The sequence below is a fragment of the Aurantimonas manganoxydans SI85-9A1 genome (assembly GCF_000153465.1).
In the GTDB taxonomy this organism is placed as follows: Bacteria; Pseudomonadota; Alphaproteobacteria; order Rhizobiales; family Rhizobiaceae; genus Aurantimonas; species Aurantimonas manganoxydans.
On sequence record NZ_CH672387.1, the window covers coordinates 2,023,903 to 2,079,206 of the forward strand.

Genomic DNA, 55,304 nt, shown 5'->3' on the forward strand with positions numbered 1-55,304 from the left:
GCGGCCATCGGCCTTGCGGTCACTTGCCGCCGAGAAGATCGGCGAAACGGTCCCGCAGGATGTTCTTCTGCACCTTGCCCATGGTGTTTCGCGGCAGTTCGTCGACGAAGACGATGCGCTTGGGCTGCTTGAAGCGGGCGAGCCGTTCGGCCAGCGCGCCCGTCAGCTCGGCCTCGTCGAGCGCCCGCCTGGCCACGACGACGCCGACGACGCCCTCGCCGAAATCGGGATGCGGCACGCCGACCACGGCGCTTTCGACGACACCCGGCAGTTCGTCGAGCGCCAGCTCGACTTCCTTGGGATAGATGTTGAAGCCGCCGGAGATGATCAGGTCCTTGCCGCGGCCGACGATCGTCACATAGCCCTGCGGATCGATCAGCCCGAGGTCGCCGGTGATGAAGAAGCCGTCGGCGCGGAATTCGGCGGCGGTCTTCTCCGGCATCTGCCAGTAGCCGCAGAAGACATTCGGACCCTTGACCTCGATGACGCCGATCTCGCCATCGGGCAGCGGCTTGGCGGTTTCCGCATCGACGATCCGCAGCTCGACGCCGGGGAGCGGGAAGCCGACGGTTCCGGCGCGGCGCTCGCCGTCATAGGGATTGGAGGTCGACATGTTGGTCTCGGTCATGCCGTAGCGCTCGAGAATGCGCTGGCCGGTCCGCTCCTCGAAGGCACGGTGGGTCTCGGCCAGAAGCGGCGCGGAGCCCGAGGTGAACAGCCGCATATGGGCAGTGCGCTCGCGGTTCAGGCGCTCGTCGGCGAGAAGACGGGTGTAGAAGGTCGGCACGCCCATCATCGCGGTCGCCCGGGGCAGGTACTTGAACACCTGCTCGACGTCGAATTTCGGCAGGAAGATCATCGTGCCGCCGGCGATCATCGCGGTGTTGGACGCGACGAACAGGCCGTGGGTGTGGAAGATCGGCAGGAGGTGCAGCAACACGTCCTCGGCGGTGAAGCGCCAGTAGTCGCGCAGCACTTCGGCGTTGGACAGGAGATTGTCCTGGGTGAGCATGGCGCCCTTGGAGCGGCCGGTCGTCCCCGAGGTGTAGAGGATCGCGGCGAGGTCGCTCGGCTGGCGCGCGACCGTGGCGAATTCGCCGGACGCCGCATCGGCCTGCGCGTTGAGGCTCCCGGCGTCCATGGCGCGGACGCCGAGCGTCTCGAGGCGCGCACCTGCGCCCTCGGCGGTCGCGGCCAGCCCGTCGCGCTTGGCGGGGTCGCAGACGAAGACGCGCGGCTTGGCGTCGTTGAGGAAGTAGTCGATCTCGGTCGGCGTATAGGCGGTGTTGAGCGGCAGGAAGACGCCGCCGGCGCGCACCGTGCCGAGATAGAGCATCAGCGCTTCGATCGACTTGTCGGCCTGCACGGCCACGCGGTCGCCCGGCTCGACGCCCAGCGCAACCAAAGCATTGGCAAAGCGCGCCGAGACCGCCTCGACATCGGCATAGGTGAATTCGCGGCCGTCGGGCAGGATCGCGAAACACTTGTCCGGCGTCGTGCGTCCCGTGGCGAGGAGGCCGTCGAAGAGCGGGTTTGTCATGCTACGTCCTTCATGGAATTAACTTCGCCGCGCTTGGGCAGCAGCGACGTCACGGCCCGGCTGGCGGCGATGTCGCCATCCGCCGCATAGGCCTCGTGACGCTGCTCGACGCGCGGCAGGTCGTAAAGATAATTGACCATCAGCCCGTGGGCCTGGGCGAGGCCGCCCGGCGAGATGTCGCCCAGATGCATGATGCGGTTGAGCATCGCGCCATTGCCGAGATGAAAGCGGGCGACCGGATCGACCGGTCCACCGCGCGGACGCCGGGCGCGCAGGAAATAGCGTGCGCCGAGCGACAGCAATCCGGCACGGGCGGCTTCTGCCTTCGCCGGATCGCCGGCCCAGCCGGGCTCGCCGACGATCTCGATCGCGCGTTTCTCAGGCGCTTCCAGCCGGTCGATCGTCGCGGGCGGCAGGGCCGCGAGCCAGCCGGCAAAGCCGGGGACCGGCGACAGCGTCACGAAGGTGCGCAGGTTCGGCACCGCGTCCTTCAGATCCTGCGCCACCTGCTTGATCAGGAAGGAGCCGAAGGACACGCCGGCGAGGCCCTTGTGGCAATTGGAGATCGAATAGAACACCGCGGTCTGCGCGTCCTGCGGCGACAGGGCCGTGCGCTGCGGGTCGAGCACCGAGGCGATGGATACCGGAATCTCCGCGGTCAGCGCCACCTCGACGAAAATCAGCGGATCGTCCGGGATCGAGGGGTGGAAGAAGGCGAAGCAGCGCCGGTCCGGCGGGGCGAGCCGCTGGCGCAGCTCGTCCCAGTTGCCGATGGCGTGGACCGCCTCGTAGCGGATGATCTTTTCCAGGATGCTGGCCGGGGTGTTCCAGTCGATCGGCCGCAGCAGCAGGAAGCCGCGATTGAACCAGGACTGGAACAGATGGCAGAGATCGGCATCGACCGGACCGTAGCGCTTGCGGTCGGCCTTCAGGAGCGGCAGCAGGCGCTCGCGCAGCGTGACCAGTTCGGCGGTGCCGCCCGGCGCGAGATTCAGGCGCCGGAACAGCTCCTGGCGCGGCGCCTCGGCATGATGCTGGAGCCGTGCCAGCGTCTCGGCGTCGGGCGTGTCGAGAAACGCGGCGGCGGCATCGCTCAGGGCCGCCTGGTCCGGGGTGAACTCATCCGCCAGCATCTGGAAGAAGCGCTTGGCGTCGGTGTCGCTGAGGCTCCGGAAGCCGCGCAGGATCTCGGCCGCAAGGCGTACCCCGGAGGCTTCGCCGCGCGAGGAGACCAGTTCGTGGCAAAGCGCCGCCAGTTGGCCGACGCCGATCGTCCGGTTGGCGTTATCACCGAGAAACCAGGACCGGGCGCCGATCGAATCGAGAAGGTCGGACAAGAGGGAGACGCGGCTCATAGCTCAGGCCCCATGACGAGTTCGGGCAGGAGGAGGGCGATCTGCGGAAACAGGCACAGCGTGATGATGCCGAGGATCATGCAGACGACGTAGGGCAGGGACCCGCGCAGGATCTGGCCGAGCGTGATGTCGGGCGCGATGCCGTTGATGACGTAGAGGTTGAGGCCGACCGGCGGCGTGATCAGGCCGATCTCCATGTTGATCGTCAGGATGACGGCGAACCAGTAGGGGTCGAAGCCGGCACCGGTGATGATCGGCAGCAGGATCGGCGCCGTCATCAGGATGACCGCGACCGGCGGCAGGAAGAAGCCGGCGACCAGCAGGAAGAGGTTGACCACGCCCATCAGCACCCAGCGGTTCACGTCCATGTCGGCGATGAAGGCAGCGATCGACTGGGTGATGAACAGCGAGGACAGGGCAAAGGCGAAGAGCTCGGACGCGCCGATGATCAGCATGATCATCACGCTCTCCTTGAGCGTGTCGCGAAAGATCACCGTCATCTGCGAGAAGCGCCAGGTGCGCGAGATCATGCCGTAGATCACCGCGACGAGGATCAGGCAGAACAGCGCCCCGACACCCGCCGCCTCGGACGGCGTGGCGACGCCGCCATACAGGACGAAGAGCACGGCGACGATGATCGCCAGGAAGGGCAGCACCCGCGGCAGCGCGGCGAAGCGCTCGCGCATGGAGAAGCGCTGCGACAGTTCGGTGAGGCCCAGCCCCTGCCGCTTGCAGGCATAGATGGTCCAGATCATGAAGAACACGGTCAGCATGATGCCGGGACCGACGCCGGCCAGGAACAGGCGACCGATCGAGGTTTCGGTGGCGATGCCGTAGACGATCATCGTCACCGAGGGCGGGATCAGGATGCCGAGCGTACCGCCGGCGGCAATGGAACCAGCCGCGATCTCCGGCGGATAGCCGCGCTGGCGCATCTCGGGAATGCCCATCTTGCCGATCGCCGCGCAGGTGGCGGGCGACGAGCCGGACAGGGCCGCGAAGATCGAGCAGGCGCCGAGATTGGACAGGACGAGGCCGCCGGGCACCCGGTTGAGCCAGCGGTCCAGCGCCTCGTAGAGGTCCTTGCCGGCGGGCGAGGAGGCAACGGCGGCGCCCATCAGGATGAACATCGGGATGGCGACGAGGCCGAAGGACGCCATGCCGCCGAAGAACTGCTCACCGAGCGTTTCGAGGAAGAACGGCCCGTAGACGACGAAGAGCGCGCCCATGGAGACGAGACCGAGGGCGAAGGCGATGGGCGTGCCGATGGCGAGCAGCACCAGCAGGACGCCCAGCATGGCGAAACCGGAGACGGTCGGGCTCATCGATCAGGCTTTCTTGACGGTATCGGAGAACAGGGCGTCCTGATTGGCGAGGTGCGGATCGGCACCGTCGAGCCACAGACGCATCAGTTCGGCGATGTATTGGACGGCGAGCCAGACGGTGCCGACCAGCATGGGCAGGACTGGGATCCAGAGCGGGATGGCCCAGACCGATTCGGTCATCCAGCCATTCGTCCAGCTCTCGTGGAAGTGGTACCAGGAGGCGTAGGCGATCAGCCCGACGAAGAGGAGCGAAGCGAGCGCGGACAGCGCCTGCAGGATGGCCCGGACCCGCGGCCCCGAGGCGATCTGCAGAATGTCAACGTTCACGTGGCCGCGCTCGATGAGCACCCAGGGCGCCCCGAGGAAGGTGGCCGCGACGATGGCGAAGATCGTGAATTCGGTCTGCCAGACGGTGGACTGCACAAGGACGTAGCGCACGAAGACCATGTGCGAGACGGCAAAGATCGCCGCGAGCAGCAACAGGGCACCGATGACGCCGAGGAGGCGCGAGACCGCCGAGACGGCGCGGATGAAGGACCGCATGTCAGATTCCGAGCTTGAGGCCTGAGATACGGGAGCCGGCATCGCCGGCCCCCGTTGTCGCTTTGTCGGCGTTACGGGCTATTCGACGGCCAGTGCGGCGTCGATCAGCGCCTGACCGTTCGGGACCTTCTCGGCGAACTCCTTGTAGGAGGTCTCCTTGGCGATCGCGAGCCAGGCGTCGTAGTTCTCCTTGGTCATCTCGGTGACCTCGACGCCGTTCTTCTTGTAGACCTCGATCAGTTCGGCATCGAGCTTGGACGCTTCCTCGGCGAAGTAGGCTTCGGCCTTCTCGCCGGCGGCCATCAGCGCGTCCTGCTGTTCCTTGCTGAGCTTCTCGAAGGAGCGCTTCGACATCAGGATCGGCTCGTACATGAACCACAGGGCGTTCTCGCCCGGCGCGGTCAGGCAGGTCGAGACCTCGTAGATGCGGTAGGACACCAGCGACCCGGACGAGGTGTTGGCGCCCTGCAGGACGTTCTGCTGCATGCCGGTGTAGATTTCCGAGGACGGCATCGACGAGATCGACGCGCCCGCTCCGACCAGCATCTGCTCGAAGGCCGGGCCGGCGGCGCGCAGGGTCTGGCCCTTGGCGCTTTCCGGGCTGGTGATGCAGGTCTTGGACGACACGAAGCCGCCGGCAAGCCACGCATCCGACAGGACGAGAGCGCCGGCCTCGTCGATCGACTTCTTGATCTCGTCCATGAAGGGCGAATCGTTCAGCCGCTGGGCCCGGTCGTGGTTGCCGACCAGGCCAGGCATGAGCGTCGCGGAATACTCAGGATGACGGCCGGACGCGTAGTCCAGCGGGAAGGCGGTGATGTCCACCTGGCCCTTGGTCACGGCGCCCCACTGGTCACGCGGCTTGAACAGCGAACCGTTCGGGAAGACCTGGACTTTCAGCCCGACATTGGCGGCCTCGACCTCCTTGCCGATCATCTGGACCATCTCGTCGCGCACGTCGCCCTTGCCGCCCGGCCACTGGTGCGAAGCGCGCAGCGTCACGTCCTGCGCCAAGGCAGAGGCTGTCAGGGCAAGGCCGCATACGGCCGTCAGCAACATCGTCTTCATGGAATTCTCCTCCCGTTGATTGTTCTGCCGCGCCTCCCGACGCGTTGAGGCAAGCCAATACTCTCTTGCATGCCTTGTCAATTGGATTGTATACGATCTGTATGAGCGTATCGGATGTGCCTGCAGCGACGATCATGCCTCCCGCAGGGGATGGCAAGTCCGCGGCCGTGTCGAAGGGCGCGGTTGCCTCGGCGCGGCCCAAGGCCAGCGAGATCCGCGACGCGCTGGAACAGGAAATCGTCACCAATGCCCGCAGCGCCGGCGAGCGTCTCGACGAGCAGGCGATCGCCCGCCGCTTCGCCGTTTCGCGCACCCCGGTCCGGGAGGCGATCAACCAGCTGGCTTCGGCCGGTCTCATCGAACAGCTCCCCAATCGCGGCGCCTTCGTGCGGCAGGTCGGTCTCGGCGAACTGGTGGAGATGTTCGAGGTGATGGCCGAGCTCGAGGGCATGGCCGGACGCCTGGCCGCGCGCCGTGCCGCGCCGCAGGCCCTGGCGGCCCTGCAGGCAGCCTTGGTCGCCTGCGGTGCAGCGGCAGCCCAGCAGGATACCGACGCCTATTATTACGAGAACGAACGGTTCCACCACGCGATCTACGACGCCTGCGGCAACGCCTTCCTGGCAGCAGAGGCGAAGCGATTGCACATGCGGTTGAAGGCCTATCGCCGCCTGCAGTTGCGGGTGTCGCAGCGCATGAAGCAGTCGCTGCAGGAGCATGAGCGCATCGTGGCCGCGATCGCTGCCGGCGATGGCGAGACGGCCGAGCGCGAGCTGCGGGCGCATATCGCCGTCCAGGGCGAGCGTTTCGCGGATCTGGTGGCGAGCGTCGGCGCAGCCGCGCGATAGACGTCGCAGCCGCTCAGCTTCCAGCCCGACCAATCAGGCTCCTTGCGGCAGGCACGAAAAAGCCCGGCGCGCTGTCGCGGCCGGGCCTGATCGTCGATGAACGTGAAGCGTCGCACGGACGGTCCTACGAGTTCATTTCCTTCAGCGTGTTGATGTAGTTCTCCGGGAACAGCATGTGGTTGGGCGCCTTCAGGCCCATATGTTCGGCGATGTCGCCGATGAAGGAACTGCAATTGTAGAGCACCGCGTGCCAGACCGGCGAGGAATCCTGCAGGCTGCGGATATAACCCACGACGTCGCGATACTCTTCTTCGGTCAGGTCGATCCGGTAATGCGCGGTCATGTAGGCGATCTCGGTGTCGCCGTCGCTGGGGCCGGTCTCGGACGGTACGGGCAGGAAGTGACCGATCGTATAGGGCACGTTGCTGGTCGATGCAGGATGCAGGCCGGCGACCTCGGTCACGCCGGGAATCAGCACGCCCTTCGAATCGGTTGGGATGCGGCCGTTCTGGTCCAGCTTGCCGAACACCACGAAGCTATGGCCGTAGCTCAACGCGTTGCGGGCGCGGAAATCGATGAAATAGGGCTTGGAGAGCTGCTGCGCGGCGCCGGACTGTCCGGGAGGGGGGGCGAAGGCGGCAGGCGCGACGAGCGCGGCGCTGGAGTTGACCGGTGCACCGGCCGACATGGTATTGGCCGAGTTCGAGGTACAGCCCGTAACAAGGGCACCGAGAGCCGCGGCGAACGCGATTCGCAGGAATTTCGAAGACATTGTCGGCCTTTCAAGTCGAAGACGGCCAGGAGCCATTCGACGGGGACAAGACATAGAAGCGCCCCCCGATGTCGAGCATCGCGGAACGCGTAGCGTGGACCAGTGATTGGTCGGCGCTTGGAGGGAGCGCTAGAGCGACTCCCTCCAAGAAACCAAGGTCAGCCCTTGGTGACGTAGGTCTGCTCGACGACCATCGGCTCAGCAACCGGAGCCTTGCCCTTGCCCTTGCCAATGCCCTTGCCCATGCAGCCAGCGAAGGATGCGAGGGCGACGACCGCGACCGATGCGATGACGATTTTCTTCATTTTGAACTACCTATCAATGTGACGGTTGGTGCCGCAGCTTGAATATTCCGACGCCTTTTTGCGGCCGGTGCGACAAGAACCTGTTGCGTTTGGGTGGTACGGGCAAGTGCGGAAATGCCACACATCGCAGGCAACGTGACGGAATAGAAGCGTTTGGCTCCGACGTGTGACTGCGGATTATGAAGAACCCTTCATAAGCGCCTGAAACTCCGTGTTCGTCCCTCTGCTCTCTCAATCCGAAAACGGTCCTGTTTGCAAGGGCCGCCAGGGCTCAAGATTCGTTAAATCCTGCAACAGAGTGCTGCATTTACAGCACTGCACTGCGTTGCTCTTCAAGCCGCATGCCGCGACTCCTCAGTTTGCCGCGACATTGGTCGGCGGACCCTGGATCACCGCCCGCGATTCGCGGATGGCGTCGACGTTCTGATCGATGACGGTCGGCCGTTCGGCTGCCGTGAAGGCGAAGCCGTCGACCCCCGTCACCGAGGCGATTTCCTCCTGCAGACGCTCCCGCGTGGTGCCGCAACTGGCATAGGCGATCTCGGCCAGGGACCGTTCGTCCTGCACCTGAATCGACGCCTTCACGGCCTCGTCGTAATTGCAGAAGGCGTCGGCCCGCAGCGCCTGGTCCAGCCGCTCGTCGAGCATGCCGTATTGCTGCTGGATCGCGATCTTCCGGGCGGTGTAATTGTTCAGATACGTCTTGCGCAGCGCCAGCCGGCACTGGGCATAGACCAGTTCGCCGGGAATGATCAGCAGGCTTCGACAGTGGGCGTCGTCCTGCGGGGCCGACAGGTCGAGCGCAGCCATGTCCATGTCGTCTCCCACGCAGCCGGCGAGGAGTACAGCAAGAGCCGCGACAGGTGCGAGGGCGGGAATGCGCATGACCATCTTCGTCTTTCTACGGTTCCGTAGAACCCGGCTGGCTGTCGGATCGGCACCGCGACGTTGGCGCGGCACCATATGATCGCAAGGAAATTAAGGATCTGTTGCCCACGTCTGACGATCGTCTCGCAAGACTGCACAGACCCGGTTCGCACGCTGGACCGGACGGACCGGCGCAACCTGATCAGGCACGAAACGGGTCACGCCGCGGGCGAGAACGACAGAGTGTTCAATTCCGGCGAAGGTGTGACGCAGGTGGGGCTTTCAGGACGCACTGCCCATGAAAGCTGCCCCTCGGGGACCGCGTATGGCGACATGGTGATGGCGGCAGGCGTGATCGCCTATTCCTGTTCCTGCGGGGTCCCGGCCTCCATCCCGCGACGCACCTCGTCGCGCAGTTCATCGGTCATTTCCTTCGCCGCGCAGGTCCGCGTGGGGCTGATGACCTCCTGCTGCGCGAGGTCCTCGCGTGAGATCGGGCAGACCTTGCCGGCGAGTTCTGGCGTCACCGAGATGGTCAGTGGCAGCTCGGACACCTTGATGCCGAGATCCGTCGCCAGCGCTGTCTTCAGGTCCCAGTCGCCGAGCGACACTTCGACGAATTCCGAACCGGGTTCGCCATCGAGCGCGGGCGCCTCGGTCTGCGCGGCGGCGGGATATTGCAGCGCGGCCGCCATCGCGCCTGCCAGAAGCAGGGCCAAGGGTGTCGACGCGATCCGGTGATACATTTCGTTGGCTCCAAGACTGCTGCAAGCGGTCGCGCCGCATGCCTGATTTCCCGCAATCATAGGGTCCAACCGTGACTTTGCCATGGCCGAGGCATCGCGCTCGGCACAAGAGTCCGCCGCACGCCCCGCGATAGACATCGGCAATCGCCCGATTTGCCCAGGCGGTCCGACAATATTTCATGGCTGCCATGCCGTTGTGCGTTGCAGCAAAGACGCCTAGCTGTCGGGGCAGGGAGGTCCAATTCTTCTTCAGAGGGACCAAAGACATGAAGACTGCAATCGCAACCGCCGCCATCGCCCTGTTCGCATTCGGCGCCGCACAGGCCGAAGAACTGAAGCCGCTGGCCGGCAAGACCATCGATCTCGGCGGCGTCCAGGGCGCAGCCTACTACACGGTCGAAGGCGAAGATTTCCGCGTCGTGACGACGCTTCAGGCCGGCGAGACGGGCAGCCCGCTGCGTTTCGTCTCGACGCTGTCGGATGGTGAGACGCTGACCGTTCAGGTTCCGTCCCGCAATGGCGGCACCACCGAGGACCTGATGATCACCCGCACGGGCGACGTCCTCGACGTCTCGCCGAAGGCCGATCTGCGCGCCGCTGCCAGCCTTCGCTGACACCGCCAGACCGTACGACCAGGTTTCAGACGCAGCTGCCATGCCGGGGAGACCCCGGCATGGCCGTTGACGTTTGGGCCCGCGTCAGGTGGCTCCGGGTGCCGTTGCACCGCGCACGGACTTTCCTCGCGGCGAGCGAACTGGCAGGTTCGGGTCATGGCGAATATCGATATCAAGCATGACGATGCGCTGATCATCGTCGACGTACAGAACGACTTCTGCCGGGGCGGCGCCCTGGCGGTGCTCGACGGCGACAGCGTCTTGGCGCCGATCAACGCGCTGGCTCCGCACTTTCCGGTCGTCGTGCAGACCCAGGACTGGCACACGCCGGATCACGTCTCCTTTGCGTCCAGCCATCGGCGCAACGCCTTCGAGGTGATCACCTTGCCCTATGGGCCGCAGGTGCTGTGGCCCGATCACTGCGTCGTGGGCACAGGCGGCGCGGATTTCCATCCGGCTCTGCATGTCCCCAACGTTCAGATGATCGTCCGCAAGGGTTTCCACCCGTCCGTCGACAGCTATTCCGCCTTCGTCGAAGCCGACCATGCTACTCGGACCGGGCTGGCCGGCTATCTGCGCGAGCGCGGCGTCGGCCGGGTCTTCGTCGCGGGCCTGGCGACGGATTTCTGCGTCGCGTGGACCGCACTCGACGGGCGCCGGGCCGGCTTCGAGGTGGTCGTCGTGGAGGATGCCTGCCGGTCGATCGATCTCGACGGCTCGCTGGCGCGGGCCTGGCAGGACCTCGATGCCGCGGGTGTCGGCCGCTGCCAGTCCGACGAGCTTCTCCCCGGTTTGCCGGTGCCCGACGGCGCCGATCGCGCTTCATCAGCCTGACTTGGCATTTGATCGTGCCGCGACTTGCGGTATCGATGGCCACCGTCATCAGCAGGAAGCGTGTTCCGTGAGCCAAACCTCAACCAACGAAGTCTTTCGCAAGATCGCCACCGCGACGATCACCACGATCCTCCTGAAGAAGGGTCTGCGCAATGTCTGGCTGCGCGGCCCGATGCCGATGGAAGACGGCATGGAGCGGATCGTCGGCCGCGCCTTCACGCTGCGCTTCGTGCCGGCGCGCGAGGACCTGGCGACGCCGGAATCCTGGTCGTCGCCCAATTCCACCCGCGGCGCCATCGAGGCGATGCCGGACGGCTGCATCGCCGTGGTCGATGCCATGAGCGTCGATGACGCCGGCATCTTCGGCGACATCCTGTGTGCCCGGATGGTGAAGAAGGGCGTCGCCGCCCTCGTCACCGACGGCGTCGTGCGCGATCTCGCCGGCGTGCGCGGCACCGGCCTGCCGGTGTGGTGCGCGGGCGTGGCCGCGCCGCCCTCGGTGGCCGGGCTGACCTTCGTCGGCTGGCAGGAGCCGATCGCCTGCGGCGGCGTCGCGGTGTTCCCGGACGATCTGATCGTGGCGGACGACGATGGCGCCGTGGTGATTCCCGCCGCGCTGGTCGACGAGGTGCGCGATGCCTGCGTCGAGCAGGAAGAGCTGGAAGCCTGGATCATGACCGAGGTCGATCGCGGCGTTGCGCTGCCGGGTCTCTATCCGCCGAATGCGGAAACCCGCGAGCGCTACGAGAAGAGCCGCGGCCGCTAAGGCTCAGCGCGACTCGTCAGAACACAAAAGGGGCGGCGCCGCAGCGCCGCCCTTCTTCATGTCCGATCTGTCTGGCCGGCCTAGGCGTCGTCAGCCTTGCTATCGCCATCGACCTCGACCGTCTCGGCTGGGCGCCGCTCGATTTCGCCGCCCAGCCGGTCGACGCTGCCTGGGCGATCGAAGGCGTTGTCCTGCGAGGGCCGCGCCTTCGGCGCGTTCTGGCGGTAGCTGACGTCCTGGTCGCGATCCTGGGCGTCGGGATTGTTCTGCTGGTTGTCGAACCTGTCCGGTACATTGCTCATGTGACACTCCCGTGCGTTGCGGCGGCAGCGCCCCTATATGGGAGCCAGCCGATCCGTTCGGGGGGCAATCCGCTGCGGCGGGCTTCGTTCCCGGCGGACCGGACCAGACACGGAAGGATATCGACATGGACGCCAAGACCTACCCCGTCACACGCACCGATGCCGAGTGGCGCGCGATGCTGTCGCCGGAACAGTATCAGGTGATGCGCGGCCACGGGACGGAGCGCCCAGGCAGCTGCGCCCTGCTGCACGAGAAGCGGCCGGGGACCTTCACCTGCGCCGGCTGCGGGCAGCCGCTGTTTATCGCCGGCCAGAAATTTGAAAGCGGCACCGGTTGGCCGTCCTTCGATACGCCAGTCGAGGGCGCCGTCGAGACCACCGAGGATCGCAGCCACGGCATGGTCCGCACCGAGTGCCATTGCAGCCAGTGCGGCAGCCATCTCGGACATGTCTTCCCGGACGGTCCGCCGCCGACGGGTCTGCGCTACTGCATCAACGGCGTCGCCATGGAATTCGAGCCCGACGCCGCCTGATCGGGACCGCCACGCACCGGTGATCCAGGTGCGTGGCGTCATCTGTCGCCCGGTGGCGTGTCGTCGTCGGCGAGAATGCGCCATGCCGCGCCGTCGAGATCCTCGTACTGGCGGGTGCGGACGGTCCACAGGAAGGCCGCGAGACCGACCAGCCCGAGCAGAAGCGCGATCGGCACGAGGATCAGCAGGATATTCATGCCGTTGCCTCGGCAGCCGGCTCGAACGCCGGTGACCGGCTTTCGGCGACCGGCTGCGCCGACGTTCCCGCCTTGCCGTCGAAACTGCCTCCCGACAGTCGCAGGCTGTTGGCCACCACCACAATCGACGACGCCGACATGGCGATTGCCGCCACGAGCGGCGTGACCAGGCCCGCCATGGCCAGCGGCACGGCGATGCAATTATAGGCGATCGCCAGTCCGAAATTCTGCCGCACCAGCCGCTTTGCGCGCAGCGCGATGCCATGGGCGAAGGGCACGCTGCGCAGGCTGTCGCGGGTGAAGACGAAATCGGCGGCGAGCCGCCCGGCATCACAGGCGGAGGCCGGGGCCATGGAGACATCGGCGGCGGCCAGGCTCGGCGCGTCGTTGAGGCCGTCACCCACCATCAGGACATGGGCACCGCCTGCCTGAAGCGCGCGGATCCGGTCGATCTTTGCCGCCGGCGACTGGCCGGCTGCTGCATGGCCGATCCCCAGTTCGCCCGCCACCCGGCGCACCCCCAACTCGCCGTCGCCCGACAGCAGTTCGGTGGCCAGTCCGGCCGATCGCAGGGCTTCAAGGGCCTCATGCGCGCCGGTCCGCAGCGATTCCCCGAGCACGAAATTCGCCGTTGTCTGCCCCTCGATGGCGAAGCCGACACCCTCCGTGGCGGTCGAGGCCTGTCCCGCGATTTCGCCGACCCAGTCCGGCCGTCCGAGCTGGACGCGGCGACCCTGCCAGATGGCGGCGATGCCGCATCCCGGCCATTCCCGGATATCATCGAGCTCCGCCATAGAACCGCTTCCCAAATAGTGCCGGAGCGCGAGCGAGGCGGGGTGGTTCGAGCGGCCGGCGAGGGCGCGCGCCACGTCGCGGAAGGTTGCGGGCATGTTCGACGCGGCGACGTGGGGCGTGCCCGTCGTCAGGGTCCCGGTCTTGTCAAACAGCACCGTGTCGATCTCGGCCAAGCGCTCGAGCCCCGTGCCGTCCTTCATCAGGATGCCCGCCTCGAAGAGACGCGCGGCGCCGATGACATGCACCACCGGGACGGCGAGCCCGAGAGCGCAGGGGCAGGTGACGATCAGAACCGCGATCGCCGCATAGAGCGCCTGATACCAGTCGCCGCCCGTCGCGATCAGCCAGAGGAGGAACGTCGCCGCGGCGAGGAGATGGACCGCCGGCGCGTAGATCCGCGCCATCCGGTCGGCCACGCGCACATAGCGTCCGCGACCGGTCTCGGCCGCTTCCATCATGCGGACGATCTCGGCGAGGAAGGAATCGTCCGCGCTCGTGAGCGCCTCGACCTCCAGGGCGCCCGACAGGTTGAGGGTGCCCGCCTCGACCCGGGCGCCCGGCGCGACGGCGAATGGCGCGCTTTCGCCGGTGACGAGCGAGCGGTCGAGTTCGCTGCGGCCCGTGAGGACCATCGCATCGACCGGCATCCGTTCGCCGGCGGCGACGCGCAGGACCATGCCGGGCTGCACCTCGTCGAGGGGCACGTAGCGGGTTTCGCCATCGGCGAGCAGCGTCGCGCCGCGTGCGGCCAGTCGCGAGATAGCGACGACGGCGCTGCGGGCGCGCTCGCGCATGCGCTGGTCGAGATACCGGCCCACCAGCAGAAAGAAGATCAGCGTCACGGCCGCGTCGAAATAGGCTTCGGCGCCGCCGTTCAGGCTCTCGTAGAGACTCATGGCGAGGGCCAGGAGGACAGCCAGCGAGATCGGGACATCCATGTTCAGCCGCCCGACACGCAGCGCCGAGACGGCCGAGCGGAAGAAAGGCTGGCCGGCGAACGCCACGGTCGGTACCGCGATCAGGGCCGAGACGAGGTGGAAGAGATCCCGCGTCGCGGCATCAGCCCCGGACCAGACGGAGACCGACAGGAGCATGATGTTGGCCGCACCGAATCCGGCGATCGCCAGCGCGGTCAGCAGGCGTGTCGATTCGCGCCGGGTGCCCAAGGTTTCGAGGTCACCGAGATCGACCGGCGTGCCGGGATAGCCCAGCGCATCCAATGCGTTGGCGATGACGCCCGGTGAGATGTCGGCGGAACGTGTGACCACGGTCACGCGGCGGAGCGTCAGATTGACCCGAACCGAGACGATGCCGGGCAGGGGCTTCAGGGCGGTTTCGATGGCCGACAGGCAGGCGCCGCAGCGAATGCCGGGCACTGACAGGACATAGGTCACCGTGCCGTCCGGTGCCTGCCGCCCGGCATGGCGCAGTTCCTCGGTCCGCGCATCGACGGGGCCGGCGACGTCGCTCAGGTCGGCGGGGAGCGTGAAAGCGGTGCCGCAGCAGCTCATGATCGTGCGCTCACTTGACCACGAAGCGGATGGCGCTTTGCCAGGGCTTTTCGCCGGTCGCCTCGACCCGGACCTGTGCCTCCCAGATCCCCGGCGCCAGATCGGTGGTCACGCCGTAGCCACCGGAGCGCAACGGCGCGAGGCGCACGGTCCGGTCGTCGCGCTCGGTGGCGGGGCGTCCAATGGTGGCTGCGACCAGCGCGCCGGGCAGGGGCCGGGACGCGGCATCGCGCAGATCGACCTGGAAGACACCGTCGGAATACGCCGTCGTCGCCGTCCAGCCGCGCCCCGCCTGGGCGGTGCGTTCGGCTGTCAGCTCGTTGAAATGCTGGCTCGCAATGTAGCTGTTCTCGACGACAAGGCCGCTCCAGCTCGTGTTGGCGAAGACGGCCAGGGTCAGATTGACCGAGATGATAGTGCCGAAGAACAGCGCCATGACGCCGATCATGTGCAGGCCGGTGAATTTTTCAGGACGAAACACGCGACGTAGCATGGGTCAGTTCCCCGTCTCGAAGATTGCGGAATAGCTGTCGGTCTCGCCCGCGACCGGATCGGTGACCACGAAGCGGAAGCTGGTCTCGCCCGCCTGCAGCGCGCTCGCCGGCTGGGCGACGAAGACCCGCAGGGCGCGAAGCTGGTCCGGCGCGACGGGGATGTCGAAGCTCCGGGCAGCCGGCGCATCGATGTCGGCAATGGTCATCGTCGCCTCCGGCAGGCCTTCGAGCGCGAGCCCGATGGTGCGCGGCTGCGGCAGCATGTTGAGCAGCTTCACGGTGTAGCCGTTGCGGATCGACCCGTCGGCGAGGGTGACGGCGACCGGGTTGCGATCGTGCTGGACGTTGATCTCCAGACGGTCGCGGGACAGGAGGGCGATGGTCAGCCCGACGCCGATTGCCGACCACATGGCCAGGTAGATCAGCGTCCGGGTGCGCAGAATGATCCGCCAGTCGAAGTGCCGCAGCCCGGCGATGAAGCGGCCCGCACTGTCGCGCACACGGGACGGGTCGATGGCACCGGTCGCCGGATCCGTGGCGGCAGCCATGTTGGCGTTGTAGTCGCTGAGCGTCGCGTAGGAGATCAGGCCGCGCTCGCGTCCCAGCCGGTCCATGACGCCATCGCAGGCGTCGATGCACAGGGCGCAGGTGATGCAGGCCATCTGCTGGCCGTCGCGGATGTCGATGCCCATCGGGCAGACCGCGACGCAGGCATTGCAGTCAACGCAGTCACCGGCCGGCAAGCCCGCCGCCGCGGCCTTCTTGGCGCCGCGGGTCCGCGGCTCGCCGCGCCAGTCATTGTAGGTGACGGTGAGCGAATCCTCGTCGAGCATCGCCGCCTGGATGCGCGGCCAGGGACACATGTAGATGCAGACCTGCTCGCGCATCAGTCCGCCGAAGACGTAGGTGGTGGCGGTCAGAAGGGCGACGGTGGCATAGGCGATGAACGGCGCCTCGCCGGTGAGGAAGCTCATCAACAGGCTCGGGGCGTCGGCGAAGTAGAAGATCCAGGCGCCGCCGGTCGCCACGGCGACGACGATCCAGGTGGCATGCTTCAGGACCCGCTTGCGCAGCTTGTCGACGCTCCAGGGCGCGTTGTCGAGCTTGATGCGGGCATTGCGGTCGCCCTCGAAGAAGCGCTCGATGACGAGGAACAGGTCGGTCCAGACCGTCTGCGGGCAGGTGTAGCCGCACCAGGCCCGGCCGACGGCGGAGGTGACCAGGAACAGACCGACGCCGGCCATCACCAGCAACCCGGCGACGAAGAAGAACTCCTGCGGCCAGATCTCGATGAAGAAGAAATAGAAGCGGCGGTTGGCCATGTCGATCAGGACGGCCTGATCGGGCGCGTAGGGACCACGATCCCAGCGCAGCCACGGCGTGACGTAATAGATGCTGAGGGTGATCGCCATGATCAGCCATTTCAGCCGGCGAAACTGCCCCTCGGTGCGCTTGGGAAAGATCTTCTCGCGCTTGGCGTAAAGCGGCTGGTCCTGCCTGCCGGCGGCGTTGACGGCTTCGACGTCGAGGCGTTCGATGTCGGGCTGATGCAGCATGGTCTCTCTCGACGTTCGGCGGGCACCGCGGCGCGGCATCCGTGTCGATAGACCCGCCCCGGCGGACCGGCCTTGATCTGCATCAACGCCCGGCGGTGCGCGGGTGCGTCGCAGGAGCGCAGCATCGTCGACGGCCTTGCCGGCAAGACGAAGCCCCCGGCTGGCGGGCCGGGGGCTTTGGTCGCGACCTCCCTCGCGACCGGGCGGCGGGATCCTATTCGCCGCCGCCGAGGCTGTGGACGTAGACCGCGAGTTCCTTGATCGCGGTGTCGCCGAGGCGCTCGCCCCAGGCCGGCATGACGCCATGGCGCGGCCGGCTGACCTGCGTCGCGATGGCGGTCGCGTCCCGTCCGTAGAGCCAAATCGCGTCGTTGAGCGCGGGCGCGCCGACCTCCTTCATGCCTTCGCCCGTCTCGCCATGGCAGAAGACGCAGTTCTGCGCGTAGATGTCGGCACCGCGCGTGGCGGCTTCGGGCTCGTCGTCGCGTCCGGTCAGCGACAGGACATATTGCGCGACGTCGCCGATCTGGTCGCGATCGAGAATGCCGTCGCGCCCGAAGGCCGGCATGTCGGCGACACGGGTGTCGGGGTCCGGCGCATAGCGGATGCCGTGCTGCAGCGTGACGGCGATCTCCTCGAGCGAGCCGCCCCAGATCCAGGCGTCGTCATTAAGGTTCGGATAGCCCGGACCACCGGCTGCCCCGGAGCCATGGCACTGAACGCAATTGACCTTGTAGGCCGCTTCGCCGGCGGCGATCGCAAAGGGGCGCAGCTCCGGATCGGCGGCGATGGCCGCCACGTCCGACGTGCGGATCGCCGCGATCCGGTCGGCATTGGCCATCTCCAGCGCGGACATCTCGGTGCGCAGATCCGCACGGCTCGACCAGCCGAGCAGGCCCGTCGTCGCCGAATTGACCAGCGGCCAGGCCGGATAGAGCACCGTATAGACGGCCGCGTAGGCGATGCAGGCGTAGAAGGTCCACAGCCACCAGCGCGGCAGCGGGTTGTTGAGCTCCTTGATGCCGTCCCAGGAATGGCCGGTCGTCTCGATGCCGCTGACGTCGTCGATGTCCTTGTGATCGCTCATCGGTCAGTCCTCGCTGAAGGGGATGCTGGCGGCATCGTCCGCGGCGCGCTTGGCGCCCGGCCGCAGGACCCAGGCAAGAACGCCGAGGAAGAACAGCGTCAGGGCAAGGAGCGCCCAACTGTCGGCGAAGGCACGCATGCTGTGGTAGTCGAAATCCATCCGGAGGCTCCTAGCGATCGTTGCGTTCCGGCTCGTAGACGGAGAAGTCCACGAGGGTGCCGAGCACCTGCAGGTAGGCGACGAGCGCGTCCATCTCTGTGAGACGCTGGTTGTTGCCGTCGAAGGTGCCGACGACCGCCTTGGGGTAGCGGGCGAGAAGGCCGGTCGTGTCGCCGTCGGCATTCGCCTGGACCGTCAGGTCGGCCCTGGCGTTGTCGATCATCTCGTCGTCGTAGGGCACGCCGACTGCGCGATTGGCGCGCAGGTGACCGGCCGGGTCCCGCATGTCGAGATCGGTCGTCGCCAGGAAGCCGTAGGACGGCATCACCGATTCCGGCACGACCGATCGTGGCTTGATCATGTGCTGGACGTGCCATTCGTCGCTGTAGCGGCCGCCGACACGGGCGAGATCGGGGCCCGTGCGCTTCGACCCCCACTGGAACGGATGGTCGAACATGGATTCGGCCGCGAGGCTGTAATGCCCGTAGCGCTCGACCTCGTCCCGGAACGGCCGGATCATCTGGCTGTGGCAGGCGTAGCAGCCCTCGCGGATGTAGATGTTGCGCCCGGCGAGCTCGAGCGGCGAGTAGGGCCGCATGCCCTCCACCTTCTCGATGGTGTTCTCCAGGTAGAACAGCGGCGCGATCTCGACGATGCCGCCGACGCTGACCACCAGGAGGGACAGGACGAGAAGCAGCGTGGCGTTGCGTTCGACCCGGCCATGCTTGGCGAGAATGCCCCGGGCGACCGGGTCGGCCTTCACTTCCGGCAGGGCGCCGTCGAGGGTCGGATGTTCGGTTTTCTTGGTCATGTCTGGCCCCTTACCCTGCCATCTGGATGGCGGGCGTCTGGCCGCCCATCGGTACTTCCGACCGGATCTCGCCGCGGATGGTCTTGTAGATGTTGAAGGCCATGATTAGCGCGCCGGAGAGGTACATCAGGCCGCCGAGCATGCGCAGCACGTAGTAGGGATGCATGGCCGCGACGGTTTCGGTGAAGGAGTAGACGAGGTAGCCGTCGGCTCCGTATTCGCGCCACATCAGGCCCTGCATGATGCCCGAGACCCACATCACCGCCGCGTAGACGACGATGCCAAGCGTCGCGAGCCAGAAGTGCCAGTTGACCAGGCGCAGGCTGTAGAGCCGCTCGCGATGCCAGAGCTTTGGCGCCAGATGGTAGACCGCGCCGAAGGAGATCATGCCGACCCAGCCGAGCGCGCCGGAATGGACGTGACCGATGGTCCAGTCGGTGTAGTGGCTCAGCGAGTTCACCGCCTTGATCGACATCACCGGACCCTCGAACGTCGACATGCCGTAGAAGGCGACGGAGATGACCATCATGCGCAGGATCGGATCGGTGCGCAGCTTGTCCCAGGCGCCCTGCAGCGTCATCAGGCCGTTGATCATGCCGCCCCAGGAGGGCATCCACAGCATGATCGAGAAGACCATGCCGAGCGTCTGCGCCCAGTCGGGCAGGGCGGTATAGTGGAGGTGGTGAGGCCCGGCCCAGATGTAGAGGAAGATCAGCGACCAGAAGTGGATGATCGACAGGCGGTAGGAATAGACCGGCCGGTTCGCCTGCTTCGGGATGAAATAGTACATCATGCCGAGGAAGCCGGCGGTGAGGAAGAAGCCGACGGCGTTGTGGCCGTACCACCACTGGGTCAGCGCGTCCTGCACGCCGGAGAAGGCCGAATAGCTCTTGGCGCCCATGAAGGAGACGGGCATCGAGAGATTGTTGACCACATGCAGCATCGCGATGGTCACGATGAAGGCCAGGTAGAACCAGTTGGCGACGTAGATGTGGGGTTCCTTGCGGCGGATCAGCGTGCCGAGGAACACGGCCAGGTAGGCGAGCCAGACCACCGTCAGCCACAGATCGACATACCATTCCGGCTCGGCATATTCGCGGCTCTGGGTGATGCCGAGAAGGTAGCCGGTCGCCGCCAGGACGATGAAGAGCTGGTAGCCCCAGAACACGAACCAGGCGAGATTGCCGCTCCACAGGGTCGCCCGGCAGGTGCGCTGGACGACGTAGAAGGAGGTGGCGATCAGCGCGTTGCCGCCGAAGGCGAAGACCACGGCGGAGGTGTGCAGCGGACGCACGCGGCCGAAATTGAACCAGGGCTCGATGTTCAGGTCGGGCCAGGCGAGCTGCGCGGCGGCAAGCACGCCGACGAGAAAGCCGACGATGCCCCAGGCCACCGTCGCAATGACGCCGTAGCGCACCACCTCGTCGGCATATTCGGTGCCGTTGGTCTTCAGCGGAATCTGCGCGGCACCGGCGAACTCGATGCGCCGCAGCAGCACCACCGTCGCGCCCGCCAGAATGAAGAACAGGACATAGGCATGCGCGGCGAACTGCGCATCCCTGGCAAAGCCGGCCCCGAGCAGCGCGACCAGCGCCGCGCCGCCGATGAACATCGCCTCGGTTTGGTATTTCACGTCAGGAACCCCCTCGGTCACAGGCCCGCCGGACGCCGGTTCGATCAGGCGATCGCAATTGCGGGATGGAGGTGGTGTGGCAGCGGAGAGTGTCCGGCGCTTTGATGTCGATCAAGCGGGACGGTGGGAGGTGGCGTTGTGCGCTGGCGGCGGTGTTGCGGGCGCAGACGTGTGAGTTGGGTCGGTGGGCGACACGGCGGTTGCGGGCACCGTTATCGCGGGCGGGCGCAGCGTTCGCCGCGACGTGGCGGAGAGCTTGCCCGCGAGGCGGTAGGCGGCTGCCAGGATTTGGCATGGGTCCTCGGGTCGAGCCCGAGGATGACGACCTTGTTCGGGAGCTTGGCGCGTAAGCGCACTGGGCGGCGCGTGCTGGCCGATGCCGCGCGGCGGCGATGACGACCTCGACGGTGGCGGTGACGGTGACGCTAGCGGAGCCGGAAGTCGACGCTGAACAGAACGCAGTTAAAGAGCAGGAACAGAAGCAGAAGCGACCGCAGAGGCGAACGACGGCTGGCCGCGGGACTGTCAGGAATTCCGTGTGTGGGCGGGCGGTTGAACAATTTCAGGCCATGGCCTGTGTGAAGCGCTCACCGTAGAGGATGGCGAACTGCGCTTTGGCCATTGCCCACTCACGAGGCGGCATTTTCCACTCCTTCTCCGATTGATTCAAGACCAGGAAGAGAAGCTTCATCGCAGCGTCGTCGGTCGGGAAGTGGCCTCGAGCCCGGACAGCCCTGCGCAGTTTTGAGTTCAAAGCCTCAATAGCGTTGGTCGTATAGACCATTCTGCGGACCTCCTCGGGGAAGCCATAGAACGGAACGACCTCGGCCCAGGCCCGGCGCCAGCTCTGCCCAATGGCTGCGTATCGGTGGCCCCATTCGCCTTCCTCAAAGGCCGTCAGGGCCTTCTCGGCTGCCACCGCGTCGGCCGCTCGGTAAATGTCCTTTAGCGCGGCCGCGACGGCCTTGCGGTCCTTGTAGGACGTGAAGTCGAGGCTGTGGCGCAGGAGATGGACAATACAGGTCTGGACGGTGGCTTCAGGGAAGACGGCGACGATGGCCTCAGGAAAGCCCTTCAGCCCGTCGACGATGGCAAGCAGGACGTCCTCAACGCCGCGGTGCTTCATCTCGTTCATGACCCGCAGCCAGAACTTGGCGCCCTCGTTCTGCTCGAGCCAGAGGCCGAGGATTTCCTTGGTGCCGTCGGCGCGCACGCCAAGGGCGATGTGGACCGCCTTGTTTCTGACGAAGCCTTCGTCGCGGATCTTCACACGCAGAGCATCGAAGAACACGATCGGATAGACCGCCTCCAGTGGCCTGGCCTGCCAGGCGGCGACCTCTTCCAGAACGGCGTCCGTGACCACCGAAATCAGGTCCGCAGAAACATCGACGCCGTAGAGATCGTGAAGGTGCCCAACAATCTCCCGATTGCTCATTCCCCGGGCATACATCGAGATGATCTTCTCGTCGAAGCCCGGGAACCGCCGCTGATATTTGGCAATGAGCTGCGGGTCGAAGCTGCCCTGCCGATCCCGCGGCACGGCAAGATTGAACTTGCCGCTGTCCGTCGTCACGGTCTTGCGGCCGTAGCCATTACGGCCGTTTCCGGCGCCGTTCTCGCCGGCCAGATGGTGATCCATCTCGGCGTTCAGGGCACGCTCGGCGAATGCCTTCTTCAGGCCGTCGAGCAAACCGCCCGGGTCGAAGGCAGTCTTCGGATCGGCGCCAGACAGAAGCTGGTCGAGAAGCGCGTCAGGAATGCTGGGTTCTTTGCGGCGGGCCATGGGTCTCTCCTTCGGTCCCATTATGCCCGCTCACACACGGAATTCCTGACAGTCCCGCTGGCCGCCACATCCGCCGCGCGTCAACCTCGGGCTTGACCCGAGGACCCATGCCTCGACGGTGGCGGTATCAGAGACGCTGCAGAACGGACCTCATCGACGTGCCGCCACCCGCCGCCGCCCGTCACGCCCCACGGCAGCGCCACGCCTCACTCGAACGCCTTGCCGTTCCACTTCACCGAGACCGACTGGCCGCCATGCCCGTGCATGGAGATGGACAGGCGGCGGCCCGGGCCGATGGTGACGCCGCCGCCGAGCGCCTCGCTGACCTTCTTCAGGAGACCGCCGCGGCGGACATAGAAGATCACCGAGCAGACCTGCGCGCCGCAGAACCCACTGCGACCGAACCGGCTATCGCTGCAGAAGATCGCGTCATGGGACAGGATGAGGTCCGACTTGCCGTCGCCGTCGAGGTCGCGCTCGATCACGCCGACCGGATCGATCGTGCCCCGCCCGCCATCGCAGGCCTCGGCGATCTGTTCCTTCACCACCCAGGCCGCCGCCTTGGTCCGTGCCTCGGCCGGCGACCACACCAGGGCGATGGTCAGGATCGTCAACAAAGCCCTCTTCATCTCGACACCTCCCGTTGCGTCATATGACGAACCTGCCGGGGGACGCGGCGCAAGGCAAGCAGAGGCGGGCTTCCGGGGGATCCTTCTCATTTTCCTCGACCTGACGGAGCCAGTCGTCCGCGACAGTTCCTTCAGAGGAGAGTTCGAGACGTCCGTTTTCGATCAAGAGCACCCCAGATAGAGAGGGGACCAAATAGCCTGCTTCTCTGAAAAGCCGGAGATCAACCGGCGGAAGAGCTCACCCCAAGGTATCACCACTCCCGCTCAGCGTCTCGACGCCAGGATTGGCGCTCTTCAGTGCCGCAATGTAATTGCGCGGGAAGAGCAAGTGGTTGACCGTTTCCAGACCCATGAAGTCAGCGATCTTGTTCGTGAAAGATGAGCAGTTATAGGCGACCGCGTGCCAGAGGGGGCTGCTGCCCTGAAGCTGCCGAATCCGGCCGAGGATACGCTGATACTCTTCCGGTGTGAGTGCGATGGTCATCTCGTTCTGAAGATACCGGATCTCGGTGTCCCCGTCCGAGAAGCCGGTCTCGGATGGGACCGGGGCTATATGGCCCATGGAATAGACAGCGTTGCCGCCTGCGGGGTGAAGGCCGGCGATCTCGGTCATGTTCGAGATGAGGACTCCGCCATTGTCGTAGGGAACGTTGCCGCGCGAATCGAGCTCGCCGAACGCGACGAACGAATGGCCGTAGCTCTCAGCATTGCGGGCACGGAAAGAGATGAAGTAGGGCTTCGCCAACTGGCCAACGGCGCTTTGCCCCGACCAAGGTGTGAATCGAACCTGCTGATCGATCCCGGCGAAGCTCGTGGCAGGAGCTCCGACCGTCATGTTCGAATTCGACGAATTCGATGAGCAACCGGCAAAGGCCGCGACCAAGATTGCGATCGCAGTGAATCTTGCAAGAAACTTTGCCATGTCGGTCGATCCCAAACGCGTCGTTGTTCAATCTCTCCGGCATGAGCATTCACGACTGGCTGTGAAGATATGGGGAGAGCTGCAATCCCCTAGGGGCTGACTAAGGCCTAAGTTGGGTAGGGTCTCGGGAGCGCAGCAAGAGAAGAACGACCTTCCAGGTCACCGCCATTCATTGAGCTCCCGCCCGCCGGCACCGCAGGTGGTGGAATGGCCGGCTCGGGATACGGTATCCAAGTCTTAAGCGAGCATCAGGCCTGACTTCGACCCTCGGAGCCGCCGCATCGATGAATTACCCACATGCAGAACCCATTTCCGAACTCTTCAGCACTAATGATTTATCCGCCGTGAAACCGGATCATCTCCTGGTTGGGATACGCTGGGCAAGCAAGCTTACGGCTTGTCGACGAGGGTCCGTCGCAGTGCCGCAGAGAGCCTGTCGATCCGCAGGGCGGCGGAAACAGCTTGTGCGAGACGCTGGACGAATCCGACAAACGGGTCGACGCTCGGAACAGTTACGGCAGCGCCGGCCAGGATTCCGACCCCGGCCCCTGTGAGAATGTCGATCGGAAAGTGAATGCCGATCGCCACACGTGACCAGGCGACGAGCAAGGTCGCCGCGGTCGTGAGCGCTGCGAGCTGGCCCCTTGCGCATAGCGCGAGCGTTGCGGCCACCGCGGCCATGATGGCCACATGATCGCTCGGAAACGAACTGTCGCTCGCATGATCGAGCACGTTGCCGGCCAGACCTATCATGAAGGGTCGCGGTTCGAACACGAAGAACGAGACGATCCCCGACACAGCCAAAGCGACAGCCGCAGAGATGCACGCCCGGATCCCTGCCTTGCGGTCAGAGACGTCATTCCGGATCCAGAGGCCGATCAATACGATCGGCACGGCGAAGATCACCCATTGCGCAGCCCAAGCCTCCAGCGGCGCGAGAGAGGCGGCTGCGAGATCATGAACAGCGCTGTAGATCGAAACGTCGAATGTCGTTGGCATGGATCCCTCATTGTTTCATGAGGACAATGGCGCGTCAGGATCGCCCGAACGTGGCCGGGACTATACCCTTCGGTATAGCGGACGCATTTGCAGTAAGGACGCCTCGTCCCCGCAGACGGTCCGGTGTGGTGAGATTGGCGCCGTGCGCGACCGCTGCGCTCGCCGCCCCAAACGTCAGAGCAACTCCAGGACGCGCAACCAGACGCCGACGGCAAGTCCGCCATTTGCAAGCAGCAGGACGAACACGGCGGCCGAGCCGAGATCCTTGGTCTCCCTGGCGAAGGTGCTCCATTCCGGCGACAGGTGATCGACGATGTGCTCGATTGCAGTGTTGATCGCTTCGGCGGCGAACAGGATCGTGAAGCAGATCGCCTGGGCAAGGATCGCCAGCGCAGACACGCCCGTCAGGGCATGCAGCAGGAATACGACGAAGGCGACGAGCAATTCGTGACGAAAGGCCTCCTGTCGCCATAGGACGCGCAGGCCGCCTATCGAGTAGCCTGTCGCCGCGACGACATGGTCGAGGCCGCGCTTCTTCGGCGCCGGGCCGGGAACGGATCTGGTGCGGCTCATGCGCGGGGCTCTTCCGTGTCGTCGCCGGTGTTGCCGGCGTCCGGATCGCGGCAGGGCGTGGTCAGATCGAGCGCCGGGTCGTAGACCGCCGTCTCGACGTCCATCATGCCGAGCACGGTGTGGAACAGGTTGTCGTGGCTGAGCGCGTCGCCACTTTCCTCAGCGAGGCAGGCCCGATCGAGCGCCTCGTCGCGCGAGAACCCGTCGGAGAACCAGGCGATCATGGGGACGTGGGTCTGTTCGACCGGCGCCATGAAATAGGGAGCGGCGTGAAGATAGAGCCCGCTCTCGCCAAGCGATTCGCCATGGTCGGAGACGTAGATCATGGCTGTGTCGATCCGGTCTTCGTGCGAGGCCAGCACATCGATGATCTGCGCCAGATTGCGGTCGGTCTGGACGATCGTGTTGTCGTAGGCGTTGGTGAGTTCCTCGGCGGTGCAGTCGGCCAGTTGGGGCGTCCGGCAATCGGGCACGAACCGTCGCGCTGTCTTATCGTAGCGCTTGTAATAGGCCGGGCCGTGGCTGCCGATCTGGTGGAGGACGATGACGCTGTCGGTCTTCAGGTCTTCGATGGCAGTCTTCAACCGGTCGACGAGCACGTCGTCCCGGCATTCTCCGCCCTCGCAGTAGCGCGGGTCGCCTACCTCGGGGAGATACTCGTAGGCGCGGCGGTCAGCGACGCCCTTCGAGCCGGTGTTGTTGTCGAACCAGGATGTCGCGACGCCGGCGTGGTCAAGGACGTCGAGAAGGTTCTCGGTGGAGTTACTCTTGCTGTCGGAATAGTCGCTCCGCCCATAGACGGAGAACATGCACGGCAGCGACACGGCGGTCATGGTCCCGCAGCTCTGCACGTTCGAAAAGGCGACGACGTCGCGTTGGGCCAGTTGCGGATTGGTATCGCGATCGTACCCCAGGAGACTGAAGTTCTGGGCCCGGGCGGTTTCGCCAGCGACGACGACGAGAAGCCTCGGACGCCCACCTGCATTTGCGGGGGCGCGCCGGGCGTCCTCACCCAAAGCCGCCACGACCAGATTGCGGTCCTTGAATTGCCGATCGACGAGCTTGCCGAAGCCGACGATGGCGCCTGCCGGATTCAGGCTCGCCATCAGGTCCCGATGATTGCGAAAGGTCGCGGCGAAGGTCGAGAAATTGGCGAAGACGATGGCGAGGACGACCAGAAGAGCTGGCGCGATGAAGGCGGTGTTCCAGCCAGCCTTCGCCAACACGGTGCGATGGCGCACGCGCACGAGACAGATGGCGAAGGCGGGCAGCACGCCGAAGAGGACGACGTGCAGGAGGAAGTCGGGGGTGATCAGGGCGCCGGCTTCCGCCGGCGTCGTGACGACGGCGTTCTGGATCATGTCGCGGTCGACGACGATGCCGAAGCTGTCGACGAAATAGGAAGAGACCGCGGCCACGAGGACGAAGAGGATGAAGACGGGCTTGATGACGTATTTCATCGAAAACATCGTCAGAAGGGATGCGCCGAGAAGGACGATGGCCGCGCCAAAGGCCGCGAAGGCGAAGGAGTGGCCGTCGAAATAGGTCCATCCCTTGATCCAGAACGCCCGGTTGGCGGTGGCAAGAACGAAGATGGTGACGAGCAAGCTGAGCTGGATGCTGGTCAGGCTGGGGCGTTTCATCGGCAGAGAGCTTCCGGGGCTGTTTGGCCGGCGGACGGGCCGCGCAGCGTTCGATGTGTGGTGAGAGGGCCGTGAGCCGAGGGCATGCGCAGGGTGTCATCGGCCCCGGTCGTTTCGCGGCAACGCGACGGGTCAGGCCATGTGACGCATGCGGGGCAGCATCCGCTTGAGCGCCCCGGTCCTGAACCAGAAATGCTGGGCCAGCGCCCCGACGACATGCAGTCCGATCAGGGCGAGCAGCGGGTTCCAGAGGAAGGTGTGGTAGCCCGCCAGGTCATCGCTGCCGGTGAACCAGGCGGCGAGGCCGAGGATCGGCATGGCGAGGAGGACTGCGTAAAGCAGGCCGTGAGTGAGCCGGGCGAGCAACGTGGCCCAGGTCGGCTCGTTTTCGGGATGCGGTGGGCGTCCGTTGACGAACCGGTCGAGCAGGCGAAGCGCGGCGGCGACCAGCACGAACGTGCCGAAGACGATGTGGGTATAGCCGAGCAGGTTCGTGATCTGGTCGAGGACCTTGCCCTCGAGTGTGCCGTCCCAGAAATCGACCATGAACTCACCCTCGATCCACTGGGCGACGATCAGAGCGACGATGGACCAATGGAGGAAGACGTTGAGGGCGGTCCAGTCGGACCGGTCGCGTGTCGCGGCCATGATGGTGAGCTCCGGGGAGGCGAACGGGTTTCAATCCGTTCTGCAATCGGCAGATGCTCCCGGCATTGCCGAAACTATACGGTTTCGTAATCCCGGCAGTTGCAGGGGGCGGGCGAGTCTTGCCCGGCTCACCGCCGTTGGGCGGGGCCAGATGGCAGGGGGACGAGATCGGTCGGATGGGCCCGTACCAGGGCAGCAAGAGGCCGGGTTGCGGTGTCTGGAGGAACCGCTTCTGGCTTTACTGCGACAAAGGCCAGGCCGAGGACGAACGGATCGACGACTTCCTTGGAGTAGCCGGCGAGAAGGATGGGCCGCTCGCTGCCATCGGGGCCGAGCCGATAGGCCGAGGGCCACAGAGTCAGAACGTCGCGGCCGTCCTGGCTGGGATGGGTGAACGTGGCGACGGGCATGCGGCCTTCGTGCAGCAACGGCAGGGCGGCGCGTTCGGGCAGGGGGCCGGCGGACGGAAGCAGCGCCTGCGCCAAACCTCCTGTGGTCATGGGTGACCAGCCGGCCGAAGCCAGCAGCGGCGCCAGCTCGGCAACGTCTAGGTCGGTCTGGAAGAGGATCGGTCCGGCCGCGTCCCCGCCCATGGTCAGGCGATGGCTGGCGAGCGACTTCCAGCCGTCCTTGAGCCATTCGTCCTTCGACATGTCTGTCGTCAGGCGCATCGGCGCGTAGTTGCGGATCCAGATGCCGTAGTCGCGCCACAGATGAGATCCGTAGGAGCCGGCGAAGACGGCGAGGAGGACGACGACCAGCGGCACGAGGCGGATTGTCCGGTCTCTCAGGTGGGTGGTCAGGGCGAAGACCGCCGCCATCAGGATCCCGAAGCTCATGCCGGCACTGACGTCCGTCAGCCAGTGGGCGCCGAGATAGAGGCGCGAGAAGGCGACCGTCAGGGCCGCCAGCGCAGCGATGCCGAGGACGATCGGCCGAGAACCGGGCTTCATATGCGAGGCCACAATCACCGCCAGGATTCCGAAGAAAGTCATGGACAGGGTGGCATGACCGCTTGGGAACGAAAACGATGAGACGCCGGCATAAAGGTCGGTCGGTCGAGGCCGCTCGATGGTTCCCTTGACGAGATGGACGAAGAGTTCCGATCCGGCCATTGCCAAGGCTGCGGCGATGGCGACCCGGATATGCCGGCGGATCGCCAGCCAGAGCACGATGGCAACGGTGAGGCTGGTCAGGACGAAGCCGTCAGCCGCCATGGTGATCGCGGTGACGATCTTCGTGCCTGCGTCACTACGGTAGGATTGCAGGAAGTTGTAGACCGCCTTGTCCGCCAGCTTCAGCTCGGGATCGAAGAGCAGGTTGCCCAAGAGCAGCAGGAAGCCAGCGGCGGCCAGCGCGGCAACAACCATGATGGCAGTGCGCCCGACGATGTTGTCGTCGTTGGAAAGGTAGCGCAGTTCCAGCCGAGCGAGCCGGCTTGTCGAATTGGCTCGACGCTCGATCCGGACGCGCCGCCAGTCCGCTGCCACCGGCCAGACGAAGGCGATAGCGATCTTGCCAACATACCAGGCCAGAAGGAGCACGGCGATCGCGCCAACGAGCAGGATCGCAAGGCGTGGATCGAGCGAATGGACCCGGGACAGTCCGATGCCGATTCCGGCCGCGGGGATCAGGTGTGCCGTTGCCCAGACAAAGGCCGAGGCCACGTTAACGCTCGTGAAGCGGACGACCCCCATTCCGACCATCCCGGCAATGCCCGGCACGATCGCCTTCACGCCGGGCACGAAGCGGCCGAGGAAGACACTCTTGCCGCCGTGGCGATGGAAGAAGGCTTCGCCTCGCTCAATCAGCGTCCCGTAGCGCCGGAATGGCCAGACCGTACGCAGGCGATCCCGGTAATGATGACCGATGGCGTAGGACAGCGCATCACCGGCGGTGGCACCCGCGGCCGCGACGACCAGGACTGGCATAAACGGCAGTTTGCCGCCGCCGATCATGGCGCCGACCGCGATCAGCACCACGGTGCTGGGGACGAAGAGCCCGATAATGAAGAGTGCCTCGCCGAGACAGACGGCGAACAGAAAGGTGTAGGCCAGCAGAAGGTGCTGGTCGACGAGGGAGAGGAGGGTTTGCGTCATGAGCTTCTTCGGTGCGTGCTGCGGGCAGGCCAGCACTACCGGGCGAAGCTTCGCGCCAAATGTCTCGAACTATACGGTTCGGTATAGCCGCGAGGCTCGCGAGGGCTACTCACCTGCGATCTCATTGTTTCGCGAATCCGCGATCGCGCATGGAGGCGCCCCCGCATCTGGAAAGGACAGGACTGGATTTTGGGATCAGGCGCCCGGGTTCGCGGTCGCGCCCCTCTCGATCTTGTCCTTCTTCGTAATGCTGAGATAGCCAACCAGGCCAGCGATGGTGACGAGGAACAGGACGCTGGTGCCGGTCGTGCCGAGGCCGAGACCGCCAGTGTGTGCTGGCTGGGACAACAGGTCCCCCATCGAGGCGCCGAAGGGGCGGGTCAGGATATAGGCCGCCCAGAAGGTAGGGACCGCGTCGACGCCGAACCTGTAGGCGGCATAGACCGCGGCGATCAGCGCGCCGAAGATGACGGCGGAGAACGCGTAGCCGAGGCCGAAATGCTCGGCGATGAGGTCCCCGGCGGATGTGCCGAGCGCGAAGGTGAACAGAATCGCCGCCCAGTAGAAGAGTTCGCGCCGGCGGGTGAAGATCGAATGGATGGAGAGCGTACGCTCGCTCGCATACCAGGCGAGGAACGTCGCCGTCAGGGCGAGGGCGAACCCGATCGTGGTGGTCACCAGGCTGATGCCGAGATCGTCGACCATGTAGTCGGAAACCAGTGTGCCGACGATGCTGACGAGGACGACGACGAGCCAGTAGCTCGTCGGTACGTATTCGCGCAGCTTCAACTGAAAGGCGAGGATGCCGGTCAGCAGTGCGCTCATGATGAGCGAGGTCACGACGAGGCCAAGCCCGACGTTGAAGATGAGGAAGTCGGCGGCTGTCTCGCCAACGGTGGTCGCCATGATCTTGATCCCCCAGAAGGCGAGGGTGATCTGTGGGACCTTGTTCCGCAGCGTTTCTGTCAGCGGCGATGGTGCAGGGTTCATGTGAGGGCTCCGGTCGGACGTGACGCCGCGGCGCGGCATGTCGTTCGTCCTAGGGCCGGTCGATGGCGAGCGCCTCTCCGCGCCTATACCGTTTGGTAATCGCCGGGCGCTGCACCTGTCTTTGCTGCGGGAAGATCGAGCCGGACCCTCAGGCCGGGACCCTCGTCGAGGGCCTCGACGGTGCCGTGGTGCAGTTCCGCGATCGCGGCAACCAGCGACAGGCCCAGACCGCTGCCGGGCGTCGTGCGGCTGCGGTCGAGGCGATAGAGGCGCTGGAAGATGCGCTCGCGCTCTTCCGCCGGCACGCCGGGGCCGTCGTCGACGACGTCGAGCAGCACCCGGTCACCGACGCGGGTGATTCCCACGCCGATATGCCCCGGGGCCGGAACGTGGTTGATGGCATTCTCGAGAAGATTGGCCAGGGCCTGGACCAGGAGTTCCTCGTCGCCCTCGATCATCGCCGAGGGCAGCGCGAGTGCGACGAGGTCATGGCCTTCGTCCGTTGCCACATCGCCATAGACATCGCAGATCCTGCGGACGACGTCGGCCAGGTCCAGCCGGCGGAACCTCGCGCGGCGGGTACCAGCCTCGATCTGGGCGATCCGCAGCAGCGCGTTGAAGGTCTCGATCGCGGCCTCGCTCTCGCTGATCGCGTCATCGATCGCCGCCTCATATTCCGCCGGGGTCCGCTGAGCGCCGCGCACGCTTTCCAGCCGTTGCCGCAGCCTTGCAAGCGGCGTCCTGAGGTCGTGGGCGATATCGGCAGAGACCTGTTTGAGGCTCGACAACAGTGTCTCGATGCGGCCGAGCATGACGTTGATGTCGAGGGCGAGCCGGTCGAGTTCGTCGCGTCGTCCGGACACCGGGAGCCGCAGATCGAACCGGCCATCGACGATCTGGCGCGTCGTAGCGGCAATCTCGTCGACCCGCCGGGTCGGCCCGATCGAGACGAGAAACCCTCCGAGCAGCGCGAGGAGGGTGGTGACCAAAGCCCCCCAGAGCATCGCGGACAGGATGATCTCCTGGGTCTCGTCGAGCACGTGGGAATTACGGCCGATCAGGACCTCGTAGGCGCCGATCCGTTCTCCGAGGCTGAGCAGGAGCACCTCGTTGTCGGTATTGTGGGACGCGGCCCGTTGCAGATCGGCCGAGCCGTCGACGTGCGCACCCGATAGCTTTTCGTCGGCCCAACCTTCGCGCCAGACCGACGCTGGAATGTTGCCGATGACGGTCTCTTTGCCGGAAACCTGTCGCATCAGGAAGAAGCGGTCCTCGGAGCCCGATTCCGCAAGTTCGGCCATCCGGAGCTGCAATTCGCCTTCGCCACCCCGCCGATAGGCATCGCGCAAACCTTCCATATCGTCCGATACCGACGAGCGCAGGATGCCGGCCATCTCCGAGGATGCCGCCAGATAGGTCGTTCCGAGGATCGCCAGAACGGAGGCGACGAAGAACAGCGTGAAGATCAGTGCGACACGGAAGGAGGTCGTGCGGACCTGTTCAGGCAGGAACATTCAGCACGTATCCCGAGCCGCGGATCGTCTTGATCATCTCCGTTGAAAAGGGACGGTCGACCTTGCCGCGCAGCCGGCTGACGTGGGTCTCCACGACATTCGTCCTGGGGTCGAAATGGAAATCCCAGACGCGCTCGAGCAGCATCGTGCGCGTCAGCACCCGGCCACGGTTGCGCATCATGTATTCCAGCAAGCGGAACTCACGGGGCTGGAGATCAACCGACTGCCCCTCGCGGCGGACCGTTCGAGCGATCAGGTTCATCTCAAGGTCGCCGACCTTCAGGACAGCCTCCTCCCTGCGCATGGGGGAGCGCCGGGCCAGCGCATTGAGGCGGGCCATCAGCTCGGAGAAGGCGAAGGGCTTGACGAGATAGTCGTCGGCCCCGGCTTCCAGCCCCTCGACGCGGTCGTCGAGCCCTGAGACGGAGGTCAGGAAGATCACCGGGGTGTCGCGGCCGGACGAGCGAAGAGCCCGTACGATCGACAGGCCGTCCAGGCCGGGCAGCATCCGGTCGATCACCATCGCATCGTAGTCGCGCGTGCAGGCGAGCTCGAGGCCGATCGGACCCGAGGCGGCATGGTCGGGGTCATGACCCTCTTCCTTCAGGCCACCGGTCACATAGTCGGCGGTCGAACGATCGTCCTCGATGACCAGGACCTTCATCACATGCTCTCCTGTGTTGACGGTTTGGCCGCCGCCGCGGCCTTGCTGAACGTCAGGAATGGATAACCCGTAGCGTTTTCAACGGCATGGACGTTCCCGGAAAGCTGTAGATAGCCAGCATATGACAAGGGGGCTGCCGCTGCGACCGCGATCATTACAAACAGCCCGCGAACCGGAGGAAAGGGCGACTGCATCGGCGAGATCCTCTTGGGATTTCTCGCCAATGGCTAACGAGGGATCTCGCCCGCCGCATGTCAGCAGCTATACGCTTTCGTATAGAATCCCGATGGCCACAGGAAGCCACGCAATGCACAGATCGTCGCAGGTAGAACGGTGGCGGCAGATCTGTGAAGCTGATCATCTGCGGGGATTCCGATGTCGCATGCCGCCCATAAACTCCCGCCCGTCATCAAGCTTGCGATCGCTGTGGTGCCGCCGCAGACCCGACAGATGGTTCTTGCATAACCGCGGCCATGCGCCGGTGTCCCTGACATTGCGCACGAGCGGCACCTATACCGCCTTCGATCGCAAGGTCTGACGTGGCCTTTCGATGAGCACCGACCAATGATCCCGTGCCATCGGTCGGCAAGCCATCCTGAAGGTCAAACCGCAACGCTCGGGGAGCCACGATGCTGACCGTTCTGCGCCACCGTATTTATCGCCATCTCTTCGCAGCGCAGGTTCTGTCGCTGATCGGGACCGGCCTGACGACGGTGGCGCTGGGGCTGCTCGCCTACGACCTTGCCGGCGCCGACGCCGGCGCGGTGCTCGGGACGGCGCTTGCGATCAAGATGATCGCCTATGTGGGTGTCTCGCAGTTCGCCGGGGTCCTGACGGGCTACCTGCCACGGCGGACGCTGCTCGTCGGCCTCGACCTCGCCCGGGCGGCCTTCGTGCTCGTCCTGCCCTTCGTCACCGAGATCTGGCAGGTCTACGCCCTGGTCTTCGCGTTCCAGTCGATGTCGGCGTTGTTCACGCCGACCTTCCAGGGCACGATCCCGGACATCCTGCCGGACGAGCGGGCGTACACGAACGCCCTGTCGCTCTCGCGGCTTGCCTACGACCTCGAGTCGCTCTTCAGTCCGCTCCTAGCAGGGCTTCTGCTCACCGTGATCTCCTTCCACTGGCTGTTTCTCGGCACGGTCTTCGGCTTCCTCGCATCCGCGGCACTGGTCGTCTCGGTCGCGCTTCCGGTCGCGAAGGCGGCCACCGGCGGTCGGTTCGTCGACAAGTTGACCCGGGGGATCCGCGTCTATCTCGCGACACCGCGCCTGCGCGGTCTCCTGGCCCTGTCCTTCGCGGCGTCGTCGGGCGGGGCGATGGTGATCGTCAACACCGTCGTCGTCGTGCGCGCCGATCTCGGCGGCACCAACGACGACGTGGCCTTGCTCTTCGCCGCCTACGGCCTGGGCTCGATGGCGGTCGCCATCCTGCTCTCGCGGCTTCTCGACCGGGTTCCGGCCCGCACCGTCATGCTGACTGGCGCGAGCGCCATGGCGGGCCTCCTCGTCATAGCCGGCACGGGCCTTGGATGGCTGGGCAGCGTCATCCTGTGGGCCCTGCTCGGTGCCGCCGCGTCGGCGATAGGGACGCCCGGGGGGCTGCTCCTGCGCCGTTCCTCCGATGCCGACAGCCGGCCCGCCGTCTTCGCCGCGCAATTCGCTCTCTCGCACGCCTGTTGGCTCGTCACCTATCCAGCCGCCGGGTGGCTTGGCGCGACGATCGGCCTTGGCCCGACGTTCCTGGTCATGGCTGCTGGAGCGGCCGCAAGCGTAGCGGTCGCGCTGGTCTTCTGGCCGGCGAGCGATCCGGTCGAGATCGAGCATGTCCACCAGGCGCTTGTGCACGGCTCGCTGCATGTCCACGACGATCACCACCGGCACGAACACGAGGGCTGGGAGGGGCCGGAGCCACACCGCCATCCGCATCGCCACCAGCCGATCCGCCATCGGCACGCTCTGGTGATCGACGACCACCACGCGATCTGGCCGACCGGTACCGCCGGCGGGTGACTCGCGAGCTTCCCGCTATGACGGGGGCGGAGTACGGAAGTCTTAGCGTCGAGCCAGGCGCGTCCCATGAGGGCAGGGGTCTGAGAATGGACGCCTCGTCGAGTTCATGATATCCACCGCGCGATGATGTTTCACCGATCCCATGCTCGCACGCCTGCTCGGCTGCTGACTGCTCTCGCGGTCATGCTGAGCATGCTGTTCGCATCCGTCGGGTCGGTCGGGGCGGAACCGTCCATCATGTCGTCGCAGCCCCTCGCCATGGCGAAGGTCGCCCAGGCGGATATGGCCGGCGAACCCGGACATGCGCACGATGGCCACCATGCGCCCGTGAAAGCCCATGATCACAAGGCCGCCGGCGGAAGTGACTGTGCGACGCACTGCCTGACGGCCGTGCCGCAGGCCGTCGGGCCGACCGACGCCATGCCGGTCAGCCGCAATCTGTCCTATCCGATCCTTACGACGGATCTGACCGGACAGTCCGGCCCCACCACCGAGCGTCCTCCTCGAACCTGATCGTCCAGGGCTTTTGTCAGCCTTGTTGCGTCTTCCGGCCATCCCTTGGTCGCAAGCGTGGACGTCAGGAATTCGCCCACGGCGAAGCCTGATCCTCTTCCCCCATGACCGGTTCCGCGAGGCGCATCTCGCGGCTAACGGTATGGCGTTCAGGTTCAACAATGAGATTCTCCATCATTGCCGGCATCCTGCCCGGCCTGCTTCTTGCGGGCTGTGCGGACGCTGCTCGGGGTCTGCCCGAAACGACCGTGTTCCCGTCACCTGAGGACCCGAGCACTCCCGGTGGAACACCCGGCCGTGCTTCCGTCGTCGGGGCCTATACCCATCGCACGGTCCGCGAGCCGGATGGTTGGCGCGGTACGGGCGTGAACATATCCCCCGTCGCCGGCCGGGAGCCGGCACGATGAGGCCGCTGTTCAAGATGGGCAGCGTCATTCTCCTGCCGCTGATCATGTCGGGCTGCGTTGCGGCTTCGGAGACATTCGAGCCGGATCACGGCTTCGATGTCGTGTCGGCAGACGCCGGACGCCGTCTGGGGAAGCAGACGGTCTGGGTCCAGGATCAGGCGCAGGCTGCGGCGGCCAACGAGCGGGTCCGGAACCTGCTCGCGGCGAAATATATCGGCGCCGACGCGGCCGTTCAGGTCGCGCTTCTCAGCAACAAGACGTTGCAGGCGGACTATGCAGAGGTCGGATTGTCGGTTGCCGAACTCTGGCAGGAAGGGCTCGCCGTCAATCCGAGGCTTTCGCTCTCCTACAGTGGGATCGGTGTCGGGCGGACGATCGAGGGACTGATCGCCGCCAACATCATCCGGATGATGACCCGTGAACGGCGCCTCGACGTCGCCGAGGTCCGGGTCCTCCAGGCGCAATTGCGGGTCGTCGACGCAACGCTGGCGCTTGCGGCCAGAACGCGTGAGGCATGGATCGAGGCTGTCGCGGGCTGGGAGACGGTCGCCTATCTGAACCGTGCGAAGGTCGCCGCGGACGCCGCGGCGGAACTGGCGAGCGAACTGGGCCGGACCGGAGCGATGCCGAAGGTCGAGCAGGCCCGCGAACAAGCCTTCTATGCCGAGCTGACCGGGCGGACGGCCGAAGCGCGACTGGCCGCGCAACTGGCGAAGGAGAAGCTCTACCGGGTGATGGGCGTATGGGGGAAGAATCTCGATTTCGAGGTTCCGAACGCACTGCCCGGACTGCCCGGCACGCTGAAGGGCTTCAAGGCCATCGAGGCGGAGGCCCTTCGCAACCGGGTCGACCTGCAGGTCGCGCGTCTCGAACTCGAGGCGCTGGCGCGGTCCTACGGCCTGACCAGGGCCACGCGATATGTGTCCGACCTCGAACTGGCCGCCGGCGTGGAGGTAGAACGCGAGGTCGAGGAACGCGAGGATGGATCCGAAGCGGCAAGGAACGTCGTGTCCGCATCGGTGGAGGTAGGGCTCGAAATCCCGATCTTCGACAGCGGGCAGGCCCGGCTTCGAAAGGCGGAATTCCAGTACCTGAAGGCAGCCAACCAGCTGGCGGCCAAAGCCGTCGACATCCGGTCGCAGGCACGCGCTGCCTACAAGGCCTATCGCGGCCGCAGCGAGATCGCCCGGCACTACCGCTCTCGCGTCGTGCCATTGCGGACGACGATCGAGAAGGAAGCTCTTCTCACCTACAACGGGATGATCACGAGCACCTTTGATCTCCTCGCCGATACGCGGGCGAAGCTCGACGCGATCCTGCTCTCCCTCAACGCAAAGCGCGAATTCCACCTCGCCGACGCCGCTCGCACCGCTGCCGTCTACGGCGGCGGCGAAGATGCGCCCGAAGCCGCTGGCGGCGCCGAGATGGCGTCGGCCTCCGGCGACGATTGATCGAAAGGATCCGAACGATGGTTTCGAGACGACAATTCATCGGGGCCGGAGCGGCTCTTGCAGGTGTCGCGGCCTGGTCAAAAACGTCGGCCATGGGGCTTCCGGAAGCGCCGATCATGGAAACGGCGGCCACCCAGCCGCCTCTGATGCCGACGGCCGGGCCGGACTACAACCCGGTGGTGACGCTGAACGGCTGGTCACTGCCCTTCCGCATGAACAACGGCGTCAAGGAGTTCCACCTCGTTGCCGAACCGGTGGAGCGGGAGATGGGCGAGGGCATGACCGCCTATCTGTGGGGCTACAACGGCCAGGCGCCGGGACCGACCATCGAATGCGTCGAAGGCGACCGGGTGCGGATCTTCGTATCGAACAAGTTGAGGGAGCACACGACCGTTCACTGGCACGGCGTCATCCTGCCCTGCGGCATGGACGGCGTGACCGGCCTGACCCAGCCGGGAATTCCGCCCGGCAAGACGTTTGTCTACGAGTTCGACGCCGTGAAGAGCGGGACCTTCATGTACCATCCGCATGGCGACGAGATGGTCCAGATGGCCATGGGGATGATGGGCATGTTCATCATCCATCCGAAGGACCCGGCCTTCATGCCGGTCGATCGGGACTTCGTCTTCATGCTGTCGGCCTACGACATCGATCCCGGTGCGTATTTGCCGAAGGTCATGGAGATGACCGATTTCAATCTGTGGGCGATCAACGCCCGGGTTTTCCCGGATGTTGCGCCTCTCGTCGCCGCGACCGGCGACCGGGTTCGGGTGCGGGTCGGAAACCTGACGATGACCAATCATCCGATCCACATGCACGGTTACGACTTCGAGGTGACCTGCACCGACGGAGGGTGGGTGAAGCCCGAGGCACGCTGGCCGGAGGTCTCGATCGACATTCCCGTGGGTGCGATGCGCGCCTACGAGTTCGACGCGGTCTATCCGGGCGACTGGGCCCTGCATTGCCACAAGTCGCACCACACGATGAACGCGATGGGGCACGACATCCCGACGCCGATGAATGCCAACAAGGCAAGGGTTGCGGCGAAGATCCGTCAGATCCAGCCGGACTACATGCCGATGGGCGAAACCGGGATGGCCGAAATGGCCGAGATGGCGATGCCACTGCCGGACAACACGATCCCGATGATGGCCGGCTGGGGACAGTTCGGCTCCCTCGAGATGGGCGGCATGTTCACCGTGATGAAGGTTCGGGACGGCCTTGCGGCCGACGATTATGCCGATCCGGGCGACTACGAATTTCCCGCCGGAACGGTGGCCTACGAGTGGACCGGCTCCCTCCCGGAAGCACCCGCCGCACCGGCTGGCAGCGCTGACGGTGCCGCACTGCCCCACACGCCATCCGCCAGACGGGTCATGCCGGCCGGCGGCGATCATTCCGGCCATTGAGGCCGGGACGCAAGGGACATCAACCACAACCAAAGAGGACCATTCATGCGCAAACTTACGACGCTGCTGCTCGCCGCCATGTTGCCGCTTGCCCCCGTCACCGCCTTGGCGGCCGGGAGCCATTCGGGGGGGCACCACGAGGAGATGATGCTCGGCAAGCCGGCGGAGCCCGCGCAAGCGGGGCGAACCATTGCCGTGCGGATGCTGGAGACCGACGACGGCGAGATGCTGTTCGAGCCGTCGTCGATCGCGGTCAAGCGGGGCGAGACCGTGCTTCTCGACATCCGCAACGATGGCGAGATCGAGCACGAGTTCGTCATGGACGGGCACGAGATGATCCAGGAGCACAAGGCGCTCATGGAGAAGTTCCCGGAGATGGAGCACGACGATCCGAACTCCGTGCGTCTGGCGCCCGGCGAGAGCGGCCAGATCGTCTGGACCTTCACCAATGACGGCAGCTTCGAGTTCGCCTGTCTGATCCCCGGCCACTACGAATCCGGCATGCACGGTCCGCTGACCGTTGCCGCCGAATAACCGCCGACCGAACAATCCTCAGGAGACAACCATGTCCAAATTCGTGAAAACCCTCGCGCTGGCGCTCGTTGCGCTTCCCCTGGCTCTGCCGGCTCTTGCCGCCGATTACACCAAAGGCACCGTCCAGAAGGTCGATACCAAGGCCAGCAAGCTGACGATCAAACATGAGGAACTGGCAAATCTCGACATGCCGGCGATGACGATGGTGTTCGTCGTCGCCGATCCGGCGATGCTGGAAACGGCAAAGGAAGGTCAGGCGATCGAGTTCGTTGCGGAGCGGATCCGCGGCAAGTTGACCGTCGTCGAGATGAAATAGGCGACTTCCCGTCGGGCGGCACCAACCGCTCGGCGGGAGCAGGTCCCAAACACCACCACCATCACCGGAGACCCGGCCCATGAAATACTCGACCTTCGGCGCGATGATCGCGACTTCCACCATCGTGATGTTCGGACTGATGTATCTGAACACCTACAGCCTCGATCATATCCTCTTCAGCGAAACCCGGGCGTGGATGGCGATCGTCATGGGGGCGACAATGGCCGTCATCATGCTGGCGTTCATGCTCGGCATGTACCGAAACCGGACGGCCAATATCGCGATCTTCGCCGCGGCGACCATCGCCTTCGCCGGCTCGCTTTATCTCGTACGCAGCCAGGACACGATCGCGGACGTCGCCTGGATGAAGGCGATGATCCCGCATCATTCGATCGCCATCCTGACCAGCGAGCGCGCCAACATCTCCGATCCGCGCGTCCGCAAGCTCGCCGACGAGATCATCGAGGCGCAGCGCCGGGAGATCGGCGAGATGAAAGCGCTGATCGCCGATCTTCAGGACGACGACTGAGGAGAAACCGATGAGGTTGTCGAAAACCACGATCGCGGTCATCGCCGGCGCACTGGCGGTGGGCGCGTTCCTTCTCTGGCGCGTGATGTTCGCCGGGCCGGCATCCACGGAGCATATCGTGGCCGTGAATATACCCCCGCTCTCCTTCCGGGCGGAGCGGGGGCAGGATTTGTTCGCCGCGAACTGTGCCGCCTGCCACGGGGATAATGCTGGTGGCACCGATCAGGGGCCGCCGCTGATCCACCGGATCTACGAGCCGAACCATCACAGCGACCAGGCATTCCTGATCGCTGCGACGCAGGGCACCCGGGCCCACCACTGGGGCTTCGGGAACATGCCGCCGGTCGAAGGAGTGAGTCAGCGACAGATCGCCGACATCGTCGCCTATGTCCGCGAGGTCCAGCAGGCAAACGGCATCTTCTGAGCTGTTGCGATCAGCGGCGCAGGTACTTCACCAGGGCCGCAATCACCAGGACGAAGACCACGAGGACCAGAATGCCCCACAGCCCCATGCCGAAGGGCATCCAGCCCATTTCACCAGAATGTTCACCCATCATCGTCGTTCTCCTTCGTGATTACATTGCTTCCTTGATACCCTTGCGGATCAGCCACCAGTTGACCGGATAGGAGGTCAGGAATCCGCAGATCATCGCGATCTGCATCGCGGCCCAGAACTCGATCATGTTCACTTCGAGCTTGACGCCGAGGATCGAGCCGAAGATCCAGAAATGCGCCAGCGCCATGAAGCCGTACATACCAATCTGCCACGAGGTCAGCGACAGGGTGTCGGCCTTGATCGCCTCGATCACTCCGCGGCCCGGAGACAGGCCGCGCATCGGCACGATGGTCGCATACTGGAAGCCGACGCCGATGACGAAAGCGAAAATGTAGTCAACGATCCAGACGGCGTAGATCTTCTCCGCGAACAGGCTCTCGTAGCCGAACCAGACGGCGATCGCCGGCACAAGGAAAACCAACCATTCGGCGGTGATGTCGCCAAGCGTGCATCCGGCTCCGCAATGGGTTGCGCCCTTGCCGACCTTGGTCGGGAAGGGCGTCAGTTGCTTGTGCGGCATCGGCTCGTCCCGCTGCATGGCAGCGTGGGCCAGTTTGTGACGTGCCAGGCGGCCGTAAGTCCAGTAGGCCCAGACGGCGAGGGGGCCGGCGTAAAGACCGGTGATCGGCCAGACGGCGTTCATGATCGACATGTGCTGCGGGTTGTGCAGGATGTCGAGGAGGATGATGACGGCGCAGGCAAAGCCGATGAGAAGCATTGCCAATGCCAGGGTGTGAAGCCATTCGGGAATCATCGTTGCTCAGCCTCCCCAGACCAATATCCGCACGGGCATCCACAGGCCCATGCCGATCATGACAAGGTTCTCGGTCAGCGACACGAAGCCCAGGGGCACGTTCGAGCCGCCGCCGACGCAGGCGCATTTGAGTTCGCGCTTCTGCACATAGACCGCATAGAAGACCGACACGGCGCCGATGGTTCCGATGATCAGCGCGATCGGCGCCGACAGCCAGGTGAGGGTGCCGGCGATCATCAGCACGCCGGCCAGCGTCTCGCCGAACGGGTAGATCTTGCCGTAGCGCACCCATCGCTTGGCCAGAAGGTCGTAATTCAGGAACATGGTCGAGAAACTCTCGACGTCCTGCAGCTTCTGGATGCCGAGCAGGCACATGGAGATGGCGAAGAACCACTCGATCGCCCGCAGGGTGAAGATCGTCTGATAGGCGGCGAAGGAGACCGCCAGCGCCATCAGGAAGGCGACCGAGAAGATGGCGATCACCGGCTGGTAGGTGGTCTCGTCCTCCGACTGGACCGACTTGCCGAAATGTTCGCGCAGGTCGGTGTAACCGCCGACGCGATCGCCGCCGATGAAGGCCTGCGGCGTCGTGTCGACCCCATGCTTCGTCTTGAAGGCGTCGGTCTCCTCGCGGGTGGTCAGCCAGTTGTCGTCGACCGTGAACCCTTCGCGCTCGAGAAGGTCCTTCGACTTCAGCCCATAGGGGCAGACATGGTCCTCCATGACCATCCGGTAGAGGACGGCCGTCTTCCGTGATGGTGACGGCAATATCGTACTCATGCCAATTCTCCTGCAACGATGGCCAGCGAACACTCGTTCGTTCGCCGATCGTCGGTATCAGATGGAGATTCCAGCCACTGGAAGGTCAAGGCAGGATCGAAAATCCGCACACGAAGCGTGTCGTAATTCAGGAGCGCTCGCATCCGGAGACGCGGCGAGACACAGCGATCAGGCACTGGATCTGAATAGCCCCTATATTTGTAGACGACTTCTCCGAGGCCACTATCCACGTCCCAATGGGAAGCCTTCTCTTGCGACGGATCAGTTATTGAACCCATTCTCAAACAGGCTCTTAGTCTTCGGTTCTTGCGGGCGTGATCGAGCGGCCGCTATTTGCAAGGTGGCCTCAAAGCCTGCCATTCTGCTAACGGCTCTGGGCCGCATGTCCGTGGCTTTCCCTCCGCGTTCGAGACTGTTAGTATTCGTTTCCGCTTGGAGAATTGCGATGCCCTACGTCGACTGGGCAATGAAAGGACCGAAGATCGCAGCGTGCAGTTGCGACTACGGTTGTCCTTGCGAATTCAACGGAAAGCCGACGGAAGGGCTCTGCGAAGGGCTCGAATGCATGCGGATCGATGAAGGCTGGTTCGGTGATCTGCGGCTGGACGGCCTCAAGGTTGCGGCAGCCTATCGCTGGCCTGGCCCCGTGCACGAAGGCGGCGGCGTCGTTCAAGGCTTCATCGACTGCGACGCCACACCCACCCAGGTCGAGGCGCTGAGCATCATCCTCGGGGGTGGCGAACAGGAGCCGACCACCGTCTTCAACATCTATGGCTCGACGATCGCCGAGGAATTGCCACCGGTCTTCGCTTCGATCGACTTCGGCAGCGACGTCGAGGCGCGAACCGGCTGGTTCCGTATCGAGGATCAACTCGCTCTCGAGCTGGAGCCCATTCGCAATCCTGTGACAGGCTTGGCGCATCGCGCCCGCATCGTGTTGCCTGACGGCTTCGAATTCCGCGAAGCGGAGGTGGCAAGCGGCACCTTCACCAGCAATGGCGAGATCGGCATGCACAGGCAGAGCCGCTACGGCGCGCTCTGGAATGCCGCGTACGGGCCGTACGGCATCATCGACGCATAACGGCCTGGCTGAACCCGAAGGGACGATGTCATGACGCCTTGGGAAATCGAAGGAGTGGAACTGGTCAACTGCAACTGCGCCTATGGCTGCCCCTGCCAGTTCAACGCTCTGCCGACGCACGGACACTGCCAGGCGAACGGTGCGATCGACATCCGGCGAGGGTACCATGGGAGGGTCAGTCTCGACGGGATGCGTATCGCGTTCATCTTCCAATGGCCTGGCGCCATCCACGAAGGTGGCGGCAAGTGCCAGCCGATCGTCGACGAGCGCGCCGACGAGAACCAGCGTCAGGCGCTTCTGACGATCATGTCCGGGGAGGACTCCGAGCCCGGCAGAACGATGTTTAACGTCTTCGCGTCGACCGTGAGCGAGTTCTTCGAGCCCGCCTTCCGCAAGATCGACATGGACGTCGACGTCGATGCGCGGCGCGGGCACATCCACGTCGATGGCTTCATCGACATTACCGGCGAGCCCATCCGCAATGTCGTGACGGGACGGGAGCATCGGGCGCGGATCGATCTGCCCGACGGGTTCGAGTACACCTTGGCGGAAGTCGGCAGCGCCTCCTCGAAGACGCAGGGCCCAATCGCTTTCGATCTCGCAAACTCCTACGGCCAGTTCGCCCGGCTGCATTTGAGCGGGCAGGGGCCGATCAGGGTCTGACATGGCCGACGCTGTCCCCCGGACATCGGCAGTGGAGATATTGATCCGGCGGGACCGCCTGGTCATGCTGACCGGCCTTGTCGCGCTCCTCATTCTGGCGTGGGCGTGGCTGCTGGTCGGGGCCGGCACCGGCATGAACATCTGGGTGATGAGCCGCCCCGCGATCTTTCCCGGCGGGGAGGCGGGATTGACGATGCCGGCGACTGCGTGGTCGGTCGCGACCTGGATCATCGTTGCCGGCATGTGGTGGATCATGATGATCGCCATGATGATCCCAAGCGTCACGCCGATGGTTCTGCTGCACGCCCGGGTCAGTCGCCACGCCCAAAGCAGGGGACACATGGCCGCTGGTGCGATCCCATCCGGCGTCTTTCTCGGCGGTTATCTCCTTGTCTGGCTCGCGTTTTCCCTGTTCGCAACCACTCTTCAGTTCGCCTGCGAACAACTCGATCTTCTGTCCCGGCCGATGATGTGGTCGGTGAATGTCTGGATGGCGGCGGCCTTTCTCGTCGCCGCCGGCCTCTACCAGATGTCTCCATTCAAGCGGGTGTGCCTTGAACATTGCCGCGCGCCTGCCGAGTTCCTGTCTCGGCACTGGCGCAACGGCCGCGCCGGCGCCTTTCGCATGGGCGTCGGACACGGCGCATACTGCCTCGGCTGCTGCTGGACCTTGATGGCGTTGCTGTTCGTAGGCGGCATCATGAATGTCTACTGGATTGCCGGGCTGTCTATCATTGTCCTCCTGGAGAAGATTATGCCCCGAGGCGACAGGTTGGCGCGAGTACTAGGCTCGATGTTCGTGCTCGCCGGGGCCTGGATCGCGATCGGGGCAATCTGATCAGCTGCTGACTCGACCAAACGCGAAGCCATCGATTGTCTGCGCCTTTCTTGTTACTCGAACTCACTCTGAACCTGCCTGAAGCTCGCGTCGCCTTCGGCCCTCCCGGTCATCGTGTGGCGCTGAACGCGGTATGAACGACACATTCAGCGACGGTTCCGGCGGCCGGGTTCAAGTTCGGGTCATTCCATCCCGAGCCGATGTGCTCTTGTCGGAGATGCCCAGATGATCCGCTTGCCCCTTGCTTCCGCCCTCGTTGTTCTCGCCGGCCTGACGGCCGTGACCCAAGCATCCGCCAACGACGTGCGTTTCGACCAGTACGGCTGGTCGAACTCCGCCGGCGGATCTCAGCAAGGCTACCGCAACCGTATCCGCGTCCATCAGGACGGCCGATACAATCGCTCGGTCGGCGAGCAGCGCGGCTCGCACAATCTGTCGGTCATCGGTCAGGAGGGGCGCAGGCATTACGGCGCGACCTACCAGAACGGCAGCCGCAACTCCGCCGGCATCGGCCAGTTCGGCTCCGACCACACGACAATCCTCTCCCAGGACGGCCACGGCAACATTGCAGCCGGTGTTCAGGTCGGACGCGGCTGCTCGGCCGACGTCGCGCAGGGTGGCAGCGGGAACGTTGCGGCCCTCGTCCAGGCCTGCGACTGATCCCGCGCTGAGCGGCGCGTCCCACCCGTTACGTTCCCATTCCATTGATGAGGCCCGCCATGCCATTGCTCCGCCCTCGCCACCGGCTCGCCGCGGCTCTGGTTCTCCTCGGCGCCACCACCGCCGCCTTTGCCGGCCCAGCGGTCACGCGATCGGCCGAGGCGCCAATCCGGTGCGAACTCGACGTCTCGCGCCGGGGCGGTTCGGTCGAACTGACCGCGCTCGCCCATGCCGCGAAGTCAGCGCGTGGTGAGTATGCGTTCCACGTCTCGGGGTGGGGAACCGACATCCGGCAAGGCGGGCCCTTTGCCATCGCTTCCGGCGGGACGGAACAACTCGGAATGGTCACGCTCAGCGCCGGCGGCTCCGGCTACGACGCCGATCTGACCGTCGTCGTCGATGGCAAGACGATATCCTGTTCCGCCCAAGTCGGCGGCAGGATCTGACGAAGCGACAACACCCTGCTTTGCCGCGCCGGCCCGGCGGGGCCGTTTCCAAACAACGCATGTCCCGGAACAGACCGGGGAACGGAGATCTCCATGACCTTCATTTCCGCGAACGCCATTGCGGCCGCACTTGCCATTGCTGTGGTCACCCCGGCGACCTTCGCCACGCCCGCGGCCGCCGGCGGCCAGGTGTCGTGGACCTTCGCCCCGAATGACCGGCAGACGAGCGGGGCCGTTGAAGCGGGGCTGCGGATCTATTCGCTCTATAACGGCCTCAAGGACGGCTCGATCCGGCAGAAAGGCCAGGGCAACAACGCCGGCCTCGCCCAGCGCGGACGGGCCAATGTCGGTCTCGTCCAGCAGCGCGGGAATGGCCATTCTGGCACGCTGGAGCAGAACGGCGACGGCAACGCCTACGGTCTCTTCCAATTCGGACGCGGGGCCCGGGATGCTATCGTCCAATCCGGCAACCGCAACAGCGGCGCGACCTTTACCTACGGTTGGTGACGGGAATCGCTAGCTTTCAGGCTCGATGCCCGCGGAGTTGGTCCATGCACTAGAATCCGGCGATTCCGATCCACATGCCGTGTCGGGATGGCTGGTTACCGATAGTGTCCCACCATGTGGTGTAGCTGACGGCGATGGCCGTGCGGTTCCGGCCAAGCCGGATTGATCAGCGTGCCACGGCTGGCAGGCTAACGAACGGATCATCGCTCAGGGGAGCGACGGATTCCAGTGTCATGTACCTGGCCCGCTGAACCGCCCACTCATCATTTTGCTCGAGCAGCAGCGCGCCGACGAGGCGCTGGATGGCCTCATCGTTGGGAAAGATGCCGACGACGTCGGTGCGCCGCTTGATCTCGCCGTTCAGCCGCTCGATCGGATTCGTGCTGTGCAATTTGGCCCGATGCTCCCTAGGGAAGGTCATGTAGGCCAGCACGTCGGGCTCGGCCTCGTCGAGGATGGCAGCGAGCTTCGGCACCTTTGGCCGGATCTGGTCGGCGACGGAGCGCCATTGCTGGCTGGCGGCCTCTGGCGTCTCTTGGGCAAAGGCGGTGGCGATGAAGGCGGAGACGACACGACGGCCGCTCTTGCCAGCATGGGCCAGGACGTTGCGCATGAAGTGCACGCGGCAGCGCTGCCATGTCGCCGTTAGCACCTTGGTGACCGCGGCTTTGATGCCCTCGTGAGCGTCGGACACGACGAGCTTCACGCCGCGAAGGCCGCGTCGGGTCAGCTTTCTCAGGAACTCGGTCCAGATCGGCTCGGCTTCCGAGGTGCCGATCTCCATGCCGAGAACCTCACGCCGGCCATCGGCGTTGACGCCGACGGCGATGATCACGGCAACCGAGACGATGCGGCCGCCGCGGCGGACCTTGAGGTAGGTGGCGTCGATCCAGAGATAGGGCCAGTCGCCTTCGATCGGCCGCTCCAGAAAGGCTTTTACCTTGCCGTCGATCTCTTCACACAGCCTCGACACCTGGCTCTTGGAGATGCCGGTCATGCCCATCGCCTTGACCAGGTCGTCGACCGAGCGCGTCGAGATGCCCTGGACATAGGCCTCTTGAATGACGGCCGTCAGGGCCTTCTCGGCCATGCGCCGCGGCTCCAGAAAGCCGGGAAAGTAGCTGCCCCTGCGCAGCTTTGGGATGCGCAACTCGACTGTGCCGGCTCTCGTCTGCCAGTCCCTGTCGCGGTAGCCATTGCGCTGGGCGAGGCGCTCGGCACTCTTCTCGCCATAGCCGGCGCCAGTCGCGGCACCGACCTCCAGTTCCATCAGCCGCTCGGCGGCAAAGCCGATCATCTCGCGCAGCAGATCGGCATCAGGGGTCTTCTCCAGAAGGCTGCGCAGGCCCATCATGTCATTGGTCATCAGGGGATCTCCGGTTGCAGTTAGGTCTCGCAACCCAAGCCTAACCGGAAACCGCTGGTGACCACCGCGCCGCCAATCTCGTCCTACAGCGCGATGAAAGGCGCGGACGAGATTGGCGACGCTATCGCCGAGCTACACCACCTATGGGGACACGACCTGGTTACCTTGTACCGGAATCGAAACAGGGCCGCTGCCGTGCTCGCCTCCGGTGAGATAGCCCAACTTTCGATGGTAGTCGCCATCGCCCGCATTTTGCAGCCGGACGATATCCCAAATACCTACGAGGTGGATCCGTGGCTTATCGCGCTGCAGGGGGCATCCGGCTCGCTTAGACGGCCTGACAGGGACTTCCTGGCTGCCTTCCTTTTGGCACGTGCGCTAGGTCAGGTATCCCGGTCTCAGGCCGAACTGCTCCGGTATTCCTACACCCAGTTTTACAAGGCCTTCGACGAGCACCGCTTCTCCAGCGAGGCGGAGCGGCTGGCCAGATTGCGGCTCAACTGGGGCATTTGGTTTGACTGGGACAGCTGCTCGAGGCTGAAAGAAACTGTCACCAGAAGATTCATCGACAATGACCTTGATCCTGAGATTTTTGGGCATCTCACCGACGAGGACCGGCTCGCGGTTCCTCTTATCGACGAGGCTGCTTCCACCGGTCGAGGTCGCAAGTATCTTCGCGGAGTACGCAAGGCGCTGAACGGCACCGGCGGGAAGGGCATCAAGGCGCGGGCTGACTATATTGCAGAGAGGTTGAAGTGAGGATTGCAACGGGCGTTCGTTTTGCGAATACGGGCGGAAACGATGCCTCACCACGCCGGACGCAGTACCGACCCAGATCGCTGCCCTTCAAATCTGCCGATTTTGATCGCTCATATTCCGCTCGGCTGCAGATACCTCACTTCCAAGCCACCTACGCGGCCTCGGCTCCGTCTATCCTTCGCCGGACCATCGTATGATGCGCGCCTGCGGCGGGGTCGCTCATACAGGCGGAGATAGTCCCCCCGAACGGCACAACGCTTTCCCTTATGCAAACGGAGCGGAGGTTATACCCCCGCTCCGCAGATCTTAGCGCCTCCTGCTACAACTCAGCGCTCAGAGACACACACGATCGGCATACTAAGAACAGCCGCTTGTCGAACCGCAGGTGTCGCATTTCAGGCAAGTGCCGTTGCGGACCATCGAGTAGTTGCCGCATTCGGTGCAGCTGTCGCCGGTGTAGCCCTTCATCATGGCGATGGAGCGCCGTTCGGCGGTCGACGGTGCCGCCGCCACATTGGCCGTGTCCTTCGCGCTCGCCTCATAGGCCAGCGGCTGATCGAACAGGCCCTGGGCCGGCGTCGTGTCCGACGTCGGGGCCGGATCGGCAAGCGGCGCCTGCTCGTAGTCGCGCTTGAAGGCGGTTGCCGGCGTGCCGAGCGCCGTCGGCGACAAAGCCGTCGCCGTAGCAGTCGCCGTTGCCGGACGACCAGTGACGCGGGCAGGGGATCCGCCGGCGGTGTTGGCCGCCGTCCGCGCGGCCGTCGTCACCGGCTTGGTGCCGGCCGGGGCGTTCGCCGCGTTGCCCTGGGGCTCGGCCGACGAGATCAGCCGGAACTTCGACGTCTGCCCGCGGACCATGCCGTGGGAGACCGGCAGCGGCTGCGGCTTGTCGCCCTCGACACCGCGACCGAGGGTCGAGGCGCCGAAATCCTCCGGCTGGACATGGGCGAGATCATGCCGGTCCAGATAGGAGACCGCCAGCTCGCGGAAGACGTAGTCGAGGATCGACGTGGCGTTCTTGATCGCCTCGTTGCCCTGGACCATCCCCGCCGGCTCGAAGCGGGTGAAGGTGAAGGCCTCGACATATTCGTCCAGCGGCACGCCGAACTGCAGGCCCAGCGAGATGGCAATGGCGAAATTGTTCATCATCGCCCGGAAGGCCGCGCCCTCCTTGTGCATGTCGATGAAGATCTCGCCGATGCGGCCGTCATCGAACTCGCCGGTGCGCAGATACACCTTGTGGCCGCCGACAATGGCCTTCTGGGTGTAGCCCTTGCGCCGGTTCGGCAGCTTCTCGCGGTCACGGACCACCTTCTCGACGATGCGCTCGACGATCCGCTCGGCGACTTCCGCGGCCTGGGCCGGCTTGGTCGCGGAGGCCAGCGCCGCGGTCGCCATCTCGACGGCGTCCTCGTCCTCCTCGTCCTCGTCGGCGATCAGCGAGGCGTTGAGCGGCTGCGACAGCTTGGAGCCGTCGCGGTAGAGGGCGTTGGCCTTCAGGGCCAGCTTCCACGACAGCATGTAGGCCGCGTTGCAATCCTCGACCGTCGCCTCGTTCGGCATGTTGATGGTCTTGGAGATGGCGCCCGAGATGAAGGGCTGCGCCGCCGCCATCATGCGGATGTGGGATTCCACCGACAGGTAGCGCTTGCCGATGCGCCCGCAGGGGGTCGCGCAGTCGAACACTGCCAGGTGCTCGGGCTTGAGGTGCGGCGCGCCCTCGAGCGTCATGGCGCCGCAGACATGGACGTTGGCCGCGTCGATGTCCTTCCTGGAGAAGCCGAGGAACGGCAGGAGCTCGAAGGCGAAGTCGGCGAGCTGCTCGTCGGAAACGCCCAGCGTCTCCTTCATGAACGCCTCGCCGAGGGTCCATTTGTTGAAGACGAACTTGATGTCGAAGGCCGAGCCGAGCGCGGCGTTGAGCGCGGCAATGTGCTCGTCGGTGAAGCCCTTCGCCTTGAGCGAGCCCGGATTGATCGCCGGTGCCTGGTTCAGATTGCCGTGGCCGACCGCATAGGCCTCCATCTCGGCGATCTGGGCTTCGGTGTAGCCGAGCGAGCGCAGGGCCTCCGGCGCGGCGCGGTTGATGATCTTGAAGTAGCCGCCGCCGGCGAGCTTCTTGAACTTCACCAGCGCGAAGTCGGGCTCGATGCCGGTGGTGTCGCAATCCATGACGAGGCCGATCGTGCCGGTGGGCGCGATCACCGAGACCTGGGCGTTGCGGTAGCCGTTCTTCTTGCCGAGTTCGACGGCATCGGTCCAGGCGGTCTTGGCCCGGGCGGAGAGGCGCTTGTCGGGCAGCGAGGCATGATCGAGCGGGACCGGGTCGACCGACAGGCCCTCATAGCCATTGGCGATGCCATGGGCGGCGCGGCCATGATTGCGCATGACGCGCAGCATGTGCTCGGAATTGCGCTCGTAGTCCGGGAAGGCGCCCAGATGCCCGGCCATCTCGGCCGAGGTCTTGTAGGCGACGCCGGTCATCAGCGCCGCGATGGCACCGCAGATCGCCCGACCCTCGTCCGAATCATAGGGGATGCCGGCGGTCATCAGCAGGCCGCCGATATTGGCGAAGCCGAGGCCCAGCGTGCGGTAGTCGTAGGACAGCCGCGCGATCTCCTTGGACGGGAACTGCGCCATCATCACCGAGATTTCGAGGACGACGGTCCACAGGCGGGTGGCATGCTCGAAGGCGTCGGTGTCGAAGCGCTTGATGCCCTCCGGGCCGTCGAGGCCTTCCTCGCGGAACTGGATGAGGTTCAGCGACGCCAGATTACAGGCCGTGTCATCGAGGAACATGTATTCCGAGCACGGATTGGAGGCGCGGATCGGGCCGGCCGCCGGGCAGGTGTGCCAGTCGTTCATGGTGGTGTTGTAGTGCAGGCCGGGATCGGCCGAGGCCCAGGCGGCATAGCCGATCTGGTCCCACAGCTCGCGCGCCTTCAGGGTCTTGGCGACCTTGCCGTCGGTGCGACGGATCAGGTCCCAGGTGCCGTCCTCCTCGACCGCGCGCAGGAAGTCGTCCTTCAGCGAGACCGAATTGTTGGAGTTCTGGCCGGAGACGGTGAGATAGGCTTCGGAATCCCAGTCGGTGTCGTAGACCGGGAATTCGATGTCGGTGTAGCCCTGCCGCGCGAACTGGATGACGCGCTTGACGTAGTTCTCCGGAACCTGGGCGCGCTTGGCGTCCTTGACCGCGCGCTTGAGCGCCGGGTTCTTCATCGGCTCGAAGCAGTCGCCGTCCGGGCCCTCGCAGTTCACGCAGGCCGACAGGATCGCCTTGAGGTGCTTGGACACGGTCTTGGAACCGGTGACGAGCGCGGCGACCTTCTCTTCCTCGCGGACCTTCCACGAGATGTAGTTCTCGATATCGGGATGGTCGATGTCCACGACGACCATCTTGGCGGCGCGGCGGGTGGTGCCGCCCGACTTGATGGCGCCCGCGGCGCGGTCGCCGATCTTCAGGAAGCTCATCAGGCCCGACGACTTGCCGCCGCCGGCCAGGGTTTCGCCTTCGCCGCGCAGATAGGAGAAGTTGGAGCCGGTACCGGAGCCGTATTTGAACAGGCGCGCCTCGCGGACCCACAGATCCATGATGCCGCCGTCATTGACCAGATCGTCGGCGACGGACTGGATGAAGCAGGCATGCGGCTGCGGATGCTCGTAGGACGAGGTCGAGCGGGTCAGTTCGCCGGTGCGATAGTCGACGTAATAATGGCCCTGGCCGGGACCGTCGATACCGTAGGCCCAGTGCAGGCCGGTGTTGAACCACTGCGGCGAGTTCGGCGCGACCTTCTGGGTGGCGAGCATGTAGGCGAGTTCGTCCTTGAAGGCGGCGGCATCCTCTTCCGACGCGAAATAGCCGCCCTTCCAGCCCCAGTAGGTCCAGGTGCCGGCGAGCCGGTCGAAGACCTGCCGCGCGTCCATCTCCGAGCCGGTGCGCTCGGCCTCGGGCAGCTTGGCCAGCGCTTCCTCGTCGGCGACCGAGCGCCAGAGGAAGGAGGGAACGTCGTTCTCCTCGACCTTCTTCAGCGCCTTCGGCACGCCCGCCTTGCGGAAATATTTCTGCGCCAGGATGTCGCTGGCGACTTGGCTGAACTGGGCCGGCACGTCGATGCCGGCGAGGCGGAAGACCACCGAACCGTCGGGGTTCTTGATCTCGCTCGTCGCCTTGCGGAACTCGACCGAATGGTAGGCGCTCTCGCCAGCCTTCGTGTACCGGCGTTCGATCTTCATGCCCATGACGGTCCTCGTCTATTCCGTGTTTGCCGCAACGAATCGCGCCAGCGGGCGAGGGAAACCCCTTCGCGCGGCGCGTTGTCCTCGAAAATCGCCGCCGGGCGCATGTGGTATGGGCCCCGGCTGGCGACACTAGATATAGTATATTCGGGGTGGTTAAGCGACTCTGAATCGGGCGTTCGCGACCGGAGGCGGCAGCTTATCCACCTATTCCCGACGGGCCTGTGGACAGCGGTTAACGCCTTGGTGCCACGCGGTCGGCTTTGCCTACCGGGCCGGCGTTCCAGCCCACGCCGGATCGCCGTCGGGCGGGCCCGCAGCTTCGCCGCCAACCTCGCAGGGGGAGGCTGGCGAGCGCAAGTGTGGACAGCGGTTGAAAGCGGGGACAAGTCCGCGAAGGCGCCGGAGCCCGGCTGTTTCGTCGGACGCTTGATGTCGCACCGGTGCGGTCGGGCAACGGTGCGAAGGCGGGCGGAGGAAGCCCGCACCAGATTTGCCGTTCGGCCGGCCGAATCGGTGCCTGGCTATGAAGATCGGCGCCGGGACGGGTCTCGCCTTTCAGCCGGACAGCGACACGGACCGGCGAGGGGACTCTACAACCGGGTGGTGGATGTCAGCCAAGGGTGCTCTTGCTGATCGGCGCCTGGAAGGTGAGGCCAAGATCCCACGGGAAGAAGATCCAGGTGTCCTGCGACACTTCGGTGATGAAGGTGTCGACCAGCGGCCGGCCCTTGGGCTTGGCGTAGACCGTGGCAAAATGCGCCTTGGGCAGCATGGTGCGCACAAGACCGGCGGTCTTGCCGGTATCGGTCAGGTCGTCGACAATCAGGATGCCGTCGCCCTCGTCCTTCAGGAGTTCCGGCGAGATCTCCTTGAGGACCCTGAGCTCTCCCTGCTCGCTGTACTCGTGGTAGGACGCGATGCAGACCGTCTCGATCAGGCGCGTGCCGATCTCGCGGGCGATGATGGCCGCCGGCACGAGGCCGCCACGGGTGATGCAGACGATGGCGCGCCAGTCGTCGCGCTGGCTCGCCAGCCGCCAGGCCAGTGCCCGTGCGTCGCGGTGAAACTGGTCCCAGGAGACGGGGAAGGATTTCTCGACCGTGGACATGACGCGCTTCCGGGCTGCTGGAGGGAGCGGATGCGATAGATCGAATCATCCCGCCGATGCAAGCCGCGTGGCCCACAGACGCGGCACGGATGCCGGTTTCCACGCATAAAATCGCCGAGGGCCGCAGCACTGCGGCAAAACGGACACGTTGCCGACGTCGGATCGGAAGGAGATCGCTGGTCCGGCGGGCTCGGGCTTACCCCTTGGACCGCGCCCGGCCGAGATCCTCGAGCATCGCCGTCACGGCGGCTGCGGCGCTCTTCAGCGCCGCATCGTCACGCGAGCGCACGACGATCTCGGTGGAATAGCGGTCCCCGTCGAATTTCGGATAGGAGCCGATCGTCACGGCCGGATGGGCCTTCGACAAGGCACGCAGCGGGTCGCCGATGTCGCCTTCGCCGAACGGGCAAGGGATGGCGAGGCTGGCGATGGCCCGGCCGGCCGGCAGCGTCGACAGGACATTGCCCAGCATGGCCTGGAAGATTTGCGGGACGCCGGCCATGACGAAGACATTGTCGACGCGAAAGCCCGGGGCCTTCGACACCGGATTGTCGATGAGCGTCGCGCCCTCCGGCGTGCGGGTCATGCGGCGGCGCGCGTCGGTGAACTCGAGGCCACGGCCGGCATAATAGTCCGCCAGGAGTTCGACCGCCTCGGGATGCTCGCCGATGGGCAGCCCGAAGGCGGCGGCGACCGCATCGGCGGTCAGGTCGTCATGGGTGGGGCCGATCCCGCCCGAGGTGAAGACGTAGTCGTAGCTGCGCCTGAGCGTGTTGAGCGTGTCCGCGATGAAATGCGGCTCGTCGCCGATGATGCGGACTTCCTTGAGATCGATGCCGGCGAGTGTCAGGAATTCCGCCAGATGGCCGATATTCTTGTCCTTGGTGCGCCCGGACAGGAGCTCGTCGCCGATGGCGAGCATCGCGGCGGTCGCGGCGGGTTGGGCACTCATGGCGAAGCTCCGGCACTGCGCTGGGACCACGGCACGGACTGCGTCCGCGACCCTCCACAGCTCGATCGATCCCCAGCGGCCCCCGTTCCGGACGGCGCTGCAGCACCGTTAATGAGGGCGTTCGGCCCCGCGAGGCAAGGCCCGGCGCGAAATGGCAACTCGCCGCATCTCAACTGCGGGGTGACAGTGCGTCGCAACATTACCCCCTCTCGGATGCCGGCAAGCCGACTAGGTAGGTCCAGAGCCCATGCGGCCTCCAGACGTCACGACATTTTCTGAAAGGAAGCGAACCGATGGCG

Annotated in this window: 57 protein-coding genes (1 of these 57 running past the window's edge); 21 read left to right on the forward strand and 36 right to left on the reverse strand. The window is 65.2% G+C overall.

Features of this window, described 5'->3' with window-relative positions; translation table 11 throughout:
• Positions 1-19 precede the first annotated feature (19 nt).
• The 5 genes from SI859A1_RS09550 to SI859A1_RS09570 all read right to left on the reverse strand — a co-directional run bounded on the left by SI859A1_RS09550 (position 20) and on the right by SI859A1_RS09570 (position 5,831).
• Entirely contained in the window at positions 20-1,540 is a 1,521-nt protein-coding gene (locus SI859A1_RS09550) for a malonate--CoA ligase (protein ID WP_009209581.1), read from the reverse strand.
• Complete coding sequence (locus SI859A1_RS09555; RefSeq protein WP_040325639.1) at positions 1,537-2,895, reverse strand: malonyl-CoA decarboxylase; 1,359 nt, start codon at positions 2,893-2,895, stop codon at positions 1,537-1,539. Before SI859A1_RS09555 ends, SI859A1_RS09550 begins: the two co-directional genes overlap by 4 nt.
• Entirely contained in the window at positions 2,892-4,220 is a 1,329-nt protein-coding gene (locus SI859A1_RS09560) for a TRAP transporter large permease (RefSeq protein WP_009209583.1), read from the reverse strand. Before SI859A1_RS09560 ends, SI859A1_RS09555 begins: the two co-directional genes overlap by 4 nt.
• A gap of 3 nt (positions 4,221-4,223) precedes the next feature.
• Positions 4,224-4,763, reverse strand: coding sequence for a TRAP transporter small permease subunit (locus SI859A1_RS09565; protein ID WP_040325640.1), 540 nt, complete (start codon positions 4,761-4,763; stop codon positions 4,224-4,226).
• 78 nt (positions 4,764-4,841) lie between these two features.
• Positions 4,842-5,831 (reverse strand): TRAP transporter substrate-binding protein, encoded by a 990-nt coding sequence (locus SI859A1_RS09570; RefSeq protein WP_009209585.1) that lies wholly within the window; start codon positions 5,829-5,831, stop codon positions 4,842-4,844.
• A gap of 101 nt (positions 5,832-5,932) precedes the next feature.
• Here SI859A1_RS09570 and SI859A1_RS09575 point away from each other — a divergent pair, with 101 nt between their 5' ends.
• On the forward strand, positions 5,933-6,676 hold the full coding sequence (locus tag SI859A1_RS09575) for a GntR family transcriptional regulator (protein ID WP_244491671.1): 744 nt from the start codon (positions 5,933-5,935) through the stop codon (positions 6,674-6,676).
• Positions 6,677-6,800: 124 nt separating this feature from the next.
• Here SI859A1_RS09575 and SI859A1_RS09580 read toward each other — a convergent pair whose 3' ends face one another.
• The 4 genes from SI859A1_RS09580 to SI859A1_RS09590 all read right to left on the reverse strand — a co-directional run bounded on the left by SI859A1_RS09580 (position 6,801) and on the right by SI859A1_RS09590 (position 9,339).
• Complete coding sequence (locus tag SI859A1_RS09580) at positions 6,801-7,448, reverse strand: hypothetical protein (RefSeq protein ID WP_148233793.1); 648 nt, start codon at positions 7,446-7,448, stop codon at positions 6,801-6,803.
• Between the two features lie 158 nt (positions 7,449-7,606).
• Entirely contained in the window at positions 7,607-7,753 is a 147-nt protein-coding gene (locus SI859A1_RS21175; protein WP_085931392.1) for an ABC transporter, read from the reverse strand.
• A gap of 354 nt (positions 7,754-8,107) precedes the next feature.
• The gene (locus SI859A1_RS09585) at positions 8,108-8,563 is read right to left on the reverse strand and encodes a hypothetical protein (protein WP_244400957.1); all 456 of its coding nucleotides are present in this window, start codon (positions 8,561-8,563) and stop codon (positions 8,108-8,110) included.
• Positions 8,564-8,979: 416 nt separating this feature from the next.
• A complete protein-coding gene (locus tag SI859A1_RS09590) occupies positions 8,980-9,339 on the reverse strand; it encodes a hypothetical protein (RefSeq protein ID WP_040325641.1) in 360 nt (119 codons plus the stop codon).
• A 293-nt stretch (positions 9,340-9,632) separates the two neighbouring features.
• Here SI859A1_RS09590 and SI859A1_RS09595 point away from each other — a divergent pair, with 293 nt between their 5' ends.
• The 3 genes from SI859A1_RS09595 to SI859A1_RS09605 all read left to right on the forward strand — a co-directional run bounded on the left by SI859A1_RS09595 (position 9,633) and on the right by SI859A1_RS09605 (position 11,580).
• Positions 9,633-9,980, forward strand: coding sequence for a hypothetical protein (locus tag SI859A1_RS09595; RefSeq protein ID WP_040325642.1), 348 nt, complete (start codon positions 9,633-9,635; stop codon positions 9,978-9,980).
• A gap of 156 nt (positions 9,981-10,136) precedes the next feature.
• Positions 10,137-10,814, forward strand: coding sequence for a bifunctional nicotinamidase/pyrazinamidase (gene pncA / locus SI859A1_RS09600; protein ID WP_009209590.1), 678 nt, complete (start codon positions 10,137-10,139; stop codon positions 10,812-10,814).
• A 67-nt stretch (positions 10,815-10,881) separates the two neighbouring features.
• A complete protein-coding gene (locus SI859A1_RS09605; protein ID WP_009209591.1) occupies positions 10,882-11,580 on the forward strand; it encodes a ribonuclease activity regulator RraA in 699 nt (232 codons plus the stop codon).
• Positions 11,581-11,660: 80 nt separating this feature from the next.
• Here the strand turns inward: SI859A1_RS09605 and SI859A1_RS09610 are convergent, their stop codons facing one another.
• Positions 11,661-11,882 carry a hypothetical protein gene (locus SI859A1_RS09610; RefSeq protein ID WP_040325643.1) on the reverse strand — a complete coding sequence of 74 codons (222 nt, stop codon included), beginning with the start codon at positions 11,880-11,882 and terminating at the stop codon, positions 11,661-11,663.
• 125 nt (positions 11,883-12,007) lie between these two features.
• Here SI859A1_RS09610 and msrB point away from each other — a divergent pair, with 125 nt between their 5' ends.
• Positions 12,008-12,415, forward strand: coding sequence for a peptide-methionine (R)-S-oxide reductase MsrB (gene msrB / locus SI859A1_RS09615; protein WP_040325644.1), 408 nt, complete (start codon positions 12,008-12,010; stop codon positions 12,413-12,415).
• 38 nt (positions 12,416-12,453) lie between these two features.
• Here the strand turns inward: msrB and ccoS are convergent, their stop codons facing one another.
• The 20 genes from ccoS to SI859A1_RS21440 all read right to left on the reverse strand — a co-directional run bounded on the left by ccoS (position 12,454) and on the right by SI859A1_RS21440 (position 33,316).
• On the reverse strand, positions 12,454-12,612 hold the full coding sequence (gene ccoS, locus SI859A1_RS20885) for a cbb3-type cytochrome oxidase assembly protein CcoS (RefSeq protein ID WP_081451362.1): 159 nt from the start codon (positions 12,610-12,612) through the stop codon (positions 12,454-12,456).
• Positions 12,609-14,918, reverse strand: coding sequence for a heavy metal translocating P-type ATPase (locus SI859A1_RS09620; protein WP_009209593.1), 2,310 nt, complete (start codon positions 14,916-14,918; stop codon positions 12,609-12,611). The genes ccoS and SI859A1_RS09620 overlap by 4 nt, the downstream gene beginning before the upstream one ends.
• Before the next feature lie 10 nt (positions 14,919-14,928).
• Positions 14,929-15,411 (reverse strand): FixH family protein, encoded by a 483-nt coding sequence (locus SI859A1_RS09625; protein ID WP_009209594.1) that lies wholly within the window; start codon positions 15,409-15,411, stop codon positions 14,929-14,931.
• Between the two features lie 3 nt (positions 15,412-15,414).
• The gene (gene ccoG / locus SI859A1_RS09630) at positions 15,415-16,968 is read right to left on the reverse strand and encodes a cytochrome c oxidase accessory protein CcoG (RefSeq protein WP_009209595.1); all 1,554 of its coding nucleotides are present in this window, start codon (positions 16,966-16,968) and stop codon (positions 15,415-15,417) included.
• Positions 16,969-17,182: 214 nt separating this feature from the next.
• Positions 17,183-18,055, reverse strand: a complete 873-nt coding sequence (ccoP, locus tag SI859A1_RS09635; protein ID WP_009209596.1) for a cytochrome-c oxidase, cbb3-type subunit III — start codon at positions 18,053-18,055, stop codon at positions 17,183-17,185.
• A gap of 3 nt (positions 18,056-18,058) precedes the next feature.
• A complete protein-coding gene (locus tag SI859A1_RS09640; protein ID WP_040325645.1) occupies positions 18,059-18,214 on the reverse strand; it encodes a CcoQ/FixQ family Cbb3-type cytochrome c oxidase assembly chaperone in 156 nt (51 codons plus the stop codon).
• Positions 18,215-18,224: 10 nt separating this feature from the next.
• Complete coding sequence (gene ccoO, locus SI859A1_RS09645; RefSeq protein ID WP_009209597.1) at positions 18,225-19,025, reverse strand: cytochrome-c oxidase, cbb3-type subunit II; 801 nt, start codon at positions 19,023-19,025, stop codon at positions 18,225-18,227.
• Positions 19,026-19,035: 10 nt separating this feature from the next.
• Positions 19,036-20,637: a cytochrome-c oxidase, cbb3-type subunit I gene (gene ccoN / locus SI859A1_RS09650; RefSeq protein ID WP_420804767.1), complete on the reverse strand. Its 1,602-nt coding sequence runs from the start codon at positions 20,635-20,637 to the stop codon at positions 19,036-19,038.
• Positions 20,638-21,220: 583 nt separating this feature from the next.
• Positions 21,221-22,441 carry an IS256 family transposase gene (locus SI859A1_RS09655; RefSeq protein WP_040325647.1) on the reverse strand — a complete coding sequence of 407 codons (1,221 nt, stop codon included), beginning with the start codon at positions 22,439-22,441 and terminating at the stop codon, positions 21,221-21,223.
• A 206-nt stretch (positions 22,442-22,647) separates the two neighbouring features.
• The gene (locus SI859A1_RS09660) at positions 22,648-23,070 is read right to left on the reverse strand and encodes a hypothetical protein (RefSeq protein ID WP_148233795.1); all 423 of its coding nucleotides are present in this window, start codon (positions 23,068-23,070) and stop codon (positions 22,648-22,650) included.
• Between the two features lie 238 nt (positions 23,071-23,308).
• Positions 23,309-23,992 carry a hypothetical protein gene (locus tag SI859A1_RS09665; protein WP_040325649.1) on the reverse strand — a complete coding sequence of 228 codons (684 nt, stop codon included), beginning with the start codon at positions 23,990-23,992 and terminating at the stop codon, positions 23,309-23,311.
• A gap of 390 nt (positions 23,993-24,382) precedes the next feature.
• Entirely contained in the window at positions 24,383-24,991 is a 609-nt protein-coding gene (locus tag SI859A1_RS09670; RefSeq protein WP_050767499.1) for a phosphatase PAP2 family protein, read from the reverse strand.
• Between the two features lie 174 nt (positions 24,992-25,165).
• Positions 25,166-25,564, reverse strand: coding sequence for a diacylglycerol kinase (locus SI859A1_RS09675; RefSeq protein WP_009209603.1), 399 nt, complete (start codon positions 25,562-25,564; stop codon positions 25,166-25,168).
• A complete protein-coding gene (locus SI859A1_RS09680) occupies positions 25,561-27,207 on the reverse strand; it encodes a phosphoethanolamine transferase (protein WP_009209604.1) in 1,647 nt (548 codons plus the stop codon). Before SI859A1_RS09680 ends, SI859A1_RS09675 begins: the two co-directional genes overlap by 4 nt.
• Before the next feature lie 132 nt (positions 27,208-27,339).
• Positions 27,340-27,855: a cytochrome b gene (locus SI859A1_RS20330; RefSeq protein WP_050767500.1), complete on the reverse strand. Its 516-nt coding sequence runs from the start codon at positions 27,853-27,855 to the stop codon at positions 27,340-27,342.
• 128 nt (positions 27,856-27,983) lie between these two features.
• Positions 27,984-29,954: a bifunctional DedA family/phosphatase PAP2 family protein gene (locus tag SI859A1_RS09690; RefSeq protein ID WP_050767501.1), complete on the reverse strand. Its 1,971-nt coding sequence runs from the start codon at positions 29,952-29,954 to the stop codon at positions 27,984-27,986.
• A 195-nt stretch (positions 29,955-30,149) separates the two neighbouring features.
• Entirely contained in the window at positions 30,150-30,944 is a 795-nt protein-coding gene (locus SI859A1_RS09695; protein WP_202797864.1) for a COG4705 family protein, read from the reverse strand.
• An 83-nt stretch (positions 30,945-31,027) separates the two neighbouring features.
• The gene (locus SI859A1_RS09700) at positions 31,028-32,458 is read right to left on the reverse strand and encodes a sensor histidine kinase (RefSeq protein ID WP_009209608.1); all 1,431 of its coding nucleotides are present in this window, start codon (positions 32,456-32,458) and stop codon (positions 31,028-31,030) included.
• Entirely contained in the window at positions 32,445-33,122 is a 678-nt protein-coding gene (locus SI859A1_RS09705) for a response regulator transcription factor (RefSeq protein WP_009209609.1), read from the reverse strand. The genes SI859A1_RS09700 and SI859A1_RS09705 overlap by 14 nt, the downstream gene beginning before the upstream one ends.
• Positions 33,122-33,316: a hypothetical protein gene (locus SI859A1_RS21440; protein WP_148233796.1), complete on the reverse strand. Its 195-nt coding sequence runs from the start codon at positions 33,314-33,316 to the stop codon at positions 33,122-33,124. Before SI859A1_RS21440 ends, SI859A1_RS09705 begins: the two co-directional genes overlap by 1 nt.
• A gap of 435 nt (positions 33,317-33,751) precedes the next feature.
• Between SI859A1_RS21440 and SI859A1_RS09710 the strand changes: the two genes are divergently transcribed.
• From SI859A1_RS09710 to SI859A1_RS09745, 8 genes are all read left to right on the forward strand, one after another.
• Positions 33,752-35,134, forward strand: coding sequence for an MFS transporter (locus SI859A1_RS09710; RefSeq protein ID WP_009209610.1), 1,383 nt, complete (start codon positions 33,752-33,754; stop codon positions 35,132-35,134).
• Between the two features lie 183 nt (positions 35,135-35,317).
• Positions 35,318-35,647 (forward strand): hypothetical protein, encoded by a 330-nt coding sequence (locus SI859A1_RS21635; protein ID WP_040325650.1) that lies wholly within the window; start codon positions 35,318-35,320, stop codon positions 35,645-35,647.
• Between the two features lie 403 nt (positions 35,648-36,050).
• Positions 36,051-37,505 (forward strand): TolC family protein, encoded by a 1,455-nt coding sequence (locus tag SI859A1_RS09720; protein ID WP_009209612.1) that lies wholly within the window; start codon positions 36,051-36,053, stop codon positions 37,503-37,505.
• 17 nt (positions 37,506-37,522) lie between these two features.
• Positions 37,523-38,914 carry a multicopper oxidase family protein gene (locus SI859A1_RS09725; protein ID WP_009209613.1) on the forward strand — a complete coding sequence of 464 codons (1,392 nt, stop codon included), beginning with the start codon at positions 37,523-37,525 and terminating at the stop codon, positions 38,912-38,914.
• Positions 38,915-38,959: 45 nt separating this feature from the next.
• Positions 38,960-39,448 (forward strand): cupredoxin domain-containing protein, encoded by a 489-nt coding sequence (locus SI859A1_RS09730; protein WP_009209614.1) that lies wholly within the window; start codon positions 38,960-38,962, stop codon positions 39,446-39,448.
• Between the two features lie 31 nt (positions 39,449-39,479).
• The gene (locus SI859A1_RS09735) at positions 39,480-39,764 is read left to right on the forward strand and encodes a copper-binding protein (protein ID WP_040325651.1); all 285 of its coding nucleotides are present in this window, start codon (positions 39,480-39,482) and stop codon (positions 39,762-39,764) included.
• A 79-nt stretch (positions 39,765-39,843) separates the two neighbouring features.
• A complete protein-coding gene (locus SI859A1_RS09740; protein ID WP_009209615.1) occupies positions 39,844-40,293 on the forward strand; it encodes a DUF305 domain-containing protein in 450 nt (149 codons plus the stop codon).
• A gap of 10 nt (positions 40,294-40,303) precedes the next feature.
• Complete coding sequence (locus SI859A1_RS09745) at positions 40,304-40,717, forward strand: c-type cytochrome (RefSeq protein WP_009209616.1); 414 nt, start codon at positions 40,304-40,306, stop codon at positions 40,715-40,717.
• Positions 40,718-40,868: 151 nt separating this feature from the next.
• Here the strand turns inward: SI859A1_RS09745 and SI859A1_RS09750 are convergent, their stop codons facing one another.
• Complete coding sequence (locus tag SI859A1_RS09750) at positions 40,869-41,603, reverse strand: DUF4396 domain-containing protein (RefSeq protein WP_009209617.1); 735 nt, start codon at positions 41,601-41,603, stop codon at positions 40,869-40,871.
• Between the two features lie 6 nt (positions 41,604-41,609).
• The gene (locus SI859A1_RS09755; RefSeq protein ID WP_040325652.1) at positions 41,610-42,383 is read right to left on the reverse strand and encodes a glutaredoxin family protein; all 774 of its coding nucleotides are present in this window, start codon (positions 42,381-42,383) and stop codon (positions 41,610-41,612) included.
• Between the two features lie 445 nt (positions 42,384-42,828).
• Between SI859A1_RS09755 and SI859A1_RS09760 the strand changes: the two genes are divergently transcribed.
• The 6 genes from SI859A1_RS09760 (at position 42,829) to SI859A1_RS09785 (ending at position 46,578) form a co-directional block, all read left to right on the forward strand.
• On the forward strand, positions 42,829-43,464 hold the full coding sequence (locus SI859A1_RS09760) for a DUF1326 domain-containing protein (RefSeq protein WP_040325653.1): 636 nt from the start codon (positions 42,829-42,831) through the stop codon (positions 43,462-43,464).
• A gap of 30 nt (positions 43,465-43,494) precedes the next feature.
• Complete coding sequence (locus SI859A1_RS09765) at positions 43,495-44,127, forward strand: DUF1326 domain-containing protein (RefSeq protein WP_009209620.1); 633 nt, start codon at positions 43,495-43,497, stop codon at positions 44,125-44,127.
• A gap of 1 nt (position 44,128) precedes the next feature.
• On the forward strand, positions 44,129-44,965 hold the full coding sequence (locus SI859A1_RS09770; RefSeq protein ID WP_009209621.1) for a DUF2182 domain-containing protein: 837 nt from the start codon (positions 44,129-44,131) through the stop codon (positions 44,963-44,965).
• 225 nt (positions 44,966-45,190) lie between these two features.
• Entirely contained in the window at positions 45,191-45,625 is a 435-nt protein-coding gene (locus SI859A1_RS09775; protein WP_009209622.1) for a curlin, read from the forward strand.
• Positions 45,626-45,684: 59 nt separating this feature from the next.
• On the forward strand, positions 45,685-46,071 hold the full coding sequence (gene csgH, locus SI859A1_RS09780) for a curli-like amyloid fiber formation chaperone CsgH (protein ID WP_050767502.1): 387 nt from the start codon (positions 45,685-45,687) through the stop codon (positions 46,069-46,071).
• A gap of 93 nt (positions 46,072-46,164) precedes the next feature.
• Complete coding sequence (locus SI859A1_RS09785; protein ID WP_009209624.1) at positions 46,165-46,578, forward strand: hypothetical protein; 414 nt, start codon at positions 46,165-46,167, stop codon at positions 46,576-46,578.
• A 166-nt stretch (positions 46,579-46,744) separates the two neighbouring features.
• Here SI859A1_RS09785 and SI859A1_RS09790 read toward each other — a convergent pair whose 3' ends face one another.
• Positions 46,745-47,944, reverse strand: a complete 1,200-nt coding sequence (locus SI859A1_RS09790) for an IS256 family transposase (RefSeq protein WP_009207891.1) — start codon at positions 47,942-47,944, stop codon at positions 46,745-46,747.
• Positions 47,945-48,001: 57 nt separating this feature from the next.
• Between SI859A1_RS09790 and SI859A1_RS21845 the strand changes: the two genes are divergently transcribed.
• A complete protein-coding gene (locus SI859A1_RS21845; RefSeq protein ID WP_040325654.1) occupies positions 48,002-48,703 on the forward strand; it encodes a hypothetical protein in 702 nt (233 codons plus the stop codon).
• Positions 48,704-49,060: 357 nt separating this feature from the next.
• On the opposite strand, the gene SI859A1_RS09800 is transcribed toward SI859A1_RS21845, so the two are convergent.
• The 3 genes from SI859A1_RS09800 to SI859A1_RS09810 all read right to left on the reverse strand — a co-directional run bounded on the left by SI859A1_RS09800 (position 49,061) and on the right by SI859A1_RS09810 (position 55,005).
• Positions 49,061-52,939, reverse strand: coding sequence for a vitamin B12-dependent ribonucleotide reductase (locus tag SI859A1_RS09800; RefSeq protein WP_040326444.1), 3,879 nt, complete (start codon positions 52,937-52,939; stop codon positions 49,061-49,063).
• A 616-nt stretch (positions 52,940-53,555) separates the two neighbouring features.
• Positions 53,556-54,053: a xanthine phosphoribosyltransferase gene (gpt, locus tag SI859A1_RS09805; RefSeq protein ID WP_009209626.1), complete on the reverse strand. Its 498-nt coding sequence runs from the start codon at positions 54,051-54,053 to the stop codon at positions 53,556-53,558.
• Positions 54,054-54,249: 196 nt separating this feature from the next.
• Positions 54,250-55,005: a competence/damage-inducible protein A gene (locus SI859A1_RS09810; RefSeq protein ID WP_040325655.1), complete on the reverse strand. Its 756-nt coding sequence runs from the start codon at positions 55,003-55,005 to the stop codon at positions 54,250-54,252.
• Between the two features lie 293 nt (positions 55,006-55,298).
• Here SI859A1_RS09810 and wrbA point away from each other — a divergent pair, with 293 nt between their 5' ends.
• Positions 55,299-55,304 carry the 5' end (the start) of an NAD(P)H:quinone oxidoreductase gene (gene wrbA, locus SI859A1_RS09815; protein ID WP_009209628.1) on the forward strand. It continues 594 nt past the right edge of the window, so the window shows 6 of its 600 coding nt (coding positions 1-6); its start codon is at positions 55,299-55,301; its stop codon lies beyond the right edge, outside the window.

Excerpts from the sequence above, each read along its gene's own strand:
- SI859A1_RS09755 (WP_040325652.1), bottom strand. The coding sequence starts at position 42,383 with ATGAGTACGATATTGCCGTCACCATCACGGAAGACGGCCGTCCTCTAC.
- SI859A1_RS09555 (WP_040325639.1), bottom strand. The coding sequence starts at position 2,895 with ATGAGCCGCGTCTCCCTCTTGTCCGACCTTCTCGATTCGATCGGCGCC.
- SI859A1_RS09560 (WP_009209583.1), bottom strand. The coding sequence starts at position 4,220 with ATGAGCCCGACCGTCTCCGGTTTCGCCATGCTGGGCGTCCTGCTGGTG.
- SI859A1_RS09595 (WP_040325642.1), top strand. The coding sequence starts at position 9,633 with ATGAAGACTGCAATCGCAACCGCCGCCATCGCCCTGTTCGCATTCGGC.
- SI859A1_RS09640 (WP_040325645.1), bottom strand. The coding sequence starts at position 18,214 with ATGGATTTCGACTACCACAGCATGCGTGCCTTCGCCGACAGTTGGGCG.
- ccoS (WP_081451362.1), bottom strand. The coding sequence starts at position 12,612 with ATGAATATCCTGCTGATCCTCGTGCCGATCGCGCTTCTGCTCGGGCTG.
- SI859A1_RS09800 (WP_040326444.1), bottom strand. The coding sequence starts at position 52,939 with ATGAAGATCGAACGCCGGTACACGAAGGCTGGCGAGAGCGCCTACCAT.
- ccoO (WP_009209597.1), bottom strand. The coding sequence starts at position 19,025 with ATGACCAAGAAAACCGAACATCCGACCCTCGACGGCGCCCTGCCGGAA.
- SI859A1_RS09610 (WP_040325643.1), bottom strand. The coding sequence starts at position 11,882 with ATGAGCAATGTACCGGACAGGTTCGACAACCAGCAGAACAATCCCGAC.
- csgH (WP_050767502.1), top strand. The coding sequence starts at position 45,685 with ATGCCATTGCTCCGCCCTCGCCACCGGCTCGCCGCGGCTCTGGTTCTC.
- SI859A1_RS09690 (WP_050767501.1), bottom strand. The coding sequence starts at position 29,954 with ATGACGCAAACCCTCCTCTCCCTCGTCGACCAGCACCTTCTGCTGGCC.
- SI859A1_RS09670 (WP_050767499.1), bottom strand. The coding sequence starts at position 24,991 with ATGCCAACGACATTCGACGTTTCGATCTACAGCGCTGTTCATGATCTC.
- SI859A1_RS09580 (WP_148233793.1), bottom strand. The coding sequence starts at position 7,448 with ATGTCTTCGAAATTCCTGCGAATCGCGTTCGCCGCGGCTCTCGGTGCC.
- SI859A1_RS09695 (WP_202797864.1), bottom strand. The coding sequence starts at position 30,944 with ATGAACCCTGCACCATCGCCGCTGACAGAAACGCTGCGGAACAAGGTC.
- SI859A1_RS09585 (WP_244400957.1), bottom strand. The coding sequence starts at position 8,563 with ATGGCTGCGCTCGACCTGTCGGCCCCGCAGGACGACGCCCACTGTCGA.
- SI859A1_RS09765 (WP_009209620.1), top strand. The coding sequence starts at position 43,495 with ATGACGCCTTGGGAAATCGAAGGAGTGGAACTGGTCAACTGCAACTGC.
- SI859A1_RS09570 (WP_009209585.1), bottom strand. The coding sequence starts at position 5,831 with ATGAAGACGATGTTGCTGACGGCCGTATGCGGCCTTGCCCTGACAGCC.
- SI859A1_RS09720 (WP_009209612.1), top strand. The coding sequence starts at position 36,051 with ATGAGGCCGCTGTTCAAGATGGGCAGCGTCATTCTCCTGCCGCTGATC.
- SI859A1_RS09565 (WP_040325640.1), bottom strand. The coding sequence starts at position 4,763 with ATGCGGTCCTTCATCCGCGCCGTCTCGGCGGTCTCGCGCCTCCTCGGC.
- SI859A1_RS09625 (WP_009209594.1), bottom strand. The coding sequence starts at position 15,411 with ATGCTACGTCGCGTGTTTCGTCCTGAAAAATTCACCGGCCTGCACATG.
- SI859A1_RS09735 (WP_040325651.1), top strand. The coding sequence starts at position 39,480 with ATGTCCAAATTCGTGAAAACCCTCGCGCTGGCGCTCGTTGCGCTTCCC.
- SI859A1_RS09710 (WP_009209610.1), top strand. The coding sequence starts at position 33,752 with ATGCTGACCGTTCTGCGCCACCGTATTTATCGCCATCTCTTCGCAGCG.
- SI859A1_RS09750 (WP_009209617.1), bottom strand. The coding sequence starts at position 41,603 with ATGATTCCCGAATGGCTTCACACCCTGGCATTGGCAATGCTTCTCATC.
- SI859A1_RS09760 (WP_040325653.1), top strand. The coding sequence starts at position 42,829 with ATGCCCTACGTCGACTGGGCAATGAAAGGACCGAAGATCGCAGCGTGC.
- SI859A1_RS09700 (WP_009209608.1), bottom strand. The coding sequence starts at position 32,458 with ATGTTCCTGCCTGAACAGGTCCGCACGACCTCCTTCCGTGTCGCACTG.
- SI859A1_RS20330 (WP_050767500.1), bottom strand. The coding sequence starts at position 27,855 with ATGGCCGCGACACGCGACCGGTCCGACTGGACCGCCCTCAACGTCTTC.
- SI859A1_RS09775 (WP_009209622.1), top strand. The coding sequence starts at position 45,191 with ATGATCCGCTTGCCCCTTGCTTCCGCCCTCGTTGTTCTCGCCGGCCTG.
- SI859A1_RS09785 (WP_009209624.1), top strand. The coding sequence starts at position 46,165 with ATGACCTTCATTTCCGCGAACGCCATTGCGGCCGCACTTGCCATTGCT.
- SI859A1_RS09660 (WP_148233795.1), bottom strand. The coding sequence starts at position 23,070 with ATGAAGAGGGCTTTGTTGACGATCCTGACCATCGCCCTGGTGTGGTCG.
- SI859A1_RS09550 (WP_009209581.1), bottom strand. The coding sequence starts at position 1,540 with ATGACAAACCCGCTCTTCGACGGCCTCCTCGCCACGGGACGCACGACG.
- SI859A1_RS09705 (WP_009209609.1), bottom strand. The coding sequence starts at position 33,122 with ATGAAGGTCCTGGTCATCGAGGACGATCGTTCGACCGCCGACTATGTG.
- SI859A1_RS09680 (WP_009209604.1), bottom strand. The coding sequence starts at position 27,207 with ATGAAACGCCCCAGCCTGACCAGCATCCAGCTCAGCTTGCTCGTCACC.
- ccoP (WP_009209596.1), bottom strand. The coding sequence starts at position 18,055 with ATGAGCGATCACAAGGACATCGACGACGTCAGCGGCATCGAGACGACC.
- msrB (WP_040325644.1), top strand. The coding sequence starts at position 12,008 with ATGGACGCCAAGACCTACCCCGTCACACGCACCGATGCCGAGTGGCGC.
- SI859A1_RS09665 (WP_040325649.1), bottom strand. The coding sequence starts at position 23,992 with ATGGCAAAGTTTCTTGCAAGATTCACTGCGATCGCAATCTTGGTCGCG.
- SI859A1_RS21635 (WP_040325650.1), top strand. The coding sequence starts at position 35,318 with ATGCTGAGCATGCTGTTCGCATCCGTCGGGTCGGTCGGGGCGGAACCG.
- SI859A1_RS09655 (WP_040325647.1), bottom strand. The coding sequence starts at position 22,441 with ATGGCCCGCCGCAAAGAACCCAGCATTCCTGACGCGCTTCTCGACCAG.
- SI859A1_RS21440 (WP_148233796.1), bottom strand. The coding sequence starts at position 33,316 with ATGCAGTCGCCCTTTCCTCCGGTTCGCGGGCTGTTTGTAATGATCGCG.
- ccoG (WP_009209595.1), bottom strand. The coding sequence starts at position 16,968 with ATGCTGCATCAGCCCGACATCGAACGCCTCGACGTCGAAGCCGTCAAC.
- SI859A1_RS09740 (WP_009209615.1), top strand. The coding sequence starts at position 39,844 with ATGAAATACTCGACCTTCGGCGCGATGATCGCGACTTCCACCATCGTG.
- SI859A1_RS09770 (WP_009209621.1), top strand. The coding sequence starts at position 44,129 with ATGGCCGACGCTGTCCCCCGGACATCGGCAGTGGAGATATTGATCCGG.
- SI859A1_RS09620 (WP_009209593.1), bottom strand. The coding sequence starts at position 14,918 with ATGAGCTGCTGCGGCACCGCTTTCACGCTCCCCGCCGACCTGAGCGAC.
- ccoN (WP_420804767.1), bottom strand. The coding sequence starts at position 20,637 with ATGTTCATCGGCGGCGCGGCGCTGGTCGCGCTGCTCGGGGCCGGCTTT.
- SI859A1_RS09745 (WP_009209616.1), top strand. The coding sequence starts at position 40,304 with ATGAGGTTGTCGAAAACCACGATCGCGGTCATCGCCGGCGCACTGGCG.
- pncA (WP_009209590.1), top strand. The coding sequence starts at position 10,137 with ATGGCGAATATCGATATCAAGCATGACGATGCGCTGATCATCGTCGAC.
- SI859A1_RS21175 (WP_085931392.1), bottom strand. The coding sequence starts at position 7,753 with ATGAAGAAAATCGTCATCGCATCGGTCGCGGTCGTCGCCCTCGCATCC.
- SI859A1_RS09725 (WP_009209613.1), top strand. The coding sequence starts at position 37,523 with ATGGTTTCGAGACGACAATTCATCGGGGCCGGAGCGGCTCTTGCAGGT.
- SI859A1_RS09810 (WP_040325655.1), bottom strand. The coding sequence starts at position 55,005 with ATGAGTGCCCAACCCGCCGCGACCGCCGCGATGCTCGCCATCGGCGAC.
- gpt (WP_009209626.1), bottom strand. The coding sequence starts at position 54,053 with ATGTCCACGGTCGAGAAATCCTTCCCCGTCTCCTGGGACCAGTTTCAC.
- SI859A1_RS09675 (WP_009209603.1), bottom strand. The coding sequence starts at position 25,564 with ATGAGCCGCACCAGATCCGTTCCCGGCCCGGCGCCGAAGAAGCGCGGC.
- SI859A1_RS09575 (WP_244491671.1), top strand. The coding sequence starts at position 5,933 with ATGAGCGTATCGGATGTGCCTGCAGCGACGATCATGCCTCCCGCAGGG.
- SI859A1_RS09790 (WP_009207891.1), bottom strand. The coding sequence starts at position 47,944 with ATGACCAATGACATGATGGGCCTGCGCAGCCTTCTGGAGAAGACCCCT.
- SI859A1_RS09730 (WP_009209614.1), top strand. The coding sequence starts at position 38,960 with ATGCGCAAACTTACGACGCTGCTGCTCGCCGCCATGTTGCCGCTTGCC.